Genomic DNA, 57,671 nt, shown 5'->3' with positions numbered 1-57,671 from the left:
CCCGGGCGCAGAGGACCATCGAACCGTTCCACGGCACGAACGACACGACCACGCCGGCCGGCTGGCGGATCGCGGTGGCGACCCCGCGGTTCACGCTGGTGGCGAGGAGCCCCGCGACCGGTCGGGTCGCCATCGCGGCGCCCTGCCTCAGCTGGCCGGCGGCCAGGCGGATGTTGAACTCCGCCCACGCGCGGCTGCCCTCCGTCTCCTGACGCAGGATGCCGGCCAGCGCCTCCGTATGCCGCTCGAGCAGGTCCGCCGCGCCAACGAGCAGCGACCGGCGAGTCGCCGCCTCGGTCGCCGCCCAGCCGGGGAACGCGGCCTGAGCCGCGTCCACGGCCGCGCGGACGTCCGCCAGTCCGGCCACGGGGTCCGTCACGTACATCCCACCGGCGACCGGATACGGGTCGTCGGTGGTACGGCCGGAGGCTGCGGGCACCTCCCGGCCGCCGATGCGCCGTTCACCGAATCGCGATGATGTGGCTGTCACAGACATCCGGGCCGTCCTCTCAGTTGTGCGGGTGGAGCAGGTCGTCGAGGCCGATACGCGTGAGGAATTCGGTGCGGATCCGGTCGGCGACCACGCTCACGACCTCCGAGCCGTCGTCGGCGGGGTCGATGTGGACCCGGAACGGCCGCTTGCCGTGCGGCGTCTCCACGATCCGCACGACCGCTGCGGCCACCTCGGCGACGTCGGCGTCCGGCGGCGCGAGCTCCGCCAGCCGCTGCGAGACCTGCTCCATCAGGCCCGCGTACCGCTCCTCGTACGCGTTGACGGTCGCCTCGTCCGCCGGGCGGCCGCTGTTGGCGAAGTGGTTCGTGCCGTGGGTGAAGGAGCCCGGCACGACGATGCTGGTCTCGATGTTGAAGCGGGCCAACTCGCCGGCGTAGCTGATGGCCAACGCGTCCATGCCGGCCTTCGCCGCGAAGTACGGGCCCAGGTACGGCGGGGTGCCGCCCCGGGCGCTGCTGGAACCGATCCAGAGCACGAGGCCGTTGCCGCGGGCCCGCATGCTCGGCAGGGCGGCCCGGTTCACCCGCTGGGTGCCGAGCACGTTGATGTCGTAGACGTGGGCGATCTCCTCTGGGGTGAACGCCTCGGTCGGCCCGATGACCATGTGCCCGGCGTTGTGGACCAGGACGTCGAGCGCACCGTGCTCGGCGACGATCTGCGCCACGGCGGTGTCGGCTGACTCCTGCGACTGCACGTCGAGTTCGATGGTGCGCAGGTCGACGTTGTTGTCGCGGGAGAAGGCGACGGCCTCGGCGACCGCCGTCGCGTTGCGGCCGGTGGTGGCACGCATGCTGGCGTAGACGGTGTGGCCGGCGCGGGCGAGCGCCCGGGCGGTGAGCGCGCCGAAGCCGCTGGAGGCACCGGTGATCAGTACGACGGACATGAGGTGTGGTCCCTTCGATGGTTGATGCTGACCGTGGCCGGTCAGAAGACGATGACGCTGCGGCCGTGCGCGGTCCCCGACGCCATGCCCGCCAGGGTGGCCGGTGCCTGATCGAGCGAAATGCGGCTGATCTCGGGGAGGATCCCGTGCGCGGCGGAGAAGGCGAGGGTGTCGCGGAGGTCGTGCGGCGACCCGGACGGGTTGGCCATCACGTGCAGCCGGTTGAGGACCATCGGCTGGCTGGGCAGGCTCAGCGGGGTGTTGTCGTAGCCGCAGAGCACCAGCGTGCCGTCCGGTGCGAGCCCGCCGAACGCGGCCGTCGCGGCTGCGGTGGTGGGAGCGGCATTGAGGATCACGTTCGCCCCGCCGTCCCACTCCTTCAGCGCCGCGGCGGGGTCCTGCTCGCTGGACACGATGAACCGCTCCGCGCCGAGCGACAGCACCTGCTCCTCGGCGCGGCGGGAGTGACCGAGGACCGCGACGCGAGCGCCCATCGCGACGGCGTAGCGGATCGCCAGCGCTCCGATGCCGCCGGAGCCGATGACGGCCACCCGTGACTCCGGGCGGGTCCCGGCGTGCCGAAGGCCGTTGAACGCCGTGAGACCCGCGCACATCAGCGGTGCCGCCGCGACCGGGTCCAGTCCGGCCGGCAGCGGAGTCACAAAACCCGCCTTCAACACGGCGTACTCGGCGTACCCGCCGTCGACGACGATGCCGGTGATCCGCTTCGCCGGGCAGAGGATCTGGTCACCGCGTACGCAGTAGTCGCAGTGCCCGCACGAGTCGGCCAGGAACTGGGCCCCCACCGCCGTACCCACCGCCGGGAAGGTGACCCCCTCCCCGACCGCCTCGACGACACCGGTGATCTCGTGACCCGGCACCACCGGGAAACGAGCGAACGGATAATGGCCGCGGACCAGGTTCAGGTCGGTGAAACACACCCCACAGGCGGTCATCCGGACCAGAACCTCGCCGGGTCCGGGGGTGGGCACGTCACGTTGGACGAGCGACAACGGGGCGTCGACGCCAGTCGCGACAGCAGCATGCATCGTTTGTTGCTCCTTCTGAGTCGGTCGATCAGCCGCCCCCTCGGGCGGCCGACTTCGGGCAGGGGCGGCGCGCCGCGAGCGACGCGCTGCCGTGGTGCGACGGTGGCGGGCGGGATCGCGCCTGCCCGCCACCGCGCGCCGGTGTTCAGGCCGTCACTTGGCGAGGAAGGCGAGCAGCGCGTTGTTGACCTCGTCGGCGTGGGTCCAGAGCAGGCCGTGGGGCGCCCCGTCGATCTCGACGTAGTCGGCGCTGGGGAGCGCCTTGTGGAACGGGCGGCCGGTGGCGTCGATCGGCAGGATGCGGTCGCCGGTGCCGTGCAGGATCAGGGCCGGAACGTCGATCGTGCGGATGTCGTCCCGGAAGTCGGTGATCCAGGTCATCGGGGCGGCGGCGGCCGCGTACCAGCTGCCGCTGGCGGCGACGGCCCAGCTGTTCCGGACGGCCTCCTCGCTGATCCTGCTGCCCAGGTTCTCGTCGAGGTTGTAGAAGTCGGCGTAGAAGGCCGTGTAGTAGGCGTACCGGTCCTTGCGCACCTGCTCGACGATGCCCTCGAAGAACTCCCGCGGCGCGGCGCCGGTCGGGTTGTCGTCGGTCTTGAGCAGGAACGGCTCCAGCGAGGCGAGGAAGGCCACCTTCGCGACCCGCGCCGACCCGTAGCGGCCCAGGTAGCGGGCGACCTCGCCGGTGCCCATGGAGAAGCCGACAAGTACGGCGTTGGACAGGTCGAGCGTCTCCATGAGGACGTTCAGATCCGCGGCGAAGGTGTCGTAGTCGTACCCGAGGGCGGTCTGGCTGGACTGGCCGAAGCCACGGCGGTCGTAGGTGACGACCCGGTAGCCGGCCCGGAGCAGCTCGGCCGACTGCTTCTCCCACGAGTGCCCGCTGAGCGGAAACCCGTGGATCAGGACGACCGGCTGACCGGCGCCGTGATCCTCGTAGTACAGCTCGATCGCCGTGCTGTTCTCTTCGCCCACGGTGATGTACGGCATGCGTTTCCCTTTCCCTGAGTGGTCCCTCGCTGTCGAGGGCGCCGCAGGCGCCGGGCAGAGGTGCCGGCGGAGCGCCGTTGCTCCGCCGGCCGCGCTCGTCGTTCGGCGTGCTCTGCGGTGATCAAAGACTCGGGCACCGGCACCTGGGAGCGCATCTGTCACATGACTGAACGCGCTGCCATGAGTCGGCAGGGTGGTCGGCGGACCGGTGACGTACTCGACCGGCGCACCGACGCCGGGCGGCCCCGGAGGACGAATTGCGGCCCGAGCCGGCAGGGGTGCGACGGGTCTCGCGTTCCTGCTCGGGCAACGACCGATGGCTGCCCACCTCCTCGTCGGCGGCCTGCGCCCGGCGAAGGCCAGTCATCCCGCTCAGTCATCTGACCGGTCACTCGGCGAGCCGGCGGAGTCAGGCTGGGTCACGCAAGGTGTGGAGGTTTCGGCGCCCCCGCGCGACAGCGTTGCCGGAAGTAGTGGAACGGAGAACGACATGCTTCACCCTCGGACCGGCCGGGGCGTGTCCTGGGCGCGTAGGGACAACTGCCGCTCCACGGATTTCACGGCTTCCCGCACGGAATCCTCGATGCACGGCGAGACCGTCATCGCGGCATCGCCGGAACGGGTGTACGCACACCTGGTCGACGTCCCGCGGTGGCCCGACTGGGTTCCCGGGGTACAACGAGCGCACGCCCCGAACGGGATCCGGCTGGGCGCGGCGTTCGAGATCGAGATGTACGGGGTCCAGCTGGAGGCCGTGGTGTCCGAGTACGAGCGCAACACCCGATTCGGTTGGGTCGGCTCCTCGCCGGACATGAGCATCTACCAGGCGTGGGCCCTCGTCCCGTTCCCGCCGGGCACCCAGGTGATCGCGCGGAACGTCGAGCGCGAACTGACGACGGTGGTGGTGGGCGCCTCCCAGGTGGAGGAGTTCTTCTACGCCCACCAGGACACGCTGCTGCGACTGAAGCAGCTGGCGGAAGCCGGAGGGCCGGCGGCGTGAGGGCCGGCGGCGTGAGGGCCGGCGGCGTGAGCGCCGGCGCCGGGTTCACGACCGCAGATCGTCGGCACTACGGTTCGGGTGCCTCTTCGACCTCCCGGGCCGCGTCCTCGTCCAGCGCCGCGAGCGCGTCACGGAGCGCGGCCCGGGAGGTGATGCCCAGTTTGGGAAAGATCTGGTACAGGTGGGTGCCGACCGTCCGGTGCGAGAGGAAGAGCTTCTCGCCGATCTGCTTGTTCGTCAGACCAGAGGCCGCCAGCTCCGCGATCTCCCGCTCCTGAGGGGTCAGCACGGCGGGGCGGGGAGCGTTTCTCGGCTTCGCGAGGCCGGTGGCGCGCAACTCGTTGCTCGCCCGTTCGGCCCACGGTCGGGCGTCCAGCCGTTCGAACGTCGCCAGGGCCGTCCGGAGTTGGGCCCGGGACTTGGCCGTGGCTCTGGCGCGGCGCAACCGCTCCCCGTACGCCAGACGTACCCGGGCCAGGTCGAACGGCCAGCGCTCGATGTCGGGCAGCGCCAACGCCGCCTCGAAGAGCTCCTCGGCACGGTCGTCCGGGGCCGCGATGGCTGACGCCGCCGCGCTGAGCAGCGCGAGCCGCGGCGACAACGAGCCGACGTTCGACTCCCGGAGGCAGGCGGCGTGCGCCCTGGCCTCGCCGAACCGGTTGGTACGGACGGCCGCCTCCACCAGGTCCAGGCAACCCCACAGGGCGTGCGGCACGTACGGCGCGAGCGTGCCGGCGGGAGTGATCAGCGTCGCGTGCTGGTACGCGCTCTCGACGTCACCTCGCGCCAGGTCGTTCAGGCCCCGCACGTGGTAGGCGTAGAACTCCGCCGCCCGCGCGCCGCGGGGTACCGCGAAGCGCAGAATGCGATCGGTCAACGCGTCACTGGCCTCGGCGTCTCCCCGCGCGGCGGCGAGCAGCGCCTGGATGTACTGGAAGTACCAGCGGAAGAACCGGAACCCGTGCTCGTCGCACAGTCGGATGCCCTCGTCCGCCAGTTCCGCGGCCTCGCCCCATCGCCCGCTGTGGTAGTCGTTCATACAGAGGTGCAACAGCACGCCGAGGTGGCGGCGAGCCGGCGCGGCACCCTCCCGACCGAGGCGGACAACTCGCCAGTCGGCCTCTCGACAGCCCCACAGCCGGTCCAGGTAGATAGCGGCGATGCCGACGCGGACGATCTCCGTAGGGTCGACCTCGGCGTCCGTTCCGGCGACGAGCGCGTCGAGGCGGCCGGCCACCGCCTGCCCCATGCGTGCCGGGTCGCTGAAGGTCGCCGCCGCCACCGTGAGCAGCTCGGGCGCTTTGGGCGTCAACCGGTTGAGCGCAGCGAAGAACGGCTCCCAACTGGTGGGCTCACCAGTGAAGAAGCAGAGCAGCAGGAGCGTGTGCAGCACGTCGATCAGGGCCTCGTCCTCGGCGTCGTAGCCGTGGCCACCCGCCTCGATGGCGCCGACCAGCAGTCGGTGCGCGGTCCGGACGTCGCCGTCGCTGTTGAGCAACAGGTGCACGGCGGCGGCCGTGGCGTACAACGAGCCGGCCGGGCTGGCCCGACGAGCGTCGTGCAAGAGCTGCGAGGCGTTGGTGAGTTCGCCGCCGGCGTCGGCGCCGATGTAGGCGGCCTGCGCCAGCCGTCGACCGCGTTCGACGGGATCCGGTGTCAGGTCGGCGGAACGGGTCAACGACGCGACGGCGCCCACGGCGTCACCGCGGCGCAGGATCTGGTGCGCGGCCTGCTCCAGCAGCGCGGCGACCCGCTCGTCCGGCCCGACCGCCGCCTCGCCGAGGTGCCATGCCCTGCGCTCCGGCTGCTCGACTAGTGTCCGGGCCAGGGCGTTGTGCGCCCAGCGCAATTCAGCGCTGGTGGCCACCTCGACGACCGCCGACTCGATCAGAGGGTGCCGGAAGGCGAAGCGATGCGTGCTGCTGTGGACCTGGACCAGTTGGTCGCGCTCGGCCGGTTCGAGATCATCGAGGTCGTGGTCGCTCGCCGCATCGAGGAGCACGCAGAGTTCGCCCGTACCGTTCAGCGCGCCGAGCAGCAGCAGCCGGCGGCAGGCCTCGGGTAGCTGGGACACCCGCGTCGCGAAGAGTGCCTGCAGCCGTCGGGTCAACGGGAGGACGGCCGGCAGGGAGGCTGCGGCGAGACGTTGCGACCCGCTCAACGCGGCGGGCAGTTCCAGGAGGGCGAGCGGGTTGCCGCGAGCCTCCGAGAGCAACCGTCGCCGGACCGCCGGCGCGAGTTCGGGAAAACGCTGGTTGATCAATTCGCTGGCGGCGTCCGGCCGCAGCGGCTGCAGGTCGAGTTCGGGGATCCCGCCCTGCTCGAAGAAGCTCGCGGTGTGCGACCGGGTCGCGGCCAGGAAGCCCACGCTGGTGCCCACCAGCCGGCGCGCGACGAACCCGAGCACCGCCGACGTGGACCGGTCCAGCCACGGGAGGTCGTCGACGATGAGCAGCAGCGGCCGGGCCGTGGCCATGGAGCGAAGCAGGAGCAGCACCGCGTTGGACACCAGCAACCGACCCGGTGGCTGGCCGCTGCCGAACCCGAGCGCCACCTGGAGCGCCTCACGGTGCACGGTCGGGAGTTCGGCGAAGGCGTCGTAGAGCGGAAACAGCAACTGGTTCAGGCCGGAGTAGCTGATGTCCGCTTCGAACTCCACCCCGGCTGCCCGGAGCACCCGCATCCCCGTCTCCGTGGCCGACTCCGCGACCGCGTCGAGCAGCGCCGTCTTGCCCACCCCGGGCTCCCCGGACACCAGCATCGACCCGCCGTTGACCATGGCCTGGCGTAGGAACCTGCGGGCAGCCGCGAGTTCTTCGTCACGGCCGATCAACGACCACGTCGGCGCATCGGAACGATCCATGCCGGGCACCTCCTGGCCGCGCTCATAGGAAGATCGCCGGCGACGCCGGTACGGCCGCTGCGCAGGAGACGCGTCGACCGACTGGCGTCCCCGCCGGTGCTGGCTCCGGTCACGGGTCCCGGGTTCAAGCCATGGCTCGCCGGGTGCGGACGGCCGGCGCGGGGGTGTCGGCGGTCCCCAGACGGCCGAGCGGTGGGCGCGCCAACCGCTTCGTCGCGTTCACGACCACATCATCGAGTGCGTTCCTCCGCCTCAGCTGTTGCCGGTCGTCCTTTCCGGGGACGGCCCGTCGGGGTCTGGTGGCGCCAAGACAAGGAAAGCAGGCGGATACCGACGGCGCACCGACCAGGGAGGGCCCACCCTTCCTGGGACCGCCAGTGCCACCTTGTAAAATTGACGAGCGAATCCTATGAGAACGGGCTGAATGGTGCACGACCTTACTTTGGGCGCTTTCCTGCGCGCACGACGGGCCGCCGTGGAACCGACGAGCGGCGACTTGCGATCCGCGCCTTCGCGCCGTGTACGCGGGCTGCGGCGCGAGGAAGTGGCGCATCGGGTCGGCGTCAGCGTCGACTACTACGTCAAGCTCGAGCAGGGCCGTCGCGGCGCGCCGTCGGAGAACGTCCTGCACGCCCTCGCCGACGTGCTCTGCCTCGACGACGCGGCGCGGGAGCACATGTTCGACCTGGCCCGGCGCGACACGCGTCCGAAGCAGCCGCCGGAGACGACGCAACAGGTACGGGTCGGCATGCTACGTCTGATGGAATCGCTCGGCGGAGTCCCCGCCATCCTGCTGGGCCGGCGCACAGATGTTCTCGCGGCGAATCCGACCGCGCGTCTCCTGATACACGATTTCCATGCGATGCCGGCACAAGAGAGGAATGCGGTCCGCTGGGTCCTGCTTTCCGAAAAGGCCCGAACAATCCATCGTGACTGGGAGGCCACTGCGACCGGTCTCGTCGGCATGCTGCGCATGGACTACGGTCGCCACCCGCACGACCAGCGGACGGCGGAACTCGTCGATGAGCTCGGCGCGAAGAGCGAGGTCTTCACCAAGCTGTGGTCCAACCGGCACGTCGCCAAGAAGACGGTCGCCGACTCGAAGGTGATCGAGCATCCGATCGTCGGCCCGATCCGGCTGCACGTCGAGGCGGTGCGGACGACCGAGGACGACGATCAAACCCTCAGCGTCCTGATCCCCGCGTGTGATTCCGCCTCCCAGTCGGGCATGCGGCACCTGCAGAAGCTGGCTGACGGCCGCTCGAACGGCGTCGACAACCTCTGTCACGGTGGCCGTACCGGAGAACTCGAGCAGGACGGTGCGGGCACGCCCGCCTGACCGGCGGACGCGACGTACGGGCAGCCTCTCCGCCCGCACAATCATGGCGCTGAGCTCCGCTAGCCTCTGCACGTGATCTCCTACCGCGCTTGTGCCCCCGCAGACCTCGACCGCGTGACCCCGTGGATCGTGACCGAGCCCGTTGGGTGGATCCCCGCCGACCGTTACCTGGCCGAACTGGCCGAGGACATGTACCGGCCGGAGTGGACATGGATCGCCGAGCACGACGGCCAGGTCGTGGGACGGGCCTTGTGGTGGGGGCCGAAGGGCAGCCCGCATCCGGTCGCGCTCGACTGCCTCGACGTGGATCCTGCCGTGGGCGACCGTGCCGCCGTCGCGGTCGAGCTGATGAGGGCCGCGCTGGCCGGGTTCCCGGAGCCGGTGCAGTACAGGATCAAGGTCGCCGGTGGCTGGCGCGACGATCCGGCCACCTCAGCGGCGGTGGAGTGGCGGCGGGCGGCGGCGCACGCGGCGGGCCTCACCCGGGAGGTGGAGCGGCTGCAGTTCGAGTGGGCACCCGCCGACGGGGTGTCCCCCGCGGCCGGCAGGTTGCGGTTCGCCGAGGCCTCCGACGAGGAGTTCCTCGCGGTGTTCAGGAGAATCGCCGAGGGCAGCCTGGACGCCCAGACCCGTGCGAACCTGGCCGCCAGGGGCGTGGACGCGACCGCGCGCGATGAGATGGACTTTTATCTCAGGGCGCCGGGCAAGCGGGAGTGGTGGCGGATCGCCTACACGCGCGAGGAGGAGGTGGCGGGCATGGCGATTCCCTCCGCGACCTCGTACAACGTGAACGTCGGCTATCTCGGGGTGGTGCCGGAGTTCCGCGGGCGCGGCTACGTGGACGAGGTGCTCGCCGAGATCACCCGCCTTCACGCGACAAACGGGGAGTCGCTCATCACCGCCACCACCGACATGGGCAACGCGCCGATGGCTGCCGCTTTCCGTCGCGCCGGATACCGCAACACGGGGATCCGGATCAACCTTTCCAACGACGCCCAGCCCTAGACCGGGCAAGGCCGGCCCGGCCATCTGCTCGGCCGCACCGCGACGCCACCGGCGACTCGATCGGGCGTGCCGCGGACCGCGGTCGGTGCGGTGACGATGCTCCGCTGATGTCTCGACTGCCCATGCTGTATCTCGTCACCTTCCTTACGGACGGAGAGGAGATGCCCGCCGATGAGGCTCGCCGTCACGCGCCGGCCCCCACCCGCCCATCGGCGGCAGCCGGGCCTCGTCCTCGGTGAGGATGGCCTGGCGCAGGTCCCGCAGCCGCCGGCTCGGCTCCAGGCCGAGTTCACGGCGCAGCGACGAGCGCAGCCGGTCGAACGAGGCCAGCGCGTCGGCACCCCGACCGCTGCCGTAGAGCGCGACCATGAAGGCCGCCTGCAGGCGGTCGCGGCCGGGATGGGTCCGGGCCAGTGCGGTGAGTTCCGGTACGGCCCGTGCGTGCCGGCCCAGACTCAGCTCGACCTCCAGCCGTTCCTCGATCACCTGCAGCCGCGACTCCTCCAGGCTCATGGCCTCCGGCTCCAGCACGCCATCGGCGAGACCGGCGATGGCGGGTCCGCGCCACAGGCTCTCGGCCCGCAGGAAGAACCCGACGGCCTCCGCCGCGCGACCCGCGGCCAGCGCCCGCCGAGCCCGGTGGGCCTCGTCGTCGAACCGGGTCCGATCCAGCGCGCCGGGCTCCACCGTCAGCAGGTAACCGCCCGGCCGGCGTACCAGCGAGCGCTCGGGCAGGCCGCCGGCGATGAGCTGGCGGCGCAGGGCCGCGGCGCAGTTGCGGATCTGACTCGCCGCGGTGGCCGGCGGCCGCAGCGGCCACAGGCAGTCGACCAGTCTGTCGGCCGGGACCATCCGGCCGGCCCGCAGCAGCAGCGCGACCAGGATCCGCTGCTGCCGGCGTCCGCCGAGCGGCAGGGGCGTTCCTTCGACTGACGCTTCCAGCGGGCCGAGGATCCGGAACTCCATGCGATGACCTCCATGCCGACCGCACCCCGTGCACGGCCTGGTCATCAGGTTGCCCAGCACGGGTTGGCGTTTCCTTGGCAGCGCCGTACGCCGTGACAACCAAACGAGGCGTCCCCGACTTCGCGGAGCTGAGAACACCCATGAGGCACTGTGGAAATCACCAGACGGGGCCGACGGCTCGATCGACAACGTGTAGCGCCCGCCTCGGTCCGGAATCGGCCGACCGCCGCGGTGCGGAGACTGTGCGAGCAGTCTCCGTCGGCCCGCCATCACCGCCGCATCAGCCGAGCACCGGTCCCGGAGGGGAGGTCGGCTATCCGGCCGGGACGCCGACCGGACTGCCGTCGTGCCGCTCCAGCAGGGCCCGGACGATGTCCGCCTCGGGAGTGCCGAGCGCGTCCAGGATGCTCAGCGCCTCCTGCCAGGCCCGCCGGGAGTCGTCCAGGTGACCCAGGGTGATCAGCGCGCGGGCGCGTACCAGGGGCGCCCCGATCGCCTCCGCGCGATGTGCCGCCTCGCCGGCGAGCCGGGCCGCCTCCACGGGGTCGCCGTGCCTCCGGGCGACCTCGCCCAACGCCGCCAGCGCGTCGATCTCGATCACCGCGGCGCCGGACTGTCGGGCCAACGTGACAGCCCGCTCCAGGGAGGAGCTGGCCAACAGCGGCGTCCGCTCCGCGACGGACGCGGCGAGGCCGACCAGGGCCTCGGCCTCCGTCGCCAACGTGCGCGCCGACCTGGCCCACTCGGCGGCCCGGGTGTACCGGGCCGCCGCGCGGGTGGGGTCGCCGGTCAGCCGGAGCAGGCTCCCCTCGGCGATGTCGATCGACGCCTTGCAGTGCCAGTCGTCGGTACGGTCGGCGAGACGCCGCGCGGCGGCGAGCGCCGACCTCGCCGCCGGCACGTCGCCGCGTAGCGTGTGGATCTGGCCGATCCCAGCCAACGCGTTCGCCTCGATCGACGCCATGTCGACCTCGTGGGCCGTCCGCACCGCTGCGTGAAGATCGTCCAGGGCGGCCGGGTACTCACCCCGGTTGATTCGCAGGAGGCCGAGGTTGGTGAGGATGACCGCCTCGTTGGGTCGTCCGCCGTCCTCCCGGTGGATGACGATGGCGGCGGTGAGTCGCTCGACCGCCAGCCGCAGTCGACCCGCCATGGCGTAGATCGTCCCGAGGTTGCTCGACATCACCGCGATGCCGTAACGGTGGCGGATCCGCTCGTTGAGCCGCAACGCGTGCTCGAAGCAGGCCGCCGCCGTCGCCAGTTGCCCGAGGTCGCCGAAGACCGCGCCGAGCGAGCCGGCCGCGGCGGCCTGGCCCTGCGCGTGCCCGGCGCTGCGGAACAGGCGACCCGCCCGTCGTTGGTGCGCGATGGCGACCAACTGGTTGCCCGTGAGGTGGTACACGTTGCCCAGACTCATGTGTGCCGACGCCCGCAGGGCCGGGTAGGCGTCCCCACCCGACGCGTGCAGCGCCGCCTGCGCCACGAGCAGCCAGTTCAGTGAATTGCGGGTGACCCAGAAGTACGTTCGTAGCTGGTCGGCGAGCAGGGCGGCAGCGGCCCTCGACGTGCCGTCGGCGCCCGCCTTGATCAGTGCCACCATGTTCGACTCCTCGGCCTCGAGCCAGGCCAGTGCCGCGTCACGGTCCGGGAAGCCGGCGTCACCGGCCGCCAGGCCCGCCGGCAACTCCAGGCGGACCCGCCCCGGCGCCAACAGGTCACCGGCAGCCTGCGCGCGGACCAGGTACCACGCGAACAGGCGGGCGAGGACGGTCTGCGCCTCCGGCCGGCCGGCCTGCCGCGCACTGTGCTGGCCCGCGTAGCGCCCCAGCAGGTCGTGCAGCGCGACGCGATCGTCGTCGAACTCCAGCAGGTGCGCCGAGAAGAGTCGGGCCAGCGTCCGACGGGTCGCGTCCGGGGTTGTCTGCGCCAGGTGCGCGACCGCGTCGACCGGCAGCCTGAGCCCCGGAACGGTGCCGAGGAGGCGGAACATCCGCTGGGTCTCGCCGGGAAGCCGGGTGTAGGAGAGGTCGAACGCCGTCTGCACGGCGACGCTCGGGTCGTCGTCGATCGCCAGGGCGGCGATGCTCCGCTGCCGCAACTGCCGCACGTACGCCGACACCGCGAGGTCAGGCTCGTCGTGCAGCAGCGCCGCCGCGATCCGCAGGGCCAGCGGGAGCCGACCGCAGACCTGGGCGAGGTCCCGGATCGCGTCGCGTTCGGCGGCTCGCGGGTCGGCGCCGAGCAGGACGGTGAGCAGCTCGATCGCGTCCGGTTCCGGGAGCAGTCCGATGGTCAGGCGGTGGGCGTCCTGCTGGGCCACGAGCCCGGTCAGACGGTCCCGGCTGGTGACCACCACCAGGCTGTCCGCGGACCCGGGCAGCAACGGCCGCACCTGCTCGGCGTCGAGGGCGTTGTCCAGCACGATCAGCAGCCGGCGATCGGCGACGACGGTGCGGTAGAGCGCCGCTGCCTCCTCCGGATCGGCCGGAATGCGGGCCGCCGGCACGCCCAGACCCCGCAGCAGCGCGCCGAGCGCCTCCGCCGAGCGCATGGGCCGGCCGGCGGAGTAACCACGCAGGTTGAGGAAGAGCTGCCCATCCGGGAAGCGGTCCCGGACGCTGTGCGCCCACCGGATGGCGGTCGCGGTCTTTCCGACACCCGCCGTGCCGACGACCGCGGAGAGGATCAGGACCTGCGGCCCTGTCGCGTCGGCGAGCAGGCGGTCGAGCTGACGCGACTCGGCGCCGCGGCCGACGAAGTGCCCCGGCGGCCGCGGTAGCTGCGCCGGCCCGCCGGGAGACGTCGGCGCGGCGTCCGAGGGTGCGGTGGCGTGGGACAGCGTCCGGTAGGTCGCCTGGATCTGCTTACCGGGAGCGACACCGAGGTCGGTGGCGAGCCGATCGGTGAGGGTGGCGTAGGCCGCCATGGCATCGGTGCGACGACCGATCCCGCTCAACGCCAGCATCAGCAGCTCGACCGGGCGCTCGCGGGTCGGCGCCTCGCTGATCAGCTCGTGCAGCGGTGCCAACATCTCCCGGTGCTGGCCGGCCTCGAGGCGCGCGTCGAGCAGCTCTTCCCGCGCGGTCAGCCGTGCCTCGTCGAGATCCGGGAAGAGCCGCCCCCGCTGGGCGTCGTCGAAGACGTCGGCCAGGGCGGCGCCCCGCCACAGACCGAGCGCGGTGCTGAGCATCGCGATGCGCTGATCGGCGTCGGTGACGCCCCTGCTCTCGGCCACCAGGGCGGTGAATCGGTGCACGTCGACCCGCTCTGCCCGGATCTCCAGTGCGTAGCTGTTGGGTCGGGCGAGCAACGCGGGCTCCATCGACCGGCCCAGCTCCAGCGTGGACCGCAGGTGCGAGATCATGGCCTGCAGGCCCGCTCGTGCCTGGGCCGGAGGCCGATCTTCCCAGAGCAGGTCGATGAGTCGCTCCGCGGAGTGGAACTGGCCCGGTCGCATCGAGAGGATGGCGAGCAACCGTCGCTCCTGACGGCGTCGGATGGGCACGACCCGTCCGTCGAGGACAGCCTCGACGGGGCCAAGCAGGCGCAGCTCCACGGCCGCAGGCTAACAAGACACACCGACGTCGAACGACCGCCATACGTCTATGTCAGACGCACCCGGCGGCCAGCCCCCGACCCACGGTCCGGCCGCGGTGCCGCCGGGAGTCGTGGGGCGCCCCCCGGGGTCGACACGCAGCTGGCCGGATGATGGATCTCAGGGCCCTCCGCGCCGCCGGGGGGCCCTGACGTCCGTCTGCTGTTCAGTAAGCGACCCAGGGGGTGCAGGTCCAGGCACCGCCCATGAAGTTGTAGCAGGCCTGTTGCTCGTCAGAGGAGTCGAGATCCTCGAGCATGTTGGTCCACACCCCGCCGTTGGTGGAGGGGAACGACTTGCTGAGGCTGCCGGTGTACCACCAGCCGTAAGACGAATACACCCTGCGCTCGATGCGCACGGTGAACGTCCCACCGGCGTAGCGGAGGTACTGGTCGTTCTGCAGGCGTGCCCAGGCCGACCTGCAGCCGGGCGACTTCACCACGACGATGCCGAGTCCGCTGTCGTAGCCGCCGCCGGTCCAGCCGTACCGGGTGCCGCTGCACTGGCCATTGGGATTGACGTTGTAACAGCTGGAGCCCGAACATGCGGCCAGCGCCGGCGACGCGGGTACCGCCACGGTGACCACGCCGAGTCCCACGAACGCCACCAGGGCGATCAGCGCCCGCACCAGGCGATGCTGCCGAACCTTCGCTACCTTCATGCTGTCCTCCTCAGTCGTGCTGCATGTCGTCGGAGTGATCCTTCGGCGTCGCCGCACTGCGGCCGCATCGTCAGGTCATCCGCGCGGTGTCATGCCGCCGTCGGCGTGGGCGTCGCGGACCGCCGGGTGAGGAACGAGCGGACCGACCGGAGCTGCCGCGACTCGGTGAGGATCCGCTGGGGAGATGCCGAGCGAGCCTTGGGCGTGCCGTGACACCGGCGCGCTACGCCCACGATGACACCGTGATGCGCGGACGGTGAGCGCGGTTCCGACACTGCATCGACCCCAAGCCATCCTGGAGGAACCGCAGTGTCAGCATCGCCGTCCCGCCCCGCGCTGACGCGCGGGCTCAGTCCCGGCGCCGCCCGTCGCGGCGCCGCCGCCTCGCTCGCCGCCTCGATCGTCGCCAGCGGTCTCGTGGCGCTCCCCGCGCCGGCCGCCGCCGCGCCGGACCCGCCCCCGAAGGACGTGGCGTCTACCACGATACCGCCCGATCAGCGCGACTCCGCCCTCAAGCAGGGCTGGCGGACGTCGCAGGACCGGGCCTGGACCCTCTCCGGCGACATGACCGGCCTGCACGTGCTCGTGGCGTCGGCGGCCTCCGGGTACAGCTGGACGACCGCGGCCACACTGAGCGAGCCGGGGCTGGAGACCGACCAGTGGATCGGCAACGGCTGCCTCACCGAGTCGGGCCGGCGGCTGGTCGTCACGTACGCGCCGCGCGCCTACACCAACAAACCCGACCTGTTCGACCGCGGCGCCTTCGTGGCGGTCGTGGACCTCAAGGACCAGTCCGTCCGGAAGGTGGCCGCGCACGCGTCCCTCGCGTACTTCAGCCCCGGCTGCGGTACCGGTGAGAACGTCGTGCTGAGCACGTTCACCGGCGGCGACACCGGCTCGGGCAAGACCCGCCTGACGCAGCTCGACGCCGCGACCGGCATCGTGGCCGCGCCGATCCAGGTGGCGGGCCAGCTCACCTCGGCGCTACCGGTCAAGGACGAGATCATCGCCGCCGACAACGGCGCGCTGGTCAAGGTCGACGGCAAGGGTCGCCGGTCGGCCGTCGCGAGGACCACCGGGGTTCCGTTCCGGCTGGCGGCCAACGGCGACGCCGTCGTCTACATGGATGCCGACAGCAAGGCCGGCCGGGTCAGGCGGACCGTCGTGAAGTCCGGCGCGACGGCCACGCTGGCCGAGGGCGGCACGACCGACATGAACGTGGTCAAGGGCGCGGGCGGTCGGGTCGGCATCACCGGTACCCCCGGCAAGGTGCACAAGCTGCCCACGGGTGTCGCGAAGCTCGACGCGACAGTGCAGGCGGAGATGTCCAGCCAGGGTGACCTGCTGCTGGACGACATCAAGTGGACGACCGACCCGCGAGCCGCGCAGGCCGAGGACGGCCGCCGCGGACGGTCGCTCACCATGAAGGCCAAGGTGCCGGCGACCGGCCGCAGCGTGGACTTCGCGGTCGCGCCCACCACGCCGACGTCGGGCGACGCCGGCGCTCGGGCGAACCCGAAGACGCCGGGGCGGGCCCGGTCGGCACCGGCCGCCACGACGCTGGCGACACCGCTGCACGACCCTGTCGACACTGCTGCCTGGTGCGCGATCCCCCGCAACGACGTGCGGGTACAGGTGTACCAGCCGCGCGCCCGGGAGATCGAGTGGGTCGTCGACATGGCGGTGCAGGACACGCTGATCCTCAACCGGGGCAACAACTTCAACCAGTCCGGCCTGCCCGGCTACAACGTCGCGGACTGGTTCCCGATGCGGCCGCTCAACGGCGGCGGTCACGTGCCCGCACAGATCATGCTCGGCATCCTCGCCCAGGAGTCGAACCTGTGGCAGGCCTCGCCGCACGTCCTGCCCGGCGAGTTCGGCAACCCGCTCGTCGGCAACTACTACGGGCTGGACATCTACGACGCGGACACGAGCGACGACTGGACGATCCGCTGGGACAAGTCCGACTGCGGCTACGGCGTCGGGCAGGTCACCGACGGCATGCGCAAGCCCGGGTTCCAGAAGCCGAACGAGGTCCCGCTGCCATACAACCAGCAGCTGGCCATCACCGTGGACTTCGCCGCGAACATCTCCCAGTCGCTGCGGATCCTGCAGGACAAGTGGAACCAGGTCCACGCGTACAACATGAAGGCCAACGGCGGCGACCCGAAGTACATCGAGAGCTGGTTCTTCGCGGTGTGGGCCTACAACACCGGATTCTACGAGCCGCAGGGCAGCACGGACGGGCCGTGGGGCGTCGGCTGGGCGAACAACCCCGCCAACCCGAGGTATCCGGCGAACCGCAAGGCGTTCCTGGAGTTCACCTACGACGACGCGCGGCACCCGAGCCAGTGGCCGTACCCAGAGAAGATCATGGGTTGGGCCGGACACCCGCTCAACGCGATCGAGAAGCCGGACACCTACACCGACGGCTACCGGTACGCGTGGTGGAGCACGAACGACGGGCGGGAGCGGGTGAAGCCGCACCTCCAGACGTTCTGCGACACGTCCAACGACTGCTACTACGGCAACAACCTCCCGCCGACGGCGCCCGATGTGATCGACGAGCCGGCCGGCCCGTGCCACCACGTCAACGTCATTGACGAACGGGACCTCAAGTGCTGGTACAACCAATCCGCGGACTGGAAACCGGGCTGTCTGGACTGCGGTAACGAGGCCATCAGGTACGACCCCGGCTGGGCGTATCCGGCCGCCGGGGTGAGCTACTACCCGAAGTGCGGCACCGAGCTGCCGGCGAACGCGCTGGTGGTCGACGACGTGGTCAACGAGGTCGTCAGCCCCCGCCGTGACGAGGCGGGTTGGCTCTGCACCCGACGAACGAACAGCGGCACGTTCACGCACGGGTTCGCCGGCGAGACGCAGAACGGCACACTCCAGTACCCGGGCAAGATCGACCTGCACCAGGTCGGCGGCGGGTACGGCGCGCACTACTGGTTCACGCACACCCGCGAGCCGGGCAGCAACCTCTACGTCAGTGGGACGTGGACGCTGGACCGGACGGTGAACGGCTGGATGCGGGTCATGGTCCACATCCCCGATCACCTCGGTACCACGCAGCAGGCGGCGTACCAGATCACGACGAAGAACGGCGTGGTCAAGACCCGCATGGTCCAGCAGCGCGGGTACGCGAACCGCTGGGTGGCGCTCGGCGTGTTCGAGTTCAACAACGTCCCGAAGGTGGAGCTGACCAACATGGTGTCGAACCTGACACCGGAGGAGCTGGCGCAGCTGCGGGACGACGTGCCGGCCAGCGGACAGGGCGACCTGGCCCTGGGCCGGCCGCAGGAGAACGTGGCCTTCGACGCGGCGGCGTTCATCCCGCTGCCGGGCAAGCCGCAGCACCAGGTGGTGGCGCTCGGCGACTCGTTCTCGTCGGGCGAGGGCGCCTCGCCGGTGAACGGCTCGGACTACTACCGCGAGACGGACAACAACAGCAACAACGCCTTCCGCAACGGCTGCCACCGCTCGAAGAACGCGTGGTCGCGCAAGGCGGTGCTGCCCGGGTCGTCCACGCCGATCGGGACGCGGGCGGACATCACGAGCCAGCAGCACGACGTCAACATGGACTACCACCTGATCGCCTGCTCGGGTGCCGAGACGGAGAACATCCTGCCGCTGCGTACCGTCAGCAACGAGCCCCGCAACGCCGACAACGAACGGGGCAAGGGCCAGTACCTGGAGGTGTCCCAGCTCGACAAGGGCTACCTGGACGAGAACACCACGCTCGTCACGGTCTCGATCGGCGGCAACGACGCGAAGTTCGGCCCGGTGGTCAAGGAGTGCCTCATCATGGCCGGCCCGCTGGACTGCTTCAAGGCGAATCTGTCGGGCGAGACGGACACCGTGGACGTGTCGACAAGGCGCCGCATCGCCGACACGATTCCTCGGTCGAACACGAAGGTGCTGGAGGAGATCCGCAAGAAGGCGCCGAACGCCAAGATCATGCTCATGGGGTACCCGAAGCTCGTCGAGACCGGCGGTGACCCGCTCTGCCCACTCAAGCTCCTCCTCAGCGACGAGGAGCGGGTGTGGCTGTCCGAGATGAGCATGCTGCTGCGTGACGAGCAGCTCGACGTCGTCCGCGACTTCAACACCGCGCACGGCGCGACGATCGCGTACTACTCCGACCCGATGGACGAGTTCGCGGGCAAGTCGGTCTGCGGCTCGCCGGCGGGCATCCACGGGATCGTGACGGACAAGTCGCCGGGTGACACCCCGGACGGCCCGACGTCGACGCAGTCCTTCCACCCCAACAGTCCGACCGGTGTCAGCCTCTATGCCCAGTCGATGAATTTCACCGTCACGCAGATGTACCAGTGACGATCCGGGAGCCCGGGCGGCCGTCGGCTGCTCGGGCTCCCGGCCACGCTCGTGCTCCTCACCGCCGGTACGGTGCGTGCCCCAAGATCCGCCACCCGGGCCACCCGTTCAAGGCCGCATGACGAGGCACTAGTTGCCGACGCCGAGGCTCGACATGAACGCCGCCGGGTAACGGTCACCGCGCGCGGCGCCCTTCGGCACGGCCGCCTCGATCTCTTCGAGATCATCGGCCGACAGCTTCACGTCCAGCGCCGGCAACGCCTCGTCCAGCCGCCGCCGGGTGCGCGCACCGACCAGCGGAACGATTGACGGGTCCTGCGCCGCCACCCACGCGATCGCCAACTGCGCCACAGTGCACCCCTTCGCGTCGGCGACCCGGCGCAACGCCTCCACCAGGGCGAGGTTGTGCGACGCGTTCTCGGCGGAGAAGCGGGGACTGTGGTTACGCGGATCGTCCGCCCGCCCCGGCGCCCAGTTCCCCGAGAGCAGGCCACGGCCCAGCACCCCGTACGCGGTCAGCCCGATGCCCAACTCCCGCAGCGTGGGCAGCACGTCGGCCTCGACCGCCCGCGACAGCAGCGAATACTCAATCTGAAGATCAGCAACCGGGTGTACGGCGTTCGCCCGCCGAACGGTCTCCGCGTCAACCTCGGAGAGCCCCACATACCGCACGTAACCGGCGTCGATCATCTCCTTGATCGCGCCGATCGTGTCCTCGATCGGCACCGACCGGTCGAGCCGGGCCGGCCGGTAGATGTCCACGTGGTCGACGCCGAGCCGGGTCAGCGAGTAGCTCAGGAAGTTCCGCACCGAAGCCGGGCGGGAGTCCTGACCGGCGAACCGCATGCCCGGCCCCACCTGCTGCCCGAACTTCACACTCAGCAGATAGCTGTCCCGGTCGCGTCCCCGCAACGCCTCCGACAGCAGCAGCTCGTTGTGCCCCATGCCATAGAAGTCACCGGTGTCGACCAGCGTGACCCCCGCGTCCAGCGCGGCCCGTACGGTGGCGATGCTCTCCTCGCGGTCGGCCGGGCCGTACGCGCCCGACATGCTCATCGCCCCCAGCCCCACCGCGGAAACCGTGGGACCCGTGTTGCCCAGAGTGCGTGTCTGCATCGAAACTCTCCCTCATCGGTCGATCTCGGCTCCACCCTGCGCCGCTTTCCGGCCCGCCGGCAGCGGAGCGCTTATCGTGGGAGCGCGGCTCCCTGGTTCGGTGCCCAGTCCCGAGGCAGCATGGAGGCATGCAGCGTGAGCAGCTCGCCGACTTCGTGCGGCGCCGGCGCGAGGCCATCCGCCCCGCCGAGGTCGGCATCGCCGACGGCCCCCGCCGCCGCACCGCCGGCCTGCGCCGCGAGGAGGTTGCCATGCTCGCCGGCATGTCCGTCGACTACGTCGTCCGCCTTGAGCAGGGCCGCAGCAGCCAGCCGTCGACCCAGCTGCTCGGTGCCCTGGCCCGGGCCCTGCGCCTGACCGACGACGAGCGAAGCCACCTGTTCCACCTGGCCGGCCACCAGCCGCCGCCCGCCGACGGCATCGCCCGCCTGGCCCGGGCCGGCCTGGTCCGCCTGCTCGACCTGATGGGCGACACCCCCGCCATGGTCCTGTCCGACCTCGGCGAGGTCCTGGCGCAGAACCGCATGTCGATCCTGCTCACCGGCGACCACACCGGGCTGACCGGCGACCGCCGCTACGTCGCCTACCGCTACTTCACCGACCCGGTCATCCGCGACCTCCACGGCCCCGAGGAGTGGCAGCGGCACGCCCGCCAGCAGGTCGCCGACCTGCGCGCGGTGGCCGGCCGGCGGGCCGGCGACCCGGCCGTGACCGGCCTGATCGAACGGTTGCGGGCTGCGAGCGACGACTTCCGGCGGCTGTGGGCCGAGCACGAGGTGGCGGTGCGCCGGGCCGACCGCAAGACGTTCATGCACCCGCGCGTGGGCCGCATCACGGTGGACTGCGAAACCCTTGTCACCCCCGACCTCGGCCAGCAACTGCTGGTGCTGACCCCGGCCGACGCCGAGGCCCGGGAGAAGCTTGAGCTGCTGCGCGTGCTGGGCGTCGAGGAGTTCCCGGCCGGCGTGCCTCACTGACAGTGCCCACGCCCATGGGAGCGCCCTGGACGGGCAATCCGGGTGGCGGATCTTGGAGTTGGTCGCGACGCCTCATTTCGAACGCGCTCATCGACCTGCTCACGAGGTAGCCGGGCCAGCTCCAGCGTCCTCCGCGAGCAGCAGCGCGGCGGTGCCGTCCGTCACCGAGCTGGACAGGTCCGCCAGGCGGCGCCGGGCCGTTTCGGCGTCGTCGGCGAGCACCACGATGTCGACCCGCCCGGACGCCGCGAGGTGACCCACGTTGTGCACGAGCAGGTCGCCACGCCCGGTGGACGGATTCCAGAGCCTGCCGTCGAGACGGTCGATCAGGACGTCGAACGGAATCGAACGCAGCCGCGGATGCCGCAGGGCGCCGAAGGCGTACGGCGGTGCTCCGTTGGGAAAGAGGCGGTCCACCATGGCTCCCAACACCGAGCCGCCGCTCCACCTGGCGTTGCAGTCGACGACCCGAACCTCCGCCTCCGCGAAGGACCGGCCGGTGACGATGAAGTCCATCGACAGACGTCCGAGATATCCCAGTGCTTGCAGGAGCACCGCGATCGTCGAGGCGTCGGAGCGCAGGCGGCGCACGATGTCGAGCGGCAGAGCCCCGGCGACGCCGCCGCCGAACTGGGACCGTTCGGCGTCGGTGAAGCTCTGGTCGATCACCCGGCCGCAGATCGGTGCCGCCGCCTCCCCCGGCGCTATCGTGACCTCGATGCTGGGTGCGGCGAGTGTCTCCTCCCAGCTGGTCACCAGCACGGCCGAGTCCTCTCGGAGACCCAGATCGCGGTAGACGTCGGCGGCCCAGGCGATGAGGGCCTGCCGATCGAGTCGACGCAGGACGTCGGTGGCGAAGACGCGCATGCCCAGACCGCCGGCGGAGTCCGGTATCCGTACGGCGAGTTTGGGCGAGTGTCGGGAGATCTCCTCGATGACGGCCGGGAGGTCGGCGAGACGGCGCGTCACCCGCAGCCGCGGGATCGCCTCGGCGCCGAGCAGGTCAGCGGCCGTACCGAGGAACCAGGACTTGTCATTCGCCAACCGACACAGCCGGGGTGGCGGCCCGAGCACCGGCACCGATCGACGCGCGGCACGGGACAGGCGATCGGCGAGCTGCCACGCCGCCTCGGACGCGTGGTAGGGATGCAGACAGGCGCCGCGGCGAGCGGCGTCGACCAGAGCCGCCGACGTACGGCTGTCGCTCCACGCCGCCGAACACAGGTCAGCGGCGGAGTCGGGATGCAACCAGACCGGGTCACCCAGCCCGAGGCGCCCGGAGTAGTACTCGTCGAATCCGGCCGGTGGCCGTGGCCGACACACGATGATGTCGTCGCCTCCGGCGCGCAGCCGGGCTCTGAGCTGAAACCCGTCCGGATACGAGATCTGATTCATGAGCCGGATCGCGCTGTAGTCGTCGAACAGGACCGCCCGCCGAGCGTTGGTCCACGCCCCGCGATCCGTTGTCGCTTCCTTCTGCGCCCGAAGTTCCGAGTCGCCGTGGAGAAGGTCCGCCGCCAGCCGCCGCGGATCTGGTCCTTTCCGGGATGGCGATGATCGCATCTGTATTCCTATCTGGTCCCGTCGCATCGAGGATAGTGGCGTCATCGATGACAGTGAGCGGCCCGCCGCTGCGTGGTCACCATCTTTGTCGTGGGTCGCACCGGGGCGGGAGGCCGACCACGTGAGAGCACCGACAGGTACGACACCCGTCGTTGGCGTGCTTGCCTGTACCAGCCGGAGCGCCACCGGCACGACCTACTCACACGTCAACAGGACGGTCGTGAGTCAACTCGCTCGGCACGCCGACGTCGCCGCCGTCCTGATCCCGGCCACCGAGCCGGACAGTGCCGGCGCGATCCTGTCGGTCCTCGACGGGCTCGTGCTGCCCGGTGGTCCGTCCTTCCTGCACCCGGCCGGCTTCGACACCACCACACCGATCCAGCCGGACCGCGCCTACGACCCCGCGCGCGATGCCGTCGCCAGCGCCCTGCTCACCGCGGCGGCGCACCTGCCCGACCTGCCGGTGCTCGGCAGCTGCCGGGGCATGCAGGAGATCGCCGTGCACAGCGGCGGGCTGCTGTGCGAGACCGACCCCACAGGTAGCCACCGGCGGCTACCCGACGAGAACGACGACCGGTGGGGCCCGGCCCACCCGGTCACCCTCACCCCTGGCGGCCACCTCGCCGATCTGCTCGGCCACCCGCCCAGCCCGCAGCTCCTTGTCAACTCCCAACACTCGCAGGTCGTCACCCGGCTGCCGGCCAGCGTCCGCGTCGAAGCGGTGGCACCCGACGGCGTGATCGAGGCCATCGCCGTCGACCGGCCGCACCGATTCGTGCTCGGCGTTCAATGGCACTTCGAACAGCAGACCGACCGCAGCCCGCTGGACCTGGCTCTCCTGGCCGAGTTTGGTCGGCGCTGCCGGACCCGACACAACGGCGGGCCCGCTCGCTGACCCGGTCCGCCGCCCACGGGGCGCCGTGTCGGCCGGGGTGCTCGGGACGGCTTGGCGACTCGTGTCGCCTTGCGCCGTCGACACATCGAAGCGATACCATGGGCGAGGCGTACGCATTCTCGGCTCCCCGGGGCACTGACGACGGCGGCACGGGGTTCGCCTCGGGGCACGTTCTGTTGGACTCGGAGTCGGCGTGAAGAGACAACGTGCACTCGCGCTGTATCTCAACGTCGCGCTGATTCTGGCCACCAGCCTGCTCGGTCTGATCGGCAACTATCTGACGAACCTGAGTGAACCGCCCACCTATCTGCGGGTCCTGCAGTCCGTGGCGATTCCGGCGTTCGTCGCGATCGTGATCCTCCTCGTCGTCGGGCAGGTCGTCCTCCACGTCGTGGCGAATCCCAGGACGAAACGCTCGGACTGGGACCCGCGCCGGCCGCCGTACCCCGGGTTGGAGCCCTTCCGGGAGGAGGACTCGGCCGTCTTCTTCGGTCGGGACCAGCAGATCTCGGACATCGTCCGGCGGATGCTCGCCGCCTCGGCGGACCCTCGGGAGCGGCTGCTGGTGGTGGTTGGCGCGTCCGGCGGCGGGAAGTCCTCGCTCGTGCAGGCAGGTGTCGTTCCGACGCTCAAGACCCGGCGGTGGATCAACCTACCCACCATCAACCCGGGCAGCGCGCCGGTGACGAATCTGGCCAAGGCCATCAATGATGCGCTCCCGGAGCCGGTCGCGATGCCGGTCATCGTTCGGGCGATACGCGAAAATCCGGCCAGCGCGGCGACGTACGTCGCCGAGATCCGCCGAGGAATGCGACGCCGGTTCGGCCACGTGCTCTTGGTGATCGACCAGTTGGAGGAGCTGTTCACGCTCTCCGGCGAGAACGATCGGCACCTGTTCCTCGAAATCGTCGAGCGCCTGTTGGACGCCGACTCCCGGTTGTCGGTGATCGCCAGCATGCGCATCGAATACCTCGCGCAGTTCCTCGACAGCGACATGGCGGCGCTGTTCCAGAATCCCGTCGCGATCGGTGCCATCAAGACGGAGTACCTCACCGCGATCATCGAGGAGCCGGCCCGGATCGCCGGCATGACGTTCGAGCCGTTGGTCGTCAACCGGATCATCGCCGACGTCGGCACGACCGACGCGCTGCCGCTGTTGGCGTACCTGTTGCAGGAGCTCTTCTTCGAGGTCCGGCCCGGGGCCGCGGTGAGCCTGGACGCCTACCTCGCCACCGGCGGCGTCGGTGGCGCACTCACCCGGCAGGCCGACCAGGTCGTCACCGAGCTACGCGGGGAGGGCGGCATCGCCCCGATCCTGACGACCCTGCTGCGGTTCGTCTCGCTCGACTCCAGCGAGGCGACCAAACGACCTGTTGCTCTGGGGGAGCTGAGCCCCGAGCAGCGCCGTACCGTCGCCGCGTTCGTGGACGCGCGGCTGCTGGTCAGCAAGGTGCAGGACGGCGAGCCGGTCGTGGAGGTGGCGCACGAGTCGCTGTTCCGGCTCTGGGCGCCGCTGCGGCAGGAGGTCGAGACGCGGGCCGAGCACCTGCGTCGGCGCTCCGAGTTGGAGCGGTGGGCCGCCGAATGGCAGCACTCCGGGCGTAGCGGCGACTACCTCCTGACCGGGCAGCGGCTGGTGCTGGCCGAGCAGTGGCTCGCCGGCCTGGAGACGCTCGGCCAGGCGAGCAACGTGGTCCGGGCCCTGATCGAGCAGTCCAAGCGCCGGGACCTGGCCTTCCTGCGTCGCGTGTCGGAGAACATCGGCCGGTACGTCCTCGCCAATGCCGAACGGTTCCCGGAGCTGTCGATCCTGCTCTCCATCGCGGCGATCGCCGAGGCGCCCGTCACGCCGCTTATCGAACGCGCCCTCATGTCCGCGCTCGCCTTCAGCCACCTGCGACGGGTGCTGTCCGGGCACACCGACACCGTACGGTCGATCGCCTGGTCCCCGGACGGCCGCATGATCGCCACCGGCTCCCGGGACAACTCCATCCGCGTGTGGGACCCCGACTCCGGCCGGACGATCGCCGCGTTCACCGGTCACGACGCCATGGTGGAGGCCATCGCCTGGGCGCCCGACTCGCGCCGCGTCGCCAGCGGTTCCCGGGACCGTACCGTCAAGTTGTGGCGGGTGGACGCCGACGAGCCGCCACCGACCCTCTACGGCGCCGACGACCTGATCCGTGGCATGGCCTGGTCTCCGGACGGCGAGCACGTCGCCGCCGGCGCACAGGACCACCACATCCACGTGTGGCGGACGGACACCGGCGTCCACACGACGACCCTGCGCGGGCACACTGGCGATGTCTACGGTCTCGCCTGGTCACCGAACGGCACGCTGTTCGCCTCCACGTCGCACGACCGCACCGCCATCGTGTGGGACTTCGCCACCGGTGAGCGGCAGACCGTGCTGCGGGGGCACACCGACTTCATCGAGGGCCTGTCGTGGTGCCCGGACGGGCGACGGCTCGCCACCGCCTCGGGCGACCAGACGATCCGGATCTGGGACGTCACCGACGGCCGTCAACTGCTGCTGATCCGGGGGCACACCGATTTCGTCTGGGACGTTTCCTGGTCACCCGACGGACGGTCGCTGGCCTCCGCCTCCAGCGACCGCACCGTACGGATCTGGGACGTCAGCGACGCCCGGGAGATCGCCACGCTGCGTGGTCACGAGGACGCTGTGTGGGGCGTGGCCTGGTCACCCGACGGCACGGCGCTCGCCTCGGCCTCCAGCGACCACACCGCCCGGGTCTGGTCGATACTGCCCCGCGGTGCCGAACGACAGGCGTTCACCGGGCACACCGGCGGGCTTCGCGCGGCGGCGTGGACAGTGGACGGCTCCCGGATCGCGACTGCCTCGGACGACGGGTCGGCCCGGGTCTGGAACGTGGCGACCGGAGCCGTCAGCACCTTCACCGGGCACGCCGGCACAGTCTGGGGGGTGGCCTGGGCACCTGACGGGCAGCGCCTCGGCTCGTGCTCGAACGACGGCTCGGTGCAACTGTGGCGCCCGGACAGCGTCCAGCCATACCTCCAGCTGGACGAGGAGACGATCTGTGAGGGCCTGATGTGGGCTCCGGACAACACGCGGATCGCCACGGCCTGCCGGGACGGCACGGCCTCGATCTGGAACGCCACGACCGGCCGTCGGCTGCTGCAACTACGCGGCCACACCGACTGGGTGGTCCGCGTCTCCTGGTCGCCGAGCGCGCGCATGATCGCCACGACCTCGGACGACCGTACCGCCCGGGTCTGGGACAGCTCCACCGGCGAGGAACTCGCCGTCCTGCGCGGCCACCAGAACTGGGTGGACGGTGTGGCCTTCTCACCTGACGAACAGTTCGTCGTCACCTGCTCGGCCGACTGGACCTGCCGGATCTGGGATCCTCGCACCGGTCGGCACATCCGGACCCTCGAAGGCCACGAGGGGCGGGTACGCGCGGTCGCCTGGTCGCCGTCCGGTGACCAGATCGCCACCGGCTCCTACGACCGCACCGTACGGGTCTGGAGCGCGCTGGACGACGCGGAGCCGCGGGTGGTCGGCGTACACGTGGATCGGGTGACGTCGGTCGCCTGGTCGGCCGACGGGCGGACGCTGCTCACCGCCTCGCTGGACAAGTCGGCCCGACTCTGGTCGGCCCAGCCCGACATTGACGACCTTCGGAGCCGAGCCCGGCACCGGGTGTTCCGGGATCTGTCCGCCGGAGAGCGCCAGTCGCACATGCTCTCGCTGCCGGACGATTCTCCCGGGCAGCAGTGAGCTCTCACCGTCGGTCGCGCTCGGTGTGCCGGGTGAGCCGCAGAACGGAGTCCAGCAGGATGGCGGCGGCACCGGCGGCCCGGGTGTCGACCACCGGCACGGGGTAGCGCTCCCCCTCGTGGAACGGCTTGCCCCCGAAGATCGAGAACCCGGCGAGCGTGGCCGCGATGCCGACTCGGCGACCGAGGTCCGCGATCGTCTGGAGTTCGTCGGTCACCGGCGGGACCGGCAGGCCGGGGAACATCGCCCGGACCTGACGGTCGGTGTCGTGGCACATGATGATCGCGTCCGGCGCGGCTCCGTAGAGGAGGTTGACCGAGTTGCCACCGTAGACGCGGTGCAACGTTGCCGCCTGCCCCTCGACGACGACGAGTTCGTGCCCGGCGGCGGCCAGGCGGTGGACGGCACGTTGCACGGCCCCGGTGATGAAGTCCGCGAAGATGCGGTCGACCTGCACCACCGCGTCCGCGCCACACATGGCCGCGATCTGCCCGGTCGCCAGAAAGGCACTACGCATGCCCCGGGAGAGTGCCTCGCGGTGTACCGCGAGGGCGGTCGTCATCTTTCCGACGGCGCAGTCGGTGCCGGTCGTCAGCAGCACCGTCGCGTCAACCGACAGGTCGGTTGACAGCGTCTCCCGGGGGCCGTCGCCCCGCACGTCGATCAGCTCGACACCGGCCGCGGTGGCCAGGCCGACCAGCTCGGAATCGTCGTTCAGCCGGGCGTGTGTGCTGCAGATGACGTTGAGCCCGTGCCGGATCACGTCGGCGGCCACAGCCTTCAGCCGGGCGGGGACGACGGTGTGCGCGTCCATCGAGTTGACGCCGATCACCACGCTGCGGGCGCCGGCTCGCTGGGCGGCGGCGAGATCCGGTACCACTGGCACGCCGAGCGACCCGACCCCGAGGATCACGCCGGCATCGGCGCCGACGTGGCGTGCGTCCACCACGCAGGCGACCGTCCACCGGGTGCCGGTCAGGATCAGGCCGGATGCCGTCTTGGTGCCTGGCAGACCCAGCCGACCATCGGTCCAGACGGCAACGGGATCCAGGGCGGAGGAAGTCGCTTCCATGTTCCCAGTGGGTGCTTCCATCAGTCATCAATGTGCTGAGCGCGGAGCGGCTGCGTCCTGTCATAGCATAGGCCAACGACAATGCGGCCGAGCGGCGCGTTCGGCGGCGGCGCTCCGATCGAGGGCAGGCCAGGGCGGTACGCACACTCCTGGCGGTGTGGCGAAGGAGTGTTCGGTAATGGACCGGCTTGTGGCTGTCTTCGGCACGGGCCTGGTCGAGCCGGCCACACCGATCGTCCATGCCGACGACCTGGGGCTGCTGCGTGGCGACGGGGCGTTCGAGGCGTGGCTCGTTGCCGGGGGCGAGCCGGTGCTGCTGCCCGCCCACCTGAACCGGTTGTCCCGATCGGCGCGCAGCCTGGAGTTGGCGCTACCGGAACTCGACGCGCTGCGCGCGTTCGTCCTCGACGTCGCGGCGGCCTGGCCGCGCGATGTCGAGGCGGTCCAACGCCTGGTGTGCACCCGGGGGCGAGCCGGCACCGGCCGGCCCACCATCTTCACCACTGTGGAGCCCGTACCGCCCTGGACGTCGGTCAATCGGCAGCACGGCCTTCGTCTCGTCACGGGCACCGTCGGGTTCCCGGTCCACGCACGCGCGCAAGCCCCGTGGCTGTTGGGCGGCGTGAAGTCCCTGTCGTACGCCGTGCACAGCGCCAGCCAGCGGTGGGCCGCCAGCCGGGGCGGCCAGGAGATGCTCTGGCTCAGTGCCGATGGCTACGCGCTGGAGTGCCCCAGTTTCAACCTGGTGTGGATCCGGTCCTCGACCATGTTCACAGTGCCGGGCTGGTCGGGCATCATCGCCGGCACCACGTCGGGTGCGCTCTTCGGACAGGCGGCCGCGCTCGGCCTGGACACCGACGAGGCACTGGTGACCCCCGCCGAGTTGGTGCACGCGGACGGCGTGTGGCTGACCGGGTCGTTGAGCGGGATTCTGGCCGCCACCGAAATCGACGGGCGTCCGCTGACGCGATCCCCGCTCCTGGGCGAGGCCAGACGGTTGATCGGCTATCCCGAGAGCTGACCGGCCGCCCGCCGTCACAGCACCGGTTCGACCGCGCGGATCTCCTCGCTCAGCAGGTAATCGTGGGGGTCCAGGCCCATCGCGATGCGCTCCGGCGAGCGCCAGTAATCGGCGTTGGCCTCCTCGAACGACTGCGGACCGGGGTGCGACACGAGCCAGATGTGCTGCTGACGCTCGACGTCGACCCAGGACCCCGAGATCTCGAAGCCGAAGCGCCGGCGCAGGGGCACGACGAGCGTCCGCCAACCCGCCACCCACTCGTCGAGCCGTCCCGACCGGACGGTGTATATCCGCAGTTGCGTCGTCACGTCCCACCGCCACCTCGGCACACCTCGACACCCGCAATCCCTGACGATACGCCGTCCCCACCGTCGTCGCGGTGAGCGGAGGTTGGGCCGGTGCGCTTCGACGCGCAGGGTGTCACTGTCGATTGAGGTCCTCATCCGCATCCGCCGTGAGCTGAGGTGCGGGTGTGAACGGGGTCAGCAAAAGTGTGGTGAGGCGCCGCGTGGCGTGTTGGTCACCGCTCAGCCGCAACCTGCCCGAGTCTTGTGCTGCTGCCATGGTGATCTGGTGTCCGCAGACGGCTCGCAGGGTGTCGATGTCGGTGGTGAGTGCCGCATCCGGCTCGGGCGTCGTGTCGCGACGGATCTGCACCGAGTCGTCGGCAACCTCAGCGAGATACGTGTCGGCGTCGATGTGGAACTTGTAGACGCCGCGCAGGTCGGCGGCCCGCGCCGGGTCGAAGGCCGCCTTGATGCTGAGTAGCAGGGAGTCGATGCCGAGAGCGCCGTCGGGTAGCTGTGGGGACTGGCTTCCCCAGCGTCCGAACTGCAGGAGGATGGGCTCCAGGGCGCGGCCCCACTCGGTCAGTTCGTAGAGGTGGACCCGCGTCGGCGGCCCCAGGTCCCGCCGACGCACGACCCCGTGGTCGGTCAACTGGCGCAGCCGCTGGCTCAGCACGTTCGGGCTCACACCGGGTAGGCCGCCGAGCAGGTCGTTGAAACGCCGAGGACCGAGCAGGAGGTCGCGTACCACAAGCAGCGCCCACCGCTCGCCGATGACATCCAGTCCACGCGCGACACCACACGGATCGCCATAGCTACGCATGCCGCTCATGACCTCGAGCCTACCTGGATCCTTCTTTAGGAGTGCCACTTGTTTTGTAGGAGCTAGCCGTCTAGCTTGTCTCTCATGAGCCTGCCCACCCCCGCCGCGGCGAACCTGCCGCAAGGTGATGTGAAGCTGCTGGACACGCCCTTGGCGCAGCGCCTGCTCGGCGCGCCCGTGGCACGCCTCGCCTACACCAGCAGAGACGGGACGCCACGGCTGATCCCGGTGAACTTCCTCTGGACCGGCGAGGAACTGGTCGTCGGCGCGTTCGCCGGCACCTACAAGATCCGTGACCTGCGCGCCCGGCCGGACGTGGCGATCTGCATCGACACCGCGGACGGGCTTCCCGAGGTGCTCATGCTGCGCGGGAAGGTCACCCTGACCGAGGTCGAGGGCGTCCTGCCCGAGTACGCCGCCATCCAGCGCGCGGGGATGGGCGACGAGATGGGCGAGGCCTACCTGGAGGCGATCGACAAGCCGGGCCTGCGAATGGTCCGGATCGGCCTACGCCCCACGTGGGTCGGAGTCGTCGATTTCCAGGAGCGGTTCCCGAGCCGGACTCCGGAACCGGTCCGAGCCGCGCTCAGAGGCGATCACTAGCCAGCACCGTCCCGAATCCGGTCACCGGAGACGAGTCCGGATCGCGACGGTGCCGCGGATGACCGCACCATGACGGAGGACGAGATGCGCAAGATTGTCGTGTCGATGTGGACCACCCTCGACGGATTCGTCGCCGGCCCCGACGACGAGATGGACTGGCTGCTTGTCGACGACCAACTTCAGCGCTACGAGCGGGCCCTGGTAGCGGACGCCGGCAGCCTGATGTTGGGCCGAATCACGCACGCCGACTTCGCCGGCTACTGGCCGCTGGCCGCTGATGACCCGGACCAACCGGACGACGTCAGGGGGTACGCCCAGCGGCTGGACGCCCTGGAAAAGATTGTCGTCTCCGCCTCGGGCGACACCGCAACCTGGAAGAACACCCGGAGACTCACCCACATCGACCCCGACGAGATCACCGAACTCAAGCGTCGGCCCGGCGGGGACATCGTGATCTACGGCAGTCTCACGGTGATCCGGTCACTTGCCGACCTCGGGCTCATCGACGAGATCCACCTCCTGGTGCACCCGCTGTTCCTGCGCCAGGGCAAGGCGCTGTTCAGCGGCGGTCAACCGCCGGCACGTCTGGAGTTGGTGTCCGCCGAAACCTTCGCCTCCGGGGTCGTCCTCATGAAATACCACCCGATCAGCGACACCCGAACCGCCGCTGACCTCTAGCCGGCCGATACCGATACGTGCGCAATGGCGTACCCGAATCGGGTTGTCACGACCGCGAGGTCCGGGCCCAACGGCGCGGGCGTCGGCCAGCAGGCTTGTTGGAGCTCGACCGGTCAGTGTTCGCGGGGTGGGGCGCCGATGGCCAGGACAGCGGTGTCGTCGGTGAGCCCGGCACCGAAGGTATCGAGGAGATCGGTGACGGCCGTGACGACGGCGGCCGCCGTGGCGGGCGCGAGAGACTTGGCGAATCGGGCGAGGGCTGCCGCCCCGTAACGGCCATCGGCTGTCGCACTGCCGACGGGGCGAGCCTCGGTGAGTCCGTCGCTGTAGAGGAGCATCGTGTCGCCAGGGTTCACCACGACCGTGGTGTTGGTGTATCGGGAGTTCGGGAAGGCCCCCACGATGCGGCCCTTCGTGGGGTGGTAGTGGATCGAGCCATCGGCCCGCAGCAGCAGTGGTTCCGGGTGCCCACCGCTGGCGATGATCGCGGTGAAACCGCCGACGGCCGATGTGGGTGTGAGGATGCCGAACACGACGGTGCAGTAGCGCGCGTCCGCACGGTATTCCTGCCAGAGCACGGTGTTGAGGTTGTGCAGCGCGGCAGCGGGATCGGGGTTGTAGACGGTTGCCGCGCGCAACGTGTAGCGGGCCAGGGCGGTGACGGCGGCCGCTTCGACGCCCTTGCCGCTGACGTCGCCGAGGAAGAACCCCCAGCGGCCGTCGACGAGGGGAAACAGGTCGTAGAAATCGCCGCCCACCTGGTCCGTGGAGGCCGCCCGGTAGTACGCGGCGCTGCCCAGTCCGGGCGGGGTTTGCAGCACGGCGGGGAGAAGGCTGCGTTGTAACTTGCTGACGAGCTGCCGTAGCCGTTCGTCCTCACGTTCTGCGGCCTTGCGGGCATTGAGGAGCTCTCGTTCATAGGAGCGGCGCATCTCGGCGTCGAAGATCGCCGTCCGGATGAGTTGCGGCTGCCCCTCGCTGCCGGCCTTGACGATCGACGTGACGAGGACCGGCATCCGGGAGCCGTCCCTGGCGCGAAGTTCGAGGGAGACACCGCCGATCTCGCCCTGCATGGCCAGCATCGGCGCGAAGTGGGTCTCGTGGTAGATCCGGCCGCCACCGGTGAGGAGATCACTGAAGCGGCGCCGACCGACGAGTTCCTCGCGTCGATAGCCGAGCCAGGCGAGCAGGGTGCCGTTGATCTTGGCAATGGTGCCGTCCAGGAGGGTGGACAGATACCCGCAGGGCGCATTCTCGTACAGGTCTTCGAGGTCGTCGTCGAGCAAGGCAGGGAACCCGGCCGTACTGGGCGGGGCACTCCCGTCATCGCCTGGACCTCGGCCGTAAGGGTCATACCCCGCAGCGGCGGTCATCGGTAGGCGGCCCTGACGAACGACGTGATCGCAGCGGCCGTGGCCTCCGGAGCGCTCAACTGCGGGCAGTGCCCGGTCGCGTCCAGCGTGACGAGCCGACTTCCGGCGATCTGCGCATGCACGAACGCGCCGACTTCGGGCGGCGCGATGGCGTCCTGAGCACATTGCAGGATCAACGTGGGAACGCTCACCGCGGCGAAGTCCGCACGGTTGTCGGACAGGAACGTCGCGCGGGCGAACACCTGCGCCATCGCGGGATCCGTCCGGCAGAAGCTCGCCGTCAGTTCTTCACCCAGCTCCGGACGCTCCGGGTTGCCCATGATCAGGGGTGCCATGCTCGACGACCAGCCGAGGTAGTTGCTCTCGAGTGAGTCGAGCAGGTCGTCGATGTCGTCGCGAGTGAAACCGCCGCGGTAGTTGTCGTCATCGATGTAGCACGGTGAGGGGGTGACAAGGACAAGCGCGGAGAACCGGTCCGGTTCGCGGTTCGCGGCGAGGACCCCGATGCTCGAACTGACCGAATGCCCCACGAAGATCGGCTGCTGGAGGTCGAGGTCCTGGCAGATGCTCAGCACGTCATCGGCGTAGCCGTCCAGGGAGGCGTACCGGTCAGCGTCCCAGGCCGCCGGATCAGCCCTGCCTGATCCGACGTGATCAAACAACACCAACTGGGCCCATTGTCCGATTTCGGTGGCCACGTGGCGCCACATGTGCTGGTCACAACCGAACCCGTGGGCGAGCACAACGGTAGGACCGCCCTCACGACCGGTCAGCACCACGTTGTTGCGGTTCAGCACACGCATTCACTTATCTTCCATCACTCGCAGCTCCGGACCAAGCGGCCTTCACCTGGGCGGACGCCGTCGCACGCACAACCTGGTGGACCCGCTCGTCGATCATCACCCAAGATCGGCGGGAGACGTTTGTCGGCCCGCGCCGCACGGCGGAGAAGATCGTCGACCGGCCGACCGAGGTGATGCCGTACGACCTCGCGGATGACCGGCCCGGCCATCGGGCCACTCCAGCTCCGTGGCCTCCGGTTGCAACGCGGGCCTCCGGTTGCAACGCGCTGCGTTGACCCGGCAGCACCCCGTAGTTAGCGTTAACAAGCCCGTCCACTGTAGAAGGAACCCGCCCCGCCAAGGAGGATCAATTGAGACTGCGACAGCGAAGGCCTCGTCTCGGGCTGACTCGGCAGGGTAGGGGTGTCGCGGTCCTGGCACTGGGTGCGCTTCTTTCGGTCTCATTCGCGGCGACGCCCGCGCACGCTGCCGAGGATCAGCTCAACGATGGTCTGGTGCACCACTTCGCCCTCGACGAGACCAGCGGGACGACGTTGGTCAACTCGGGTAGCGCGGGCGCGGCGGCGAACGCCACGCTCGTGAATCCCGAGAAGGCGACCCTGACCGGCGAAGGGGTCAGGTTCAACCCCGACTCCTACGAAAACGCCATCGGCGGCGCGTACGTGGCACTGCCGAACGACATCACCGCCGGCATGTCCAGCCTCACCGTCGACTACGACGTGTGGGTCGACCCGGCGAACGTCGGCGAGCACCAGATGTGGGGCTTCGGCCGCAAGTCCGGCTCGTGCGACGTCGACACCGGCGCTGAGGGCTCCATCTTCGCGTCGAACACCCAACGGTTCCGCGTCGCGGTGGGTCCGGCGAACCTCCAACAGAACCGGGTCCGCATGCTCGAGGGAGCGTGGACTCATGTCACCTACACCCAGTCACTGAACTCGAACGGAACGAGCTGGACCGGCAGCCTCTACCTCGACGGCGTACTGCACGCGACGTCGACGAACCTGACCACGCCGCCGTCGGTGAACGCTGCGGGGACCAACTGCAACTTCCTCGGTCGCTCGCAGACATCGGGCCACTACTCGTTCCGCGGAACGATCCGGGACTTCCGCGTGTACGACCGGGCGGTGAGTCTCGACGAGACACTCGTCCTGGCCGAGAAAACCGTCTCCGACGGCGTTCGCGCCGACGCCGCGGCCATCGACCTCGGCCTGACCAGTGCGGTCGTACACGACATGGTTCTGCCCAAGACGGGCTCCGTGGCGGGCTCGGCCATCACCTGGAGGAGTTCGGACCCGTCGGTCGTCGAGGTCTACACCCCGCCAGCCGTCGCCAGCGCGCGCAAGGTTGCGGTGACCGGCAGGATCAAGCGGCCCGCGCAGGGGCAGCCCGACGCGACAGCCACGCTCACGGCGACTGTCCGCAAGGGCGCCCAAGAGGTCACCACACGGGAGATCCCCGTCGTCGTGAAGGCCGAGTTCGACGATGCGCAGGCGGTCGACCGTGACACCTTCGACCTGGCCCTGGACGCTACCGACGACGTACGCGGAAACCTCGACCTCGCCGCCAAGGGCCAGTTCGGCTCCACGATCACCTGGCGGTCGACCACCAACCTCGTCACCCCGACGGGCGAGGTGACCCGCCCGGCCTTCGGCCACGAGGATGTTGCCGCCACCCTCACGGCGACCATCACCAAGGGTACGGCCTCGCGGACGAAGTCGTTCCCGGTGACCATCAGCGCCATGCCGCGTTCCGAGGAGTACGAGCGGTACTTCATGGGGTACTTCAAGGGCGAGGGCATCGCCGACGGCGAGCAGATCATGTTCGCCACGTCCAACGGAAACACCGCCCTGGACTGGACCGGTCTGACCGGAGGTCGGCCGTCGCTCATCTCCCAGCTGGGCGACCAGGGTCTTCGTGACCCGCACATCGTGCGCTCACCCGACGGCGACACGTTCTACATGATCGCCACCGACCTCAACTGGTACGACCAGGGCGGATACGCCATCAACGACACCCAGTACATCGAGGTGTTCGAGTCGCACGACCTTGTGCACTGGACCCCTCAGCGGCACGTGAAGGTCGCTCCCGACAACGCGGGCAACGCCTTCGCACCAGAGTCGCTCTGGGTCGAGGAAATCGGCGCCTACGTGGTCTTCTGGGCGCAATCGCTGTGGAGCGACCCCGTCAACCGCACCGGCCAGGGCAACGCGCAGATGTGGTACGCCACGACCCGGGACTTCCAGACGTTCTCCGCCCCCCAGGTCTGGCAGAACCCGGCCCCGCTGTCCCGGATCGACACGACCGCGATCCGGGTCGGCGACCACTACTACCGGGTGACCAAGAACGAGGCCGGCAACCAGGGCTCGGACATCTTCTCGGAGAAGCACACCGACTTCCTGGACAGCAACCTCGACAACTGGACGTCCGTCGCGCCGGCTCTGGGGCGTACGACATGGGTCGCCAACCAGGGGTACGAGGGACCGGTCATCTTCAAGGCCAACCCCGGTGACACCTCCTGCCCCGGCCAGTTCTACCTCTGGGGCGACCGGTACACGAACGGTGGCGGATACCAGGCCGCGTGCCACGAGAACATCGAGGCCCCGACCTGGAACGCCAAGGCGATCACGATGACCAACGCGGGTGTCGTCCGTCCGCGTCACGGCACCGTGATCCCGCTGACCGTCCGCGAGTGGAACGACATCCGCGGGATCCCGAACAGCGACGTCACGACCACCACCAAGGTGGCCGTCGAGCCGTACGCGAGCAAGGCCCAGACGACAACGGCCACCGCGACGGTCACGGCAGCTGACGGGTTCGAGACCGGCGGTCAGGTGCGGTTCAGCATCGGCTCGTGGTCGACGCTCGCCCACCTCAGCGACGGAGCAGCCACTGTCACGCTGCCGACCGGTCTGCCCGCGGGTGCCCGGACGGTCAAGGCCGAGTACCTCGGCTTCGACTACCTGAAGGCGTCGGAGAGTACGGCGTCGTTCGAGGTTCCCTCCGGCCCGGCGGCCGTCAAGGTCCAGGCGAAAGCCGTGCCGGCGTCGGTTGTTCGCGGGGACACGTTCACATTGAACGTGACTGTCGGGCCGGCGGGCGGGCCGAAGCATCACGCTCCGACCCCGACCGGCGAGGTCACCGTCACCTTCGGCGGCACCGTGCAGGTCGTGCCCTTGGTGAACGGCAAGGCCATCGTTCAACTGCCGACTGCCAGTCTGCGGCCCGGAACCTACCGCGTCCACGTTGCCTACTCCGGTAACCCGACCTACCGGCCCTACGCCGCCGACTACCAGAAGTTGAGGGTGCGGTAGCCACACAGGAACCCCAAGAAGTACCGACATGCGCCACGGTAGGGAGCGGGCAGAATCTATGGATCTCGCCCGCTCCCTACTTTTGGACTCAGTAACCGGGACTACGCAGTAATTGTGTCCGTCTCAACGACGACCAGGTTGCGGCCAGCCCCGCTCGCCTCGCCCGGTATGATCAAGAACCTGTTCTCGCTGCGGGCTGCCCAGGAGATCCGCGTGCGGCCGCCCCGGCAGTTTCCATGCTGAGAGTAGGTTCCGTCCATGGCATGCCGTATCGGTGAGCTCGTGCTCAAGTGCCGCGACCCCGAGGCGCTGGCGCGGTTCTGGTGCGAGATCCTGGACTTCGTAGAGCTCGATCGCGAGGCGGAGGTCTACGTCGAGATAGGCCCGCGCGAAGGGTTCGGCGGCCCGCAGCCGACGATCTTCCTCATCCGCGACGACGAGCCGAAGAACGGGCATGCCCGGCTGCACATCGACGTCAACCCCACCGACCGCGATCAGGACGCCGAGCTCGAGCGCCTCCTGGCCGCCGGGGCCAAACTCGTCGACATCGGTCAGCCCGCGGATGCGTCCTGGCACGTCCTCGCCGATCCAGAAGGCAACGAGTTCTGCCTGCTCAGGCGCCGCCTCGACCCACTCTGACGGCGCTCGCCCAAGCGATCGACGCAGCGGCCCCCGGGATTCCCGCTGTCCGCGCCAGCTGCCGGGCGTCGGGCGTGACGGCACAGAGCGATAGCGGCATAGGCCGGCGCGCCCAGGCGGCAGCGCGTGACCGGTGTTGGCCTCTGCATCGGGCGTGGAGCGGGCACGTGGCGGAGTTCCGTGCCTTCCTCCGGTGAGAGGCTGTAGGCGTGGGACTGGACAGGGAGACCGCAGCGCGGCTGGCCGAGGAGCGCCTGGCTGAATGGCGTCGCCTCAACTACGGCGACTGGCGGGTGATGCTCGAAGACAAGGAGCTACGCCAGGTTGTCGACGAGGACGGCAAGCGGTACAGCGTGACCTGCTACGCCCTCGATGACGGCGATGGACGTGTACGCATGGTGGTGGCCGTGGACGGTGCGGGCTGGTCGGCGTTCGTGCCGCTGGTGCGGCACGAGACCATGAATCCGGACGGCACGCTTTCAGCACCGATTGCATATCCTTGATGGCCTGGTCCAACTCCACCGCAGCGGGGTTGTCCGGATCTAGCCACCTGTGGTGTTGGTTCTCGTTGACGTCGCCTTCGGACCACTCCCAGCGGATGCGCTCCATGGCCCGCACTAGAGCGGGCCACCTCTCGCCCACTTGAGGCGAGGCGTATAACTTCACTCGCGCTGTCAAGCGGTCGGGATGCTGAAGGTCTGGCACTTTGACTCGGCTGTCGTCGTACTCGTCAGTCGTGGCCTCCAAGGTGGATTGCCGAACCTCAGCCACTCTCGCCATTGCCGTCTACGGCGGCCCCGGCTTCCCGCTACGTGAGAGCTTGCCCGGACTACCCTCATCGGCATGCCTGTCGATGATCTTCCGTTGCCTCCTGGGTTCGAAGCGGTCACAGCCTGGGCTGGTACCGGGCGGGTGGTGCGTGCCACCGAGCTGGACGTGGCGACGTGGCGGCTTCCCGAGCAGCAGAAGGCCGCGCTGGTCTCCTGTGGTGTACCGCTGATCGATGACCTCGTCAGTGCGGTGTCATTCGACGCGGAGCCAACGATGTACCGGTTGGCGAACTCCGACGACAACGCGCGCTGGGTGTACGGTGCCGCGCCGGGGACAGGTGAGGTGCAAATATGGTCGCCCGACGGCAGCGCCGCGTTCGTCAACTCAACGATCATCCAGTGGCTGTGTTCGCTGCACATGGTTGGTAGCTGGCTGACCAGCTCAACAGTCATCGACCGCTGGGACGAGGACGGACAGGCCGAAGAGCAAGCGCTCGCGGAGCTCGCCGACCTGTTGGAACGCATCAGGGACCTTGACCCGCCCGCGTTCGGGGACGGCGACCATACAACCCACTTCTGGCCCGGGGTGCTCGACCGGTGGCTCTACTGATCGATGCGGACATCGTCTTCCACCGCTATCAGCGCGCGAAGGTGTCGCAGATCAGTTGGCGGACGGATGTCGCGCATCAGTCGACGGAGGATGCACTATCACATCGGCGTTGCCAGTCGACCTATTGCGGACTAGATGCGGACCGCTCGGTCGAAGGGGCGGCCCACGTCGCCGATGTTAGCCTCGCCAGCATGACTGTGCAGATCACCGCCGGGCAGTTCCACGAGGCCGACGGTGTCGAGGACTGGCGGTCCCTCTACCACGTGGTCTCGGCCTATTTCCGGACCGGTTCGCTGGCCGAAGGCATCGCGCTCGTCCATGAGATCGGTCAACTCGCCAGCGAAGCCGAGCAGCGGTACCTCACCGTCGACCTGCGCCACGCCGGCGTCACAGTGTCCCTGTCTCGGCGCGACATCGGGCTGGCCCGGCGGATTTCGGCCGCGGCCAGGGCACTGAACATTCCCGCCGACCCGACCGCCGTGCAGCTCATCAACGTCACCCTCGACGTACTCGTCAGCGCGAAGGTACTGCCATTCTGGCGGGCGCTGCTCGGTTACCGCGAGATCGGCGATAACTACCTGGCCGACCCGGCACGCCGCGGCCCAGGCTTCGGGTTGCAGAAAATGGAAGCGGCGCGTCCACAACGCAACCGCATGCACCTCGATATCGCCGTCCCGCACGATCAAGCCGAGGCCCGCATCGCCGCCGCCTTGGCCGCGGGCGGCCACCTCGTCTCCGAAGCGCACGCGCCGATGTGGTGGGTACTGGCTGACCCCGAGGGCAACGAGGCATGCGTCGCAACCTGGGTCGGCCGCGAATAGCGCCGTTCTGGCACTGCTGCCAGCCCGTCACCATCAATTCACAGCCTTGGTGAGCGCAGGAGGCGCTGCTTGCGGTTGGAGCGGAACTTCCACACGATCGCGTTGAGCACCCGCCGGTCATCGACCCGCAGCCTGCCCCCCGGCAACCAACGCGGCTCGCTGAACTGGTCTGCCTTAGGAATCCAGCTGCGGATACCTTCGACCGAAGTCCGTGGACGTCCGCCGCTGCTCGTACCGATCGTCACTCAGTGAGTCGCTCGGCACTCCACGCCACGTCAGCTATAGTCTCGCCGTGCTCGCCTGGCTCGTCGACCACCTTCCACTTCGGCTGTGGCGTCCCGGCAACTTGCGCATGGGCGGTCGCCTGCACTTTTGCGTAGGGGATTCATTCGAACGGACGATCGAGTGGAACGGCAAGCACCGGTTCGGTGGTCGACCGCTTGGCGCCCAGGCAGTCTTCGACTGCTTCGGATCAGCGGATTAAGAGCGGACCGGCGGGGATTTGAACCGATTGAGCGGGGTTTTCGGGGGGTAACCGGGGATCCCACCCAGAACACCGCCAGTCTGATCGCCCTCGCTGGCCCTGCCACCGCCTCCCGCTGGCCTTATGGCACGCCTGCTGACCGAATCTGTGGCAGCCCTTCCTCGGTCAGCAACCGTCAGCGGGACCTCACGTGACGGCGTGCTTTCGATGCTGTCCCGCAACGACCGGCGCGCGGGGCACTCGCACGACGGATGCAGCGGCTTCGGACACCGGGCAATAGCAACGTTGAGCTGATGGGCCCCAGCAACGGCGACCGGCCACGGCAGTCCATGTCCCACGGCTACGAGCGGCAGGTCGAAGTTGATTCGCAACATGGTCTTCTAACTCGACGTGGTCTCGGCGACCAGGTAATTGGCGGCCAGATTCTCGGCCGAGAAGATGAACGGCGCGTCTTCGATGATGGCGCCGCAGAGCTGCTGCACGGACCGGAAGCTGACATTGCCGTCTGACGGCACGTTCAGCTGCACCACGCTCGCCGGGACACCTGTCGTCAGCTGCGAGAAGTCGGGGGTGCCGTGCTGGACGGCGTCGATGCAGAACTGGCAGAAGAAGGACTGGATGAGGAAGGCCGCCGCGCCCACCGGCGCACCGTTGAGGCCCGGCAACTGGTCGACGACGTTCGTACCCCACGCCGGGTTGGGCAGGTACCCGAGACCGAGACCGAGATCGTCTCCGGTCGTCGCGATGAGGGCCGCGTCGACGGTGCCGGAGAAGGCCGAGTCGCCGGTCCAGATGCCAGATCCGACCACCGACACGCCGGGGGTCGACGCGTACGGGTTCGGGGTGGCCCCCGCCCCGGCGCCGATCCCGAGGAAGTCTGAGTCGTCCTCGGCGAACTGGTAGGAGAAGCCGGCGAGCGCCGCGACGGCGTACTGCGGTGGGAGGCCGGTGGACACCGGCGACGACATGGTCGACGCCATCTGGTCGACCGTGATGCCGTTCTGGTTCTGCAGGAACAGGCCCGGCGGGTTGGTGGCTCCGAGCCAGGCGATGACCGCGACCTCGGCCCACGACTGGTCGAGGTCGACCTGGTCGAGGAGCAGTTGCTGGTCGAGGATGAGCGAGGTCGTGCCGACGCCGGTGTTGTCGCGGGGACGCAACGCGAGGCCGATCCGCTGGATGACCGTCCCGATTTGCAGTGTCTGCAGGTTGAACTGCTGCAACGCGTACGCGTACGCGCCGATGGTGTCCGGGAACGTGAACGTCGCCGAGCCGTTGCCGGTGATCGTGTTGGTCTGGATGGCGATCGACACTACGGCCTCCGGTCAGGCGAACTGGGCGATGACGGACATCGTGGTGGTGCTGTCGGCGGAGATGTAGTGGTGGGCGGTGGCATCCGGGTTGTACATGTTCAGGACGAAGGTTCCGGAGACGGTGCCGCCGTCGATGCTCAGGTCGCCCGTCTGCATCGCCTGGATCAGTTGGAACTCGGCGGTGTCGTCGTAGACGACGGTGACGTCCTGGAGCAGGAGCGCGGCCTGCGTGATGCTGGAGCAGCCCGACGGGATGGTGAAGTCGACGCTGAACGTTCCGCTCATGCCCTGCTGCCCGTTCGGAGCGCCCCAGGTCGGGGCCGCCGCCTGCACGGCGAAGCCGACGAGGTCAGGGCCGTAGGAAAGCAGCCCGACGTCGACAGTGCCGGTGGTCGAGAAGTCCGTCAGGCCGACACCGCCGGTGACGGTCACCTGGTCCCCCACCGGAGAGCCGACGCTGGAGGTGAGCGTGAGGCCGCCGATCTCGCCGGTGCCCTCGCTCGCGGCGACGGAGAACCCGGCCATGAAGGCAAGGCTCGTGGTGTTGTCGCCGATGGGGATGGGCGACGAGTCCTGACCGGAGTTCACCCCGTACGCCGTGGCACAGACCGGCGGCTGGGTGAGCGGCGTGCCGATCACCGCGAGCGCGCTCACCTGGGCGACGCTGCCCGGGCCGCTGTCCGACGTGGGTGGATCGAGGGCGCTGTCACCGTCGTAGTCGGTCAGCATGACGTTGCCGCCGATGCCGAGGACGGTGCCGACCAGGTTGGGGGTGAGGGACACTCCGATCGCGCCCGCCTCCTCCGCCCAGTAGAGCGAGTTGGTCTGATAGTTGAGGGTGAAGCCGCTCATCGCGGTGGCGTACGCCAGGATCTGCTCGCCGTCGCCGACGTCCTGGCTGAAGTCGAACACGATCGGTGAGGCGAACGGGTTCGCGTCCGACATCGCCTGGGTTCGGACACTGAGATGGGCCAAGGCTGCTCCTCGACAGGTCGCCGCCCCTGGCGGGGCTGGATGGAATCGGGTCAGGTGCGGTACCGCAGGTCGGTGTAGCCGAGGAAGAGGCCCAACGGGACCGGCATCGACACGGCGGCGAGGCCGGCGGCCGGCACCATGATCTGGAACGGGTCGGCGCGCCACGCGGACTTCAAGCTGGCGACCGGGGCGAACGCCTCTTCGCCGGCGGCGGCCGCGACGCCGAGCAGGGAGGTCACGGCGCTGAAGCCGGCGTACTGGAGGACCCCGACGGTCATGCCCGTGGCGGGCGGCACCCGCGCGAAGGCATTGGTCAGCAACTGTTTCGTCGCACCCTGCGCCGTCCCGCCGACGACCCCGGCGCCGAGGTTCGGTAGCAGCCGCGGCCGGGCGTAGGCCCAGGCGTTTTCGGCGCGGGACGCCGGACGGGCCGGGACCGGGGCCTCCTCCTGGGGTGCTGCGGCGTCCGGATCGTGCGCCGCCGCCGGATGGTCGTCCTGGGCCGGCGCCACCTCCTCGATGTCGTCGGCACCCCCGTCCGGCGGCGGCGCTGCCGCCACGGGCGCGGCGGCGGCCTGCTCCGGAGCCTCGGCCGCCGCGACGACGCCCGGCAGACCGGCGGTGAAGTAGGTGGAGATGCCGCCGGTGAGGAAGCCACCGACGAAGCCGGCCATGGCGCCGGCCCCGAGCTCCTCGCCGAACGTCTTCGCGTTCCACAGCCCCGGCGGCGTCTCCACGCTGTAGAAGAAGCCGGCACCCGCCCCACCCATCACCGCACCGCCGACGGCACCGATACCGGCCCCGGTGGCGGTCGCGGCGAGGATCCCCTCGGCGGCCATCACCGCCGGCACCAACGCCGCGGATGCGCCGGCGCTGACGACCACGGTGGCCAGGACGGCCAGGATGAGGCCCATCTCGATGGCGCTCTCCCCCAGGGCCGTCAGCTGGCCGGTCGGGTCGGTCAGCAGCGTCGGCTGGTTGCCCGCGTACACGTAGGGGCTGGCGTACTGGCCCGCCGGGTCGGGGTTGAGGAACCGGGCGATCGACGGGTCGTAGAGCCGGGCCGGGAACGCGTACAGGCCGGTCTCGGCGTCGAACTCCTGGCCGGTGAAGAGCATCGGGAGGAAGCCGGGCGCCGGTTCGTGCGCGAGCACCTGACGGCCGAACACGTCGAAGGAGTACGCCGCGACAAGCGCCCCGCTGGCGTCGAGGACGAGTCGGGGTGACCGCAGGTAGTCGGTGACCACCGAGTATCGCTGGCCGCTCCGCGCCATCGCGACCAGGCCGGTCGGGCCGTACACCCAGGCGGTCGACACCCCGGACGCGTCGACGGTGAGCATCGGGCCGGGGACGCCGGCGTGCACGTAGAGCGTCGGCGCGCTCTCGCCGCTGCTCTGCTTCACCCGGCGGTGACCGTTCACGTCGTAGGCGAAGGTCACCGACTTCCCGGTCTGGTCGCTGCTGACGCAGGCGGGCAGGGCCGTCGTGTCCAGGTAGGTCAGGGTGAGACCGGTGCCGTCGCCGTCGCGTGCCGCGAGCAACCCGTTCGGCTGGTAGGTGTACGTCGTGGGCGAACCGCTGCCGGGGGTCACCGAGGCGAGCTGGTTCGTGCCCGGGGTGTAGGTGAAACAGGCCGGGGCGGTGCCCCCGGTGGCGAGGGACTGCACGTTGCCGTTCCAGTCGCTGCGGCCCTCCGCGTCGACGTAGCCCACGTCGACGGACCGGTTCGCGTTCACGTCGTCGGCGCAGAGCAGTTGTCGCAACGGGTCGTAGCGGTAGGCCACGGTCGCGGCGTCGTCGACGCCGCCACCGGTCGTCGTCTCGGCCAGCAGGGTGGGGTTGCTGTCGGGGTCGTAGGCGAGCGCGAGTGAGAAGGCCGCGCCGTCGGTCTGTACGCCAAAGGAGCTGAGCCGGCCGACCGGGTCGTACGCGGCCGAGCCGGCGGGCAGTTCGCCGTAGGTGTGGGTGACCGGTCGCCCGAGCGGGTTGTAGGTGTACGTGACGAAGGGGACGCCCTCGACGTCGGCGACGGTCAGTACGTTGTCCCGGCCGTCGTAGGTGTAGCCGACACCGGTCAGCCCGGTGTCGGCGCCGTTCGGATAGCCGATCCCGGTGATCCGCCCCTGGTTGTCGAACTCGTAGGTGGTGGTGAAGGTGCCGAGCGTCGCGCCGTCCCGGGTCACCGTCACCGTCCGGCTCGCGAGCACCCCGGCCGACGCCCACCCGTAGGACTCGGCGACCTGGTATGACGAGCCGCCCGCGTCGGTGACCGCCACTGTGCCGACGAGTTGGCCCAACGCCGTCGGATCGGTGCCGTCGCCGTCGTAGGTCCAGGTCCGGGTCTCCTGGTACGAGAGCTGCGTCTGGTCCTGCGGCCAGGCCGGATCCTCGGCGTACTGCTGGAGTTCGGCGGTGGTCGCGGGCGTCCAGTCGAACGTGACGGTGCCGGTCGACAGGCGGCGGCCGAGCGCGTCCCAGGTGTGGTACCCGACCAGCCCGGCGGCCGCCGCGGCGGCGTCCTGGACGAAGCGCACCCGCCCGCCCCGGTCGAACAGGTAGCGGATCGTGCCCGTGTCCGGTCCGGACTCCTGGACCAGTTGCCCGACCGCGTTCTCCTGGCGCACGAGCGACTGGGCTGGATCGTCGAACGCGTACGCGTCGGGCAGCGCCCGGGTGCTGGAGACCGTGCCGTTGCCGTAGCTCGGCACGGTCGTGTCGAGCGCGACGTCCCCGGTGCCGGGGGTGAACCGGCCGACGGGGTGACGGGCCGCGTCGAGCAGCTTGGTCATCGTCGTCTTCGCCTGGCTGGTCCGCGTGACGACCTGCACCGTCGCGTCCGGTGGGTCCAGGCCGTAGGGCAGGGGCCCGGAGTTGGAGCCGTAGCCGAACTGCACAGTCGGGCGGCTCGCCGGCGTGGTCGAGCCGAGGTCGACGATCGCCTGGTCGGCGCCCGGGAAACCGAGTTCGACCTGGCGGGCGAGCGGCGACGGCTCGAGCACCCAGCGCCGGTACGGGTAGCCGCCGTCGTCGGTGTCGTTCGTCCCGTCGTACCAGTCGGAGACGTCCCCGGTCATCGTCGCGGCGCCGTCGAGTCCGGCGAGGAAGTCGGTCGTATCGACGAGGCCGGGTCGGTAGACCAGCACGGGCAGCGACGCGCCGCTGCCGAAGAGCCCCGGCGCCGGTTGGGTGCGCACGATCCGCCGGGCCCGGCCGTCGCAGATCGACTGGGTGACCAGGTATTCCTCGTCGGTGAGCAGGTGCTCCAGGCGGGCGGTTCCGGTCGCGTCGCTGTGCTTGAGCCGCAGTGCCGGGCCGTCGAGGATCACGAGGTTGGCGAGGCCGAGCGCGTTGCTCCCGGTGACGATGGCCGGCGCGCCCGGTGCCCCCGTTTGCTCGGCGAAGAGCAGCTGACCGTCGGCGTGGAAGAGCAGTTGGCCGCCGACCAGGGTGAGCAGGCACCAGGTCGGCGGGCCCGGCACGGTGGCGAGGGCGGTGATGGGCGTGCCGTCGAGGGTGAGCCCCCACTGGCCGGTGGCGTGGTCGAAGGTGACCGCTACGGCGTCGCCGACGGTCATCGCGAAGTCGTCGGTGAGGTCGAGCGGGCCGCCGTCGAGCGGGGCCAGTTCGACGTGCACGGCGTACGTCGGGCCCAGCGGCGACGCGTAGCTGAGGGTGTCGCTCTGCGCGGTCGAGGCGTGCACGAGCACGCCGTCGGTGGCGACGAACGCCGCAGCGTCCGAGGGCGTCCAGTCGGCCTGCCAGCCGGTCCCGTCGCGGAAGGTCTGGTAGCTGCCGCCGACCAGGCATCGCAGCGCCAGCGAGGCGTTCGGGTCGGCCGCGGCGAAGCCGGACGGGTTGCCCTGCCGGGACAGGTAGGTCAGTTGCATGGCCGACGGCATGCCGGACGAGGTGGTCCCGCCGATGTGGCGCAGGAAGGTGTCGCGGATCGTGTGCCAGGTGTGGCCGGCCCGGTCGAGCCGGGACGAAGAGAGCCGACTCGTCGGGTCGTAGGTCTGGGCGACGAGCTGCGCGGTCAGCGGCGTCAGGGTGAGGTCGTCCACCCGTACCCGCACCGCTGTGGTGTTGGCGACCGAGACGGTGAGCGTGACCTCGCCGCTGGAGGCCGGCACGGTGACCGGCACGGACTGCAACGACCAGGCGCCGCCGGTGTCCGGGAACGGCAGGCTGACCGTCGTGGAGGTGCCGTCCGCCGCGACGGTCAGTGTCCAGCCGGAGTCGCCCGGCGCGAAGCCGGGATCGGTCCTGCACCAGGCGGTGAAGACGTAGGTGTCGCCGGCGCGGGGGGTCAGCGGCGCGAGGGTCGCGCCGGCGCCCGTGCCGGGCAGCGACAGGCTGCCCGAGCCGGTGTGCGCGTCGGTCAGGTCGCAGGCCGCCCCGCCGCTGAGCGACCAGGCGGTCAGGTCCTCGTAGGGTTCGAAACCGCTGTAGGCCGCCTGGCCGGCCGCGAAGCTCGCGTTCGCGACGTGCGCGACGTCGAGCAATCCGTCTGCCGACATCAGGGTGGCGTGGCCGGTGCCGGCCGGGTCGGTCGACTCCAGGACGACCCCGCGTCCGCTCACCACCGTCGCGGTGCTGGTGCTCTGCCAGTACGCCGGATCGGGGGTGCCGTCGAACGGGAAGATCCCGGTGTCCTGGCCGGACGGGTCGCCGGTCCACGCCCACTGCTGGGCCGCGACAGGGAGTAGCACTCCGGTCCCGGGCTGCGGCCAGGCGGACCAGATGGTCGCCGTCGAGCTGGCCGTGACCGGGTCGGCCCCGCCCGCGGCGACCGTCTCCCACGCGGCCACGACCGGTTTCAGCAGGTTCGCCGCGAGCAGCGCCGGATAGACCTGGTGGCCGTACACGCGTTGCTCAAGATGAGTCTCGACGGTCCCGTCGACCGAGGTGAGCTGCCAGCAGCGCCCCAGCACGGCGCCGGCGAACGGGGCCGGCAGGCCGGGAGGCACGTAGTCGAAGACGGTGGCCATCGGCACCCCGTCGCGCCGTTGCACCACCGTCTCCGGCCGCACGTAGCCGCCGTAGAGGGGCAGGCACGACGCGTCCTGCCCCGGCGACGAGCTGCGGGTGGCGAACAGGGTCCAGGCCGTGGTGCTGCTCTGCACCGCCGCGCCGGTGAAGACGCGTACCGCGTCCGACGGATCCGGCGCGCCGGTGTAGTCGATGTTGTAGATGGCGGCGCGGGTCGGGTCGTTCACCGACCAGAACCGGTACCCGCCGTCGACCTGCAGGTACTGCACCGTCGCCGTGTCGCTCACTGTGATTCCGCCGGCCGAGAACGCCTGGAGCAGCCCCGCCGAGATCGGCTCCGGCGGGCCGGGGGACGCGTCCGGGTCGAGCCCGAGGGCCGGATCGAAGTCGGTGGCGAAGGCGAATCCGCCGGCGAAGACGACGGTCTGCTGGAGCAGCCCGTCGAAGAGCAGTTCGGTCGACCCGGGGACGGTCCCGTTGAGGTATGAGAAGACGGTGCGGCCGTACGTCGACGTCGCCGGGTCGGCAGCGCCGTCGTACACCGCCGAGCGGTAGTACTTCACCACCTGCCCGCTCGGGTCGCAGGTGGCGGTCGCGGCGTCGAACTCGTAGGCGGTCGAGTAGCTGGCGCCGAAGCCGTCGGTGATGGTGAGTGCGCTGACCGGGTAGTCGGTGACCGGCCCGCTCATCGCCTGCCCGGCGTAGCGGAACACTTGGTAGCAGGCCGCCTCGCCGAAGCCACCCTCGTTGGCCGCGTAGGCCACCAGGGAGAGTGGCCCGGTCGGGAGCTGACCGTTCGGGCCGCCCGGGGACACCCCCGGTACGTAGTACGCCGAGCCGGCCAGCACGTCCGGCAGGGGTTGGAGCACGCCGCCGTTGCGCAACACGAGGAGCTGGACCGCGTCGTTCGCGGGCTCGGCCGCGTCGGTGACCAGATAGGCGAGGTAGGACGGCGCCTGGTTGACGATGCTCAGGGAGTCGACGTCGGCGGCGAGCTGCGAGGTCGAGGTCAGCTCGAAGACCGGCTGTTGCACCGAGTCGGTCCAGGTGGTCGACGTACCCCGGTAGTAGACGGCGTTGCGGGCGACGATGAAGTCGCCGCCCGACGCGGACGGCCAGCCCTGGTCCGCGACCGTGCCGCCCGACGGCAGTGGGGTGCAGACCGGCGTCGGCTGGTCGGGGAAACCGCCGCCGTCCGGGTCGTAGGCCAGCACGCCGGTCACCGCGTCGGTGTCGTCGTTGGCGACCTGGACCGCGACGTCGTCGCCGTAGGCGAACGCCAGCCATCCGTAACCCTGCATGGACGTGGCGAAGTCGGCGGTGTACCAAGTGCCGGAGTCGAATCGGAACAGGTGCTGCCGCGCGGCGACGAACGCCCCGTCCACCACGACCGGTGGCGGCGGCCAGGACACCGGTTGCTGGTCGTCGATCGGCTCCCCCGCCAACCCGCCGACGTACGCGGTGTCGACGAACTGGTAGCCGAGATCCCAGCGCACAAGCTGCACACCGTAGGTGGTGCCGAGCTGGCCTTCGGCGAACGACAGCGCGACCAGCGACGGGCCGGCGTCCCAGAGCACGAGATAGTCGTCGTTGAAGTCGACCTGGTACGGCAGGGCGACCTCGCCGCCGTCCTGCCAGGTCGATGTCGCGTCGAGCCAGCACAGCGACAGGTCGGTACCGGTCGTCGACGTGCCGGCGACGAGCAGGCACTCGGCGTGGCCGAGCGCGAACAGCGGCGCCGACCCGGTGCGCACCGGCCCGTCCAGCCCGGTCCACCCGCAACGCCAGTCCCACGCCCACCGGTAGAGCTGGTACGACAGCGAGGTCGTCAGGACGGCGGCGACGAACCCGTCGCCCGCGGTCAGGCTGACCTGGCCCGCCAACGCCGGCACGCAGGTGACGCTCCACTGGTCCGGTTGCCGGGGCGTCCGGCTGTAGAGCGTGACGGCGCTCGTACCGGCCTGGGTGGCAAGTGCCAGCGCGAACGTGTCGACGGCCGTGACGAGCTGCGCCTGGTTGGTGTCGAGGGGGCACGCCGGATCGTCGTAGACCGTGCCGCCACACCAGGCCGACCAGCGGCCGAGCCAGGTGTACACGTCCAGCGTCGCCATCGTCCGGGCGGCGTTCAACCACAGCGACACGACGTAGTCGGAACCGCTCCAGACCATCGGTGTCGCGCCCTCGCCGAGCACGCTCGGTGGCGCGATCTCCGGTGTCGCCCGGTCACAGATGTCCAGACATGACGCGGCGTAGGACCAGGTGGCGACGGCCCCCTGGGGGTAGGTGATGGAGCACAGCGCGCCGACGTTGGGAGAGTCCGCCGCGTCGAGGTAGTAGGTGAAGGCGTAGCCGGGCAGGCTCACGCCGTAGGCGTTGCGCTCGGTGACGCCGGCGAGGTAGCGCTTGGCGGCGGTGACCGTGAGGTCGGGCGGCGTCGTCGAGACCACCCGAGGCGCGGTGTACGTCAGCTCGATCGCGAAGAGCACGTCACCGCTGGCCGCCAGGACGTCGGCGCCCTGCAGGTACAGCGTCTGGTAGCGGTCCTGGTAGGCGTTGGGGGCACCGAGGTTCACCGGCGGGGTTTCCGGCGCGTCAGCCGGGACGAGCTGCTTGTGGGGATCGAGGTACTCCTGCGCCTCGGCGGTGAAGGTCTTGGCGCCGTATCGGAAGGCCACGACCTGACCGGCGACGCTGGTGACGCTTGTCGGGTAGACCGCCTTGGTGTAGGGCAGCCCGGCACCGACCTGTTGCTCGGCGTTGTTGCCCAGCAGGCCGTCCGCGTCGCGCGGGAATTCGTTGTACGCGTAGGCGACGGACGACCCCCAGCGGTCCCGCCGGGTACTGAGGTTCCACGCGCGGGCGTACTGCGCCTGACCCGCGGCGACGGTCGACGGCCCGGTCCAGGTGCCCGCCGGCCCACCCCACTTGACCGCCCACTCGACGCTGTTTCCGGTACTTGTCGCGTAGCCCTGCGCGGTCAGGCCGAGCCCGCCACCGAACGTGCGCACCTCGGCGGAGTCGGTGGTCAGCTCCCACTTCTCGTACTGGGGGTAGTAGGAGATCTGCCAGAACAGGTAGTCCTGCGTCTGGTGGCGCAGCCCGCCGTCAAAGACGTCCCCACCACTGGCGGTCGCCGCCACGGCGAAGACCCGCTCCCAGGTGGGATCGGTGATCGTCCAGCCCGCCGTGGAATCGCCGGTGACGGTCGCCGCCACGTCGAGCGGCAGGCACTGGGCCGCGAACGCCGCGACCACCTCGGCCGACACCGGGCCGTCGGTGAGCGCGCCGACGGTCCCCTGGTCGAGCTGTGCCCGCAGCCAGGGCGTCGTGTCCGGCACCAGGGCGTTGGAGACGCCACCGGACCACAAGACGTACCGGGGGGTGGCGCTGACCGACCCGGCGTCGCAGGCCTCGATGCGGTCCCAGGCGAGATACCAGCCGAGGCCGACGATCCCCGTGGGCGCGTCGAGGTTCCACTGGTCGACCTGGTCGCTGACATTGCTCCGGTACTGCAGGGCGACACCGACCGCGAGCGTGTCGTCGCCGGGTACGCCGGGCAGTTGAACGAGGTTCTGTGGATAGTTGAGGTCACCCCGGAACATGTTCACATTGCGCGCCAGCTTCCCGATGGCGGCGACGTCGAACTGCCCGGGATCCAGGGCGGGAACCTCGTTGGCCATCGGACCCCCCGCCTCGACGCGCGTACCAGCCGGCGCCTCCAGCGGGCCCTGGCTGGGTATCCCTGCATTCTGAGCAGGCCGGATCCGATCCAAGGACCACTTCGCACATGTCTACCGCAACCGGGGCGACGGACAGGTCCAGATCGACGGAACCCACTCGGTCGGCGGGCCGGCGAGCTGGTAGGGCGGCCGTCAGCCACCCTCCCCGTAACACCACCTCGTACGCCGGCAGACCGCACCGGATCGCCACCGAGTTGCCCACCCGTCAGCCCGGCATGCGACCCTCAAGCTCCGCGACCAACGGGCCACGCCGCGTGGCCCCCGGACACTACCGCCATAGCCGCACAATTCCTGGCATGACAGCACGCCCCCAATCCCACACCTCTTGTGCCCGGAGGAACGCAGACAATGGACCACGCATCTCAGCTCATCCAGGAGCGGAGTGCCCCGCCGGCCACGCTGGTGATCTTCGGTGCCTCCGGTGACCTGACCCGGCGTAAGCTGCTGCCCGCAATCGAGAGCCTGGCTCGGCACGAGCGGCTCCCGGACCAGTTCGCGCTGGTCGGCGTCGCGCGCACGTCGATGACCGACGAGCAGTTCGCCGAGAGCGCCCTCGGCGAACGCACCCTCGCTAGCAAGCGCCAGCTCCAGGGCGGCGTACGGTACGTGGCCGGCGGCTACGACGACCCGGAGACCTACAAGCGGCTCGTGGGGACCCTCGACGAGCTGGACGCACAGCGGGGCACGTCCGGCAACCGGCTCTTCTACCTGTCCACCCCGGCCGGGGCCTTCGAGCCGGTGATCAACGGACTGGCCGGTGTCGGGCTCAACCAGCCACGCGAAGGCTCCTTCTCCCGCCTGGTCATCGAGAAGCCGTACGGGCGCGACCTGGTCACGGCCCGCGAGCTCGACGGCGTCGTGCACAGCGCGTTCGACGAGCACCAGGTCTTTCGTATCGATCACTATCTGGGCAAGGACACCGTCCAGAACGTGCTGGCGCTGCGCTTCGCGAACTCGATCTTCCAGCCCATCTGGGATCGCTCCTGGGTCGACCACGTGCAGATCACCGTCGCCGAGACCCTCGGCGTCGGCAGCCGCGGCGGCTTCTACGAGGACGCCGGCGCGATGCGGGACATCGTGCAGAACCACGTGCTCCAGGTCCTCGCGCTCGCACTGATGGAGCCGCCCGCCTCATTCGAGGCCGAGGGCCTGCGCAACGAGAAGGTGAAGCTGCTGCAGGCGATCCGGCTCCCCACCGACCGGGACATCGCCGAGGCCGCGGTCCGGGGACAGTACACCCGGGGCGGCACCCGCGAGGAACTGATGGCCGGCTACCGCGAGGAGGCCGGCGTCGACCCCCTGTCGCGGACCGAGACCTACGCCGCCATGCGGCTCAACGTGGACAACTGGCGGTGGGCCGGGGTGCCGTTCTACGTACGCACCGGCAAGCGCCTGCCGGCCCGGCTCACCGAGGTGGCACTGCAGTTCCAGCGGCCGCCGCACCTGCCGATCCCGACCGACCAGCTCACCGGCCTCGATGCTGACGCGCTCATCCTGCGGATCCAGCCGAACGAAGGCATCTCGCTTCGCTTCGGTGCCAAAGTCCCGGGCCACTCCTTCCGGGTCCGCACCGCCACGATGGAATTCTCCTACGACCAGACGTTCGTCGAGGAGTCCCCGGAGGCATACGAGCGTCTGCTCCTGGACGCGCTGATCGGTGACGCGTCGCTGTTCATCCGCAGCGACGAGGTGCAACAGTGCTGGCGGATCGTCGACCCGATCATCGACAACTGGGACAAGGACCACTCGCCGATCCCCACCTACGAGGCCGCCTCCTGGGGCCCGACCGACGCCGACCGGCTCATCGGCCGGCACGGCCGCAAGTGGCGCAACTCCGCGTGACCCCGCCACAACGAGTGTGACCGCGCTGCTGAGCCCGATCGCTTGGTCTCACCATCGACGCGCAGTGCAGTCCTCTCAGTGGGCCGGTCATCGAAGTCGATGGCCGGCCGCGCAGGACGGGGCCCATGACAGGCAAGGGGTTCGTGTCTATGGATCGGCACGAACCGATGCCCAACGTGGGATGCGACATACCGGCGCTGTTCCGCTCGGCTGAAGATCGGCCTAGATTGACGGGTCCCGAGTCAGGCGTTGGGACCCGTCTTTGCGCGCGAGTCCTCTCGGCCGGATGCACCTCCACGACCCGACGTGGTGCGCGCCCATGCCGAGGCGAGGGCACGTGATCATGCGGATCAACTGGTGTAACCCGACCGCTGGCGGCATATGACGATCCCGTAATCCTGACGTGGACACGCTTGGGCCGAGGTGGCAAGCTGCTGTGGTGTTCGCGAAGCCGCGCGGCGACCACTCCTGGCTGTTCGACCTGGTGGCGATCGATCCGGTCAAGCGCCACCATGCTCTTGCCCGTCATCAGGGACTGCTCGCTGCGGCGAGCGACGCACTGCACCTGTCGAATGGCCTGTGGGCCGCGCATTACCGGTCGAAGTCCAGCCAGGTCCGGCTCGGCGCGGAGGTAGACCAGGCGCACGCCGACTTCCGGTGGCATGAGGAGCAGACAATCTACGGACCTCTGCACGCCTTCCGGGACGCTACGGACGGCGATCGTGCCGCCCGCACGCTCTGGGCGCCGTTCGCCGCTCTGTACCTGCGGTGGGAGGCGGAATATCCCGACGAGTGGGCAGCGCCGGAGTCGTGGATGTGGTCCCGCTGGGGAACCAAGGAGGTACTTCTTCGCCGGCTCGATCGGGGCGGTCTCCCGCAGGTTGTCCAACCCCAGATCGCTGAGCTGATCCTTGCGGCACTGGGAAGACCGTATCGGTGCAAGGACTGGCTGTACGCGAGCCTGGTCCGCCATCTCGACGACCCGCTGTTCCTCCATCGGGTGGGAATGCTGACGTCCACCGACGAACCCCTGGTCCGGCTACGAGCGCAGTTCGTCCTCCACGTCGCCACGCACTCCGAGCAAGCTCCCACCCGCACGAGCTGGCGACGGTGGCGTGATGCAGCCGGCTGACCCGCGCTCCGGCATATGGACGACGAACGACGCAAGCGCGGGTACGGGCGACCGCCCCGCCGGCGTGAGCCGACGGACCACCTCGGGCAATCCGTTGGCTTGCCATTGCCGAATCAGGGGGTGTCGCACGGGGAGCAGCAAGGTCACCGTCACCTTCGGCGGCAAGGTGCACGTCGTGCCACTGGCGGCCGGTAAGGCCGCCGTCGATCTACAAACCACCGATCTGCGGCCCCGGAGCCTACCGGGTCCACGTTGACTACACCGGCAACCCGACCCACCAGCCCTACACCCTCACGACGACCAGCCCGGGAAAACTGATCGGGTTCACATCTGTCCGGGCCATGTCACATCGGCCGGCTGCAGCGTCCAGTCTCGCCGGAGCAAACCATAGATCACCATGTCGACAAAGCCGTCGCCGTCGTACTCGCGCTCCCGCTGGGTGCCTTCGTGCGTGAAGCCGCACGTCTCCGCGGTCCGCCGCATGGCCGTATTGCTGGCCAGCGTCTCCAATTCCAGGCGGCGTAGGTTGCGGTTGCGGAAGCCGTACCGGCAGAGCAGCCGGATCACCTCGGTCCCGTACCCCTGGCCGCGCGCCTCAGGTAGCAGGGCGATGCCGAGGTGGGCGAACTGATTGAACGCGTTGATCCCCCACAATGTGCCGCCACCGAGGAAAGCGCCGTCGGCCACGGTCTCGGCCAGCAGCGACACCGTCGTCTGGCCGTCGGGCGGATCCGTGACCTGCTTCTCCAGCCGGGCCCGAACTTGGCCGACGTGACGCGGCAGGAATGGCTCGCCGTCTGTGATCAGGTGCAGCTCGGGATCACCGTACAGAAGGAACATGTTCGGCGCGTCGTCGGGCGTGGGCGGGCGCAGTCGGACCCGGTCGGTGGCGAACATGCCGCGACGCTAACAGCCGTCGGGCACGCAACGAGCAGACGTCGGGCCCAGCCACATCGTTGACCACCACGAATCGGCCAGATCCTATGTGGAGCGCGACCTCGGTCGGCCCACATGTGACCAGGCGCCAGCGATCGATGGCCCTGGCTCGAAGCATCTCCACCACACCGGCTGACAGCACCTCCGATCTGCCGTACATCTGTCTGCACACCCAGACGTGGGCCCGCGCGACCAACACGATCGTTCGTACCGATGTGCGGCGGTGCGCCAGGACGCCGACGGGTCTGGCCAAGAGATCACCCGGCGTCTCCCCGACCTACCAGCGTCGACCATCAGCCGGAGCGCGGCGAGCGGAAGCTCAATGCGCAGGCAGCCCGAGACTTCCACACGGCACCAGGCAAAAGCCTGTATCCGCACCTACCCGGACCGCTGCCCGCCGACGCCGCCACGCTGGCCGATGCGCTGACACCCCGCGAACTGGCCGCCGAGCCTGCCTACCCGCGGATACTTGCCGGCAGTGTCATCGGGCTCGTCACCAGCCAATGCCTGAGTCGAGAGCAGCGAACGGCAATCGTCCGGGTCCTCGCCACAATCCCCGAGATCACCTACTTCGGGAAGACCACCGATCTCGCCGGACGTCGAGGCCTGGGCTTCTCGGTGACTGCCGACGGTTCCACGTCGCGACTCGTGATCGACACAGGTAGCGGCGACATCCTCGCCGCTCAGGAGCGAGTGATCGGGACCGTCGCGCACCTCTGACCTGCTCACCCCGTCCATAAGGGGCGGTACGGGTGACGGCTCCGCAAGGGCCGCTACCGCGGCACCACTTCAGGTCAGGCGGCCCTGAAGCGCAGATCGGAGGGTCGGCCGTCGAAGCTGCGATGCGTCGGACTCCGCGCCACCTTCCTTCCCGGGGTACCGCTGGAGCAGGCGTACGCCGACAGTCCCGTTCACACAATGACCGACGACCGCGGCACCTCGATCAGCGCCGCGTCCCAACCTCGGATCGTGGCCATGATGCTCGAACAACTCGATGTTCAGCCGCGTGTGTCGAGCGGGACGTGCACCGAGAGGTGCGAGGACAGGGCGCGGAGGAAGTCCGGGGTGTCGAAGACCGCGCCCGCGGAGGCGACGCCGGTGGTCCTGGTCCGGCCGGTGAGGATGCGGTCGACGGCCTCCACCGCGAGCGGCGCGCTGATGGCGTAGATGTCCTGACCGGCAGCGACCACGCGGCGTTCCGCTCCGCCGGAGCGGACAAGGACGTCGACGACGAAGGTCTGCGCGGAGCGGCCGCGCTCGTCGACGGCGGTCGGTGCCGAGGCGTCAGGAGCGGACAGGTCCGCGACCGCCTTGGCGGTCATGTAGGTGCGCACCTCCGGAATGGCCAGGTGGCTGGGAATGGTGACGACGTCGGCCATGGTGAACTCTCCGATGACGCTCTGGGGGCCGAGCGGAGCCGGGAAGGGCCACTCCAGGGTCGGCAGAGTGTCGTCGTGGTACTCCAGCCGTCCGCCGGTGTAGCGGACACGGCGGCCACCCCGTCGCTGCCCCGAGACCGCGCCCGCAACACGCGTCCCGGCGGTGGGGTGCCAACTGCTCAGGCCGTAGGCGATGTGCGCCTCGTCCGCCGCCGTCCAGTCGCCCATCGCGGTGGTGACCAACAGGTCGCCGAGGCCGCCGTAGAAGGCCATCGCAGGGACCACCACGGTGCCCGCGACGCGGGCGCGCTCCGCGAAGTGCGCGAACGTGTCAAGGTTCGCCTCAATCTCGGCCGCCACGTCGACATACGGAATGCCGGCGCGCAGCGCCGCCTCGACCAGCGGGGCTGCGGTCGTGGCGAAAGGCCCGGCGCAGTTGATCACGGTGGCCGCGCCGTTCAGCGCGCGGTCGAGCGAGGCTGGATCGTCGACCGACGCCTGCCGCGCCTCGAGCCCCGGTTGGGCCTGCGCCAGCGCCAGCAGCTTGTCC

The 57,671-nt window shown here is 69.9% G+C and carries 38 protein-coding genes (2 of these 38 cut by a window edge); 18 read left to right on the top strand and 20 right to left on the bottom strand.

Going from position 1 to position 57,671, the window contains the following annotated elements; translation table 11 throughout:
- From ACQPWW_RS13895 to ACQPWW_RS13880, 4 genes are all read right to left on the bottom strand, one after another.
- On the bottom strand, positions 1-496 hold the 5' portion of the coding sequence (locus tag ACQPWW_RS13895) for an aldehyde dehydrogenase family protein (protein WP_433132709.1). Its footprint begins 338 nt before the window's first position; 496 of the gene's 834 nt are visible here — the first part of the coding sequence; its start codon is at positions 494-496; its stop codon lies beyond the left edge, outside the window.
- Positions 497-509: 13 nt separating this feature from the next.
- Positions 510-1,397, bottom strand: coding sequence for an SDR family NAD(P)-dependent oxidoreductase (locus tag ACQPWW_RS13890; protein WP_433132707.1), 888 nt, complete (start codon positions 1,395-1,397; stop codon positions 510-512).
- 41 nt (positions 1,398-1,438) lie between these two features.
- Positions 1,439-2,446, bottom strand: a complete 1,008-nt coding sequence (locus tag ACQPWW_RS13885; protein ID WP_433132705.1) for an alcohol dehydrogenase catalytic domain-containing protein — start codon at positions 2,444-2,446, stop codon at positions 1,439-1,441.
- Positions 2,447-2,599: 153 nt separating this feature from the next.
- Positions 2,600-3,436, bottom strand: coding sequence for an alpha/beta fold hydrolase (locus ACQPWW_RS13880; RefSeq protein ID WP_433132703.1), 837 nt, complete (start codon positions 3,434-3,436; stop codon positions 2,600-2,602).
- Positions 3,437-4,019: 583 nt separating this feature from the next.
- Between ACQPWW_RS13880 and ACQPWW_RS13875 the strand changes: the two genes are divergently transcribed.
- Positions 4,020-4,436 carry an SRPBCC family protein gene (locus tag ACQPWW_RS13875; RefSeq protein ID WP_433132701.1) on the top strand — a complete coding sequence of 139 codons (417 nt, stop codon included), beginning with the start codon at positions 4,020-4,022 and terminating at the stop codon, positions 4,434-4,436.
- 67 nt (positions 4,437-4,503) lie between these two features.
- Here the strand turns inward: ACQPWW_RS13875 and ACQPWW_RS13870 are convergent, their stop codons facing one another.
- On the bottom strand, positions 4,504-7,299 hold the full coding sequence (locus tag ACQPWW_RS13870; RefSeq protein ID WP_433132699.1) for a helix-turn-helix transcriptional regulator: 2,796 nt from the start codon (positions 7,297-7,299) through the stop codon (positions 4,504-4,506).
- A 424-nt stretch (positions 7,300-7,723) separates the two neighbouring features.
- Between ACQPWW_RS13870 and ACQPWW_RS13865 the strand changes: the two genes are divergently transcribed.
- Together ACQPWW_RS13865 and ACQPWW_RS13860 are read left to right on the top strand one after the other, a co-directional pair.
- Positions 7,724-8,638, top strand: a complete 915-nt coding sequence (locus ACQPWW_RS13865; RefSeq protein ID WP_433132698.1) for a helix-turn-helix transcriptional regulator — start codon at positions 7,724-7,726, stop codon at positions 8,636-8,638.
- A 129-nt stretch (positions 8,639-8,767) separates the two neighbouring features.
- Entirely contained in the window at positions 8,768-9,643 is an 876-nt protein-coding gene (locus ACQPWW_RS13860; RefSeq protein WP_433132696.1) for a GNAT family N-acetyltransferase, read from the top strand.
- Positions 9,644-9,787: 144 nt separating this feature from the next.
- Here ACQPWW_RS13860 and ACQPWW_RS13855 read toward each other — a convergent pair whose 3' ends face one another.
- The 3 genes from ACQPWW_RS13855 to ACQPWW_RS13845 form a co-directional block, all read right to left on the bottom strand.
- Positions 9,788-10,609 carry an AfsR/SARP family transcriptional regulator gene (locus ACQPWW_RS13855; RefSeq protein WP_433132694.1) on the bottom strand — a complete coding sequence of 274 codons (822 nt, stop codon included), beginning with the start codon at positions 10,607-10,609 and terminating at the stop codon, positions 9,788-9,790.
- A gap of 313 nt (positions 10,610-10,922) precedes the next feature.
- Positions 10,923-14,165: a BTAD domain-containing putative transcriptional regulator gene (locus tag ACQPWW_RS13850; protein ID WP_433132692.1), complete on the bottom strand. Its 3,243-nt coding sequence runs from the start codon at positions 14,163-14,165 to the stop codon at positions 10,923-10,925.
- A 205-nt stretch (positions 14,166-14,370) separates the two neighbouring features.
- Positions 14,371-14,865 (bottom strand): hypothetical protein, encoded by a 495-nt coding sequence (locus tag ACQPWW_RS13845; protein ID WP_433132690.1) that lies wholly within the window; start codon positions 14,863-14,865, stop codon positions 14,371-14,373.
- Between the two features lie 309 nt (positions 14,866-15,174).
- Between ACQPWW_RS13845 and ACQPWW_RS13840 the strand changes: the two genes are divergently transcribed.
- Entirely contained in the window at positions 15,175-19,206 is a 4,032-nt protein-coding gene (locus tag ACQPWW_RS13840; protein WP_433132688.1) for a hypothetical protein, read from the top strand.
- Positions 19,207-19,335: 129 nt separating this feature from the next.
- Here ACQPWW_RS13840 and ACQPWW_RS13835 read toward each other — a convergent pair whose 3' ends face one another.
- Entirely contained in the window at positions 19,336-20,322 is a 987-nt protein-coding gene (locus ACQPWW_RS13835) for an aldo/keto reductase (protein ID WP_433132686.1), read from the bottom strand.
- A gap of 128 nt (positions 20,323-20,450) precedes the next feature.
- Between ACQPWW_RS13835 and ACQPWW_RS13830 the strand changes: the two genes are divergently transcribed.
- Positions 20,451-21,299 (top strand): helix-turn-helix transcriptional regulator, encoded by an 849-nt coding sequence (locus tag ACQPWW_RS13830; protein ID WP_433132684.1) that lies wholly within the window; start codon positions 20,451-20,453, stop codon positions 21,297-21,299.
- Positions 21,300-21,398: 99 nt separating this feature from the next.
- Here ACQPWW_RS13830 and ACQPWW_RS13825 read toward each other — a convergent pair whose 3' ends face one another.
- Positions 21,399-22,889 (bottom strand): hypothetical protein, encoded by a 1,491-nt coding sequence (locus ACQPWW_RS13825; RefSeq protein WP_433132682.1) that lies wholly within the window; start codon positions 22,887-22,889, stop codon positions 21,399-21,401.
- A 94-nt stretch (positions 22,890-22,983) separates the two neighbouring features.
- Between ACQPWW_RS13825 and ACQPWW_RS13820 the strand changes: the two genes are divergently transcribed.
- Positions 22,984-23,757, top strand: a complete 774-nt coding sequence (locus ACQPWW_RS13820; RefSeq protein WP_433132680.1) for a gamma-glutamyl-gamma-aminobutyrate hydrolase family protein — start codon at positions 22,984-22,986, stop codon at positions 23,755-23,757.
- Between the two features lie 193 nt (positions 23,758-23,950).
- Complete coding sequence (locus ACQPWW_RS13815) at positions 23,951-27,520, top strand: hypothetical protein (protein ID WP_433132678.1); 3,570 nt, start codon at positions 23,951-23,953, stop codon at positions 27,518-27,520.
- Positions 27,521-27,524: 4 nt separating this feature from the next.
- Here the strand turns inward: ACQPWW_RS13815 and ACQPWW_RS13810 are convergent, their stop codons facing one another.
- The gene (locus ACQPWW_RS13810; protein WP_433132676.1) at positions 27,525-28,592 is read right to left on the bottom strand and encodes a DUF1611 domain-containing protein; all 1,068 of its coding nucleotides are present in this window, start codon (positions 28,590-28,592) and stop codon (positions 27,525-27,527) included.
- 178 nt (positions 28,593-28,770) lie between these two features.
- Here ACQPWW_RS13810 and ACQPWW_RS13805 point away from each other — a divergent pair, with 178 nt between their 5' ends.
- Positions 28,771-29,613 carry an aminotransferase class IV gene (locus ACQPWW_RS13805; protein ID WP_433132674.1) on the top strand — a complete coding sequence of 281 codons (843 nt, stop codon included), beginning with the start codon at positions 28,771-28,773 and terminating at the stop codon, positions 29,611-29,613.
- Between the two features lie 14 nt (positions 29,614-29,627).
- On the opposite strand, the gene ACQPWW_RS13800 is transcribed toward ACQPWW_RS13805, so the two are convergent.
- Positions 29,628-29,921: an NIPSNAP family containing protein gene (locus tag ACQPWW_RS13800; RefSeq protein ID WP_433132672.1), complete on the bottom strand. Its 294-nt coding sequence runs from the start codon at positions 29,919-29,921 to the stop codon at positions 29,628-29,630.
- A 112-nt stretch (positions 29,922-30,033) separates the two neighbouring features.
- Entirely contained in the window at positions 30,034-30,732 is a 699-nt protein-coding gene (locus ACQPWW_RS13795) for a winged helix-turn-helix transcriptional regulator (protein ID WP_433132670.1), read from the bottom strand.
- Between the two features lie 75 nt (positions 30,733-30,807).
- Between ACQPWW_RS13795 and ACQPWW_RS13790 the strand changes: the two genes are divergently transcribed.
- Entirely contained in the window at positions 30,808-31,326 is a 519-nt protein-coding gene (locus ACQPWW_RS13790; RefSeq protein ID WP_433132668.1) for a pyridoxamine 5'-phosphate oxidase family protein, read from the top strand.
- Between the two features lie 84 nt (positions 31,327-31,410).
- A complete protein-coding gene (locus tag ACQPWW_RS13785) occupies positions 31,411-32,004 on the top strand; it encodes a dihydrofolate reductase family protein (RefSeq protein WP_433132666.1) in 594 nt (197 codons plus the stop codon).
- Between the two features lie 113 nt (positions 32,005-32,117).
- On the opposite strand, the gene ACQPWW_RS13780 is transcribed toward ACQPWW_RS13785, so the two are convergent.
- The gene (locus ACQPWW_RS13780) at positions 32,118-33,290 is read right to left on the bottom strand and encodes a PP2C family protein-serine/threonine phosphatase (protein ID WP_433132664.1); all 1,173 of its coding nucleotides are present in this window, start codon (positions 33,288-33,290) and stop codon (positions 32,118-32,120) included.
- A gap of 83 nt (positions 33,291-33,373) precedes the next feature.
- On the bottom strand, positions 33,374-34,180 hold the full coding sequence (locus tag ACQPWW_RS13775) for an alpha/beta fold hydrolase (protein WP_433132662.1): 807 nt from the start codon (positions 34,178-34,180) through the stop codon (positions 33,374-33,376).
- A 494-nt stretch (positions 34,181-34,674) separates the two neighbouring features.
- Here ACQPWW_RS13775 and ACQPWW_RS13770 point away from each other — a divergent pair, with 494 nt between their 5' ends.
- The 5 genes from ACQPWW_RS13770 to ACQPWW_RS13750 all read left to right on the top strand — a co-directional run bounded on the left by ACQPWW_RS13770 (position 34,675) and on the right by ACQPWW_RS13750 (position 40,331).
- Positions 34,675-37,491 (top strand): immunoglobulin-like domain-containing protein, encoded by a 2,817-nt coding sequence (locus tag ACQPWW_RS13770; RefSeq protein WP_433132660.1) that lies wholly within the window; start codon positions 34,675-34,677, stop codon positions 37,489-37,491.
- Between the two features lie 258 nt (positions 37,492-37,749).
- A complete protein-coding gene (locus ACQPWW_RS13765; protein WP_433132658.1) occupies positions 37,750-38,130 on the top strand; it encodes a VOC family protein in 381 nt (126 codons plus the stop codon).
- A 209-nt stretch (positions 38,131-38,339) separates the two neighbouring features.
- The gene (locus ACQPWW_RS13760; RefSeq protein WP_433132656.1) at positions 38,340-38,633 is read left to right on the top strand and encodes a hypothetical protein; all 294 of its coding nucleotides are present in this window, start codon (positions 38,340-38,342) and stop codon (positions 38,631-38,633) included.
- Positions 38,634-38,973: 340 nt separating this feature from the next.
- Positions 38,974-39,510: an SUKH-4 family immunity protein gene (locus tag ACQPWW_RS13755; protein WP_433132654.1), complete on the top strand. Its 537-nt coding sequence runs from the start codon at positions 38,974-38,976 to the stop codon at positions 39,508-39,510.
- Positions 39,498-40,331: a VOC family protein gene (locus ACQPWW_RS13750; RefSeq protein WP_433132652.1), complete on the top strand. Its 834-nt coding sequence runs from the start codon at positions 39,498-39,500 to the stop codon at positions 40,329-40,331. The genes ACQPWW_RS13755 and ACQPWW_RS13750 overlap by 13 nt, the downstream gene beginning before the upstream one ends.
- 864 nt (positions 40,332-41,195) lie before the next feature.
- Here the strand turns inward: ACQPWW_RS13750 and ACQPWW_RS13745 are convergent.
- From ACQPWW_RS13745 to ACQPWW_RS13735, 3 genes are read right to left on the bottom strand one after another with little or no spacing between them, the layout of a single operon-like run.
- On the bottom strand, positions 41,196-42,128 hold the full coding sequence (locus ACQPWW_RS13745) for a hypothetical protein (RefSeq protein ID WP_433132650.1): 933 nt from the start codon (positions 42,126-42,128) through the stop codon (positions 41,196-41,198).
- A gap of 12 nt (positions 42,129-42,140) precedes the next feature.
- Positions 42,141-43,103: a hypothetical protein gene (locus tag ACQPWW_RS13740; RefSeq protein ID WP_433132648.1), complete on the bottom strand. Its 963-nt coding sequence runs from the start codon at positions 43,101-43,103 to the stop codon at positions 42,141-42,143.
- A gap of 50 nt (positions 43,104-43,153) precedes the next feature.
- A complete protein-coding gene (locus tag ACQPWW_RS13735) occupies positions 43,154-51,772 on the bottom strand; it encodes an RHS repeat domain-containing protein (protein ID WP_433132646.1) in 8,619 nt (2,872 codons plus the stop codon).
- Between the two features lie 408 nt (positions 51,773-52,180).
- Here ACQPWW_RS13735 and zwf point away from each other — a divergent pair, with 408 nt between their 5' ends.
- Complete coding sequence (gene zwf, locus ACQPWW_RS13730; protein ID WP_433132644.1) at positions 52,181-53,674, top strand: glucose-6-phosphate dehydrogenase; 1,494 nt, start codon at positions 52,181-52,183, stop codon at positions 53,672-53,674.
- A gap of 439 nt (positions 53,675-54,113) precedes the next feature.
- Positions 54,114-54,806, top strand: a complete 693-nt coding sequence (locus tag ACQPWW_RS13725) for a hypothetical protein (RefSeq protein WP_433132642.1) — start codon at positions 54,114-54,116, stop codon at positions 54,804-54,806.
- A 324-nt stretch (positions 54,807-55,130) separates the two neighbouring features.
- On the opposite strand, the gene ACQPWW_RS13720 is transcribed toward ACQPWW_RS13725, so the two are convergent.
- Positions 55,131-55,703, bottom strand: coding sequence for a GNAT family N-acetyltransferase (locus ACQPWW_RS13720; protein ID WP_433132640.1), 573 nt, complete (start codon positions 55,701-55,703; stop codon positions 55,131-55,133).
- 252 nt (positions 55,704-55,955) lie between these two features.
- Here ACQPWW_RS13720 and ACQPWW_RS13715 point away from each other — a divergent pair, with 252 nt between their 5' ends.
- Complete coding sequence (locus tag ACQPWW_RS13715) at positions 55,956-56,462, top strand: hypothetical protein (RefSeq protein WP_433132638.1); 507 nt, start codon at positions 55,956-55,958, stop codon at positions 56,460-56,462.
- Between the two features lie 278 nt (positions 56,463-56,740).
- On the opposite strand, the gene ACQPWW_RS13710 is transcribed toward ACQPWW_RS13715, so the two are convergent.
- On the bottom strand, positions 56,741-57,671 hold the 3' portion of the coding sequence (locus tag ACQPWW_RS13710; protein WP_433132636.1) for a saccharopine dehydrogenase family protein. Its footprint extends 113 nt past the window's final position; 931 of the gene's 1,044 nt are visible here — the last part of the coding sequence; its start codon lies beyond the right edge, outside the window; it ends in the stop codon at positions 56,741-56,743.

It is taken from the genome of Micromonospora sp. CA-240977 (assembly GCF_050942285.1).
Lineage (GTDB): Bacteria > Actinomycetota > Actinomycetes > Mycobacteriales > Micromonosporaceae > Micromonospora.
Note: the sequence above shows the minus strand (reverse complement) of the source record. Positions and strands in the feature narration are given on the sequence as shown.

Excerpts from the sequence above, each read along its gene's own strand:
- ACQPWW_RS13870 (WP_433132699.1), bottom strand. The coding sequence starts at position 7,299 with ATGGATCGTTCCGATGCGCCGACGTGGTCGTTGATCGGCCGTGACGAA.
- ACQPWW_RS13765 (WP_433132658.1), top strand. The coding sequence starts at position 37,750 with ATGGCATGCCGTATCGGTGAGCTCGTGCTCAAGTGCCGCGACCCCGAG.
- ACQPWW_RS13830 (WP_433132684.1), top strand. The coding sequence starts at position 20,451 with ATGCAGCGTGAGCAGCTCGCCGACTTCGTGCGGCGCCGGCGCGAGGCC.
- ACQPWW_RS13880 (WP_433132703.1), bottom strand. The coding sequence starts at position 3,436 with ATGCCGTACATCACCGTGGGCGAAGAGAACAGCACGGCGATCGAGCTG.
- ACQPWW_RS13885 (WP_433132705.1), bottom strand. The coding sequence starts at position 2,446 with ATGCATGCTGCTGTCGCGACTGGCGTCGACGCCCCGTTGTCGCTCGTC.
- zwf (WP_433132644.1), top strand. The coding sequence starts at position 52,181 with ATGGACCACGCATCTCAGCTCATCCAGGAGCGGAGTGCCCCGCCGGCC.
- ACQPWW_RS13825 (WP_433132682.1), bottom strand. The coding sequence starts at position 22,889 with ATGCGACGGGACCAGATAGGAATACAGATGCGATCATCGCCATCCCGG.
- ACQPWW_RS13795 (WP_433132670.1), bottom strand. The coding sequence starts at position 30,732 with ATGAGCGGCATGCGTAGCTATGGCGATCCGTGTGGTGTCGCGCGTGGA.
- ACQPWW_RS13715 (WP_433132638.1), top strand. The coding sequence starts at position 55,956 with ATGTGCGGCGGTGCGCCAGGACGCCGACGGGTCTGGCCAAGAGATCAC.
- ACQPWW_RS13805 (WP_433132674.1), top strand. The coding sequence starts at position 28,771 with ATGGACCGGCTTGTGGCTGTCTTCGGCACGGGCCTGGTCGAGCCGGCC.
- ACQPWW_RS13810 (WP_433132676.1), bottom strand. The coding sequence starts at position 28,592 with ATGGAAGCGACTTCCTCCGCCCTGGATCCCGTTGCCGTCTGGACCGAT.
- ACQPWW_RS13735 (WP_433132646.1), bottom strand. The coding sequence starts at position 51,772 with ATGGCCAACGAGGTTCCCGCCCTGGATCCCGGGCAGTTCGACGTCGCC.
- ACQPWW_RS13890 (WP_433132707.1), bottom strand. The coding sequence starts at position 1,397 with ATGTCCGTCGTACTGATCACCGGTGCCTCCAGCGGCTTCGGCGCGCTC.
- ACQPWW_RS13720 (WP_433132640.1), bottom strand. The coding sequence starts at position 55,703 with ATGTTCGCCACCGACCGGGTCCGACTGCGCCCGCCCACGCCCGACGAC.
- ACQPWW_RS13845 (WP_433132690.1), bottom strand. The coding sequence starts at position 14,865 with ATGAAGGTAGCGAAGGTTCGGCAGCATCGCCTGGTGCGGGCGCTGATC.
- ACQPWW_RS13865 (WP_433132698.1), top strand. The coding sequence starts at position 7,724 with ATGGTGCACGACCTTACTTTGGGCGCTTTCCTGCGCGCACGACGGGCC.
- ACQPWW_RS13790 (WP_433132668.1), top strand. The coding sequence starts at position 30,808 with ATGAGCCTGCCCACCCCCGCCGCGGCGAACCTGCCGCAAGGTGATGTG.
- ACQPWW_RS13875 (WP_433132701.1), top strand. The coding sequence starts at position 4,020 with ATGCACGGCGAGACCGTCATCGCGGCATCGCCGGAACGGGTGTACGCA.
- ACQPWW_RS13775 (WP_433132662.1), bottom strand. The coding sequence starts at position 34,180 with ATGCGTGTGCTGAACCGCAACAACGTGGTGCTGACCGGTCGTGAGGGC.
- ACQPWW_RS13755 (WP_433132654.1), top strand. The coding sequence starts at position 38,974 with ATGCCTGTCGATGATCTTCCGTTGCCTCCTGGGTTCGAAGCGGTCACA.
- ACQPWW_RS13855 (WP_433132694.1), bottom strand. The coding sequence starts at position 10,609 with ATGGAGTTCCGGATCCTCGGCCCGCTGGAAGCGTCAGTCGAAGGAACG.
- ACQPWW_RS13835 (WP_433132686.1), bottom strand. The coding sequence starts at position 20,322 with ATGCAGACACGCACTCTGGGCAACACGGGTCCCACGGTTTCCGCGGTG.
- ACQPWW_RS13785 (WP_433132666.1), top strand. The coding sequence starts at position 31,411 with ATGCGCAAGATTGTCGTGTCGATGTGGACCACCCTCGACGGATTCGTC.